The following is a 57,671-nucleotide window of genomic DNA, read 5'->3' on the forward strand; positions in this document are numbered from 1 at the left end:
ATATGGCAAGCTAAATTTGCCTTCTCCATGAGAAATCCAAACACCTAAAGTTGTTCCTGCTAATGTAGAAAGCATCACAGAATTATTCTGTTGTACTTTCACAGAAGTAAATGAACTTTCGTGTTTGTGAGAATTATTATATGTTAGTTTTCCATGAACTTCATGTTCAGGGTTTACTAAATCTAATTCCATCCAAAGCTGTGCACCATTACAGATTCCAACCGATAGTGTATCTTCTCGTTCAAAGAAATTTTTAAGAGCTGTATTAGCTTTTTTATTGTATTTAAAAGCGCCTGCCCAACCTTTTGCTGAGCCTAAAACGTCAGAATTTGAGAAACCTCCAACAGCTCCAATAAACTGGATGTCTTCCAGAGTTTCACGCCCAGAAATCAAATCTGTCATGTGTACGTCCTTCACATCAAAACCAGCTAAATACATCGCATTTGCCATTTCACGTTCTGAGTTACTTCCTTTTTCACGAAGGATAGCTGCCTTAGGTCTTACATTTTCTATAACTGGTAACTTTCCAGTAAAATGTTTTGGGAATGTATACTGTAAAGGCTGATTTTTATAATTGTTAAATCTATCCTCGGCTAAACCATTAGCTGTTTGCTTTTGGTCTAGTAGGAAAGAGGTTTTGTACCAAACATCGCGTAAACGTGACACAGTCATTGTAAATACTTCAGCTTGGTTAATAATACTTAATACATCACTTTCTATTACTTTTCCAATATTATGGAATTCAATATTTGCATCAGATAAAACCGTTTCTACCGAAGCATCTTTAGCTTGAAACACAATTCCTGAATTTTCAGCAAATAACACTTTAAAGGAGTCTTTTTGATTTAATGAAGTTATATCTAATTCTGCACCAAGGTTAGTATCGGCAAAACACATTTCTAGTAGCGTAGTAATCAAACCACCTGAAGCTACATCATGCCCAGCAACAATTTGCTCATCTTTAATTAACTGTTGAATCGTGTTAAAAACTGTTTTTACATAAGAAGCATTGGCAACATTTGGCGCATCATTTCCAATTTTATTTAGAATTTGAGCAAACGAGCTTCCACCTAACTTAAAATCGTCTTGAGATAAATTAATATAGTAAATAGCTCCTGCATTTTTTTGAAAAACAGGCTCTATTACTTTTGTAATATCATTACAATTTGCAGCTGCTGAAATAACGACAGTTCCTGGAGCAATTACTTCTTCATTTGGATATTTTTGTTTCATCGACAAGGAATCCTTACCTGTTGGAACATTAATACCTAAGTCAATGGCGAATTCTGAAATAGCTTGAACTGCTTCGTATAATCGAGCATCTTCACCTTCATTTTTACAAGGCCACATCCAGTTTGCAGATAGAGAAACTGAATTTAATCCACCCTTTAAAGGTGCCCAAATAATATTTGTTAGTGCTTCAGAAATAGAATTTCTACTTCCAGCTGTTGGATTGATTAATCCTGAAATTGGCGAATGACCAATCGATGTTGCAATACCTTCTTTTCCTTTGTAATCTAATGCCATTACACCAACATTATTTAGTGGTAATTGTAATGTTCCTGCACATTGTTGTTTGGCTACTTTACCACCAACACAACGATCTACTTTATTAGTGAGCCAATCTTTACAGGCCACAGCTTCTAACTGTAAAACCTGGTCTAAATACTCATAGAAATTATCAGAATTATACGTAATATCTTTATAGCTTCTCTTCACAGTTTTATCGATCATCACTGTTTTTGGAGAACTCCCAAACATATCTTCAAGTGCCAAATCCATTGGTTTATTACCTTTGGTTTTAGACTCAAAAGTAAACCTATGATCTCCAGTAACATCACCAACGGTATACATTGGTGAACGCTCTCGTTCTGCTATTTTTTGTAATGTTTCTATATGTTTTTCAGAAATCACTAATCCCATACGTTCTTGAGATTCATTTCCAATAATTTCTTTATCAGATAATGTTGGGTCACCAACGGGAAGTTTATCCAAATCAATGTTTCCACCTGTATCTTCTACCAATTCCGATAGACAATTTAAATGTCCACCAGCTCCATGATCGTGAATAGAAACAATGAAGTTTTTGTCACTTTCTACCATACCACGAATAGCGTTTGCTGCACGTTTTTGCATTTCTGGGTTAGAACGTTGTACAGCATTGAGCTCGATTCCTGATTCAAATTCTCCAGTATCTGCAGATGATACAGCAGCACCTCCCATTCCAATGCGGTAATTTTCTCCACCAAGAATGACAATTTTATCGCCTTCTTTAGGTGTGTCTTTTAATGCTTGGTCAATTTTTCCGTAACCAATGCCTCCAGCCTGCATAATGACTTTGTCGAAGCCTAGTTTTCTGACTTCTTCTTCGTGCTCAAAAGTTAGTACTGAACCACAAATAAGCGGTTGACCGAATTTGTTTCCAAAATCTGACGTACCATTTGATGCCTTTATTAAAATATCAATTGGTGTTTGGTATAGCCATTTACGAGCTTCAAATTTTTGTTCCCAAGGTCTGTTCTCTTCTAAGCGAGAATACGATGTCATATAAACTGCTGTTCCTGCTAATGGCAACGAACCTTTTCCTCCAGCAAGTCTATCTCTAATTTCTCCGCCTGAACCTGTTGCGGCACCATTAAAAGGCTCTACTGTTGTCGGGAAGTTATGTGTTTCAGCTTTTAAAGAAATTACAGAGTCAAATTCTTCTGCGGTATAGTAATCTGGAACATCGGCACGTTTAGGTGCAAATTGCTCCACTTTTGGACCTTTTATAAAAGCCACATTATCTTTATATGCCGAAACAATATCATTAGGATGTTGCTTCGATGTTTCTTTTATTAATTTGAAAAGCGATGTTGGTTTTTCTTCACCATCAATCACAAAAGTTCCATTGAATATTTTGTGGCGACAATGCTCGGAATTGACTTGGGAAAATCCAAACACTTCAGAATCGGTTAGTGGTCTGCCAATTTTTTTGCTAACATCATTTAGATATTCAACTTCTTCATCGCTTAGTGCTAATCCTTCTTGCTGATTGTATGCAGCAATATCCTCAATATTAAGAATTGGCTCTGGTTGAATATTTATAGTAAATGATTCTTGATTCAATCCACTGAATTTTTCAGAAATCATTGGGTCATAATCCTTAAAATCTTCGGCAACAGTTTTAAACTCCTCAATCCTGATAATTCCAGTAATTCCCATATTTTGGGTAATTTCAACAGCATTGGTACTCCAAGGTGTTATCATAGCAGCTCTAGGACCAATAAAAAAAGCATCCAATGATGCTTGTTCTAGTTTAGGTTGGTTGCCAAATAACCAAGTTAATTTTGAAGTGGCTTCAGTTGATAATTCTTTTGTTACTTGAACAGCAAATACTTTACTGTTTTGGTTTCCGAAGAAATGAATCATTATACGTTAGTTTATGATGAGTTTTTTAAAATGCAAATTTAATTTTTTTAGTTGTAATTATTTGCTAAAAAGACATCTTAATTTGATAGTTATTCACGAGGTTTTGAACATAAAAAAAGCGACCATTTGAGGTCGCTTTAAAACACAGGCTTTATTGTCTTATGAGTTTTTTTGTGATACTTTGATTGTCACTCGATATTTTCACTAAGTATATACCCTTATTGATATTGGATATATCAACATAAGCACTATTAGGCAAAACTGATTTTGAAATAACCAATTTCCCAAGTATGTCGTAAATCTTGATATCTATAGCTTTATTAGTGTTAAAGTAGATAGCATTATCTTTAACAGGGTTAGGGTAAATGCTAAGTCTTTTTAATTCATTAGTGCCAGTGCTTAACGGAGCATAGCACGTCCAAGATAAATCATCAAAAATTACGCGGTTACTTCCAGTTGAATTACCATCAATAACTACTGAAATATTTCCAGTTACATTAATATTTGGTACTGTAATAGTTTGTTCTGCGTCACTATATGCAATAGTTCCAACCACGTTACCATTAACCTTTAAGTTAAATGTACCACTACTACCACTAAAAACTCTTAATGTTGTTACAGTTAGACTTCCAATGCCTCCGCTAACTGTTGGAGTGGTTAAAGAACCATTTCTAATTGTTATCGCTGTACTACCATTGATATCTTGATCGGTTCTTGCATCAGTTGCAGACCAAGAGCCTCCATTGTCTCCAGTCCAATTTCTATTTGAGTATGAACTAGAACTTGCAGGTATATTAGCAAAAGTTTCATTAATACATTCTGAACTACCAGAACCATTGTTAGTAGTCATCTCACAATCTTGATTACTGAAAGGAGACATGTTATTAGCAGCGTCTTTAGCCTTTACAGTAAAGCAATAATTAGTATTTGCTGATAAGTTTGTTGCAGTAAAAGAGGTGTTAGCTGTATTAAAAGTATTTACACCATCTACATATATATCGTACGAAGTTACAGCGACATTATCAGTAGATGCAGTCCAATTTAAATCAACTGTGTTATCTGTAGGGTTTGAAGCTACTAAGTTTGTTGGCGCAGTAGGTGCTTGAGTATCAGCAGTAGGATTCCAAATCATATTTACAAATTCTGGATGATTTACAAACGGATTTGCATTTCCTTGAAAATTGTAAGCAGCGTTATTTCTATCAATTTCTGCTTGAACAACAGGATCGTTAGCATGCCAATCAAGAAGTAAATCAATATACCAGTCTTCATAAAATTGATCACTAGTTCCATTAAGAGGGTTGTTATTATCTGTATGTGGATCCCATCCAGAGTCGTTCCAGTTATTTTCATAACGAACAGCAAAATATAGTAGTGCTCTTGCAATATCACCTTTAAACTCATCTATCGGTTCAAAAACAGTACCTGAATAGCTGCCAAAAGTATTTGGGCCAATTTTAGAACCATTATTAGATGTCCAGGTTGGGCTACTTACTTCTCCAAACTGATAGTTACTTCTTCGATTGTTAACATATCCATCACTCGGTATTACATGATGCACATCTGATCTCATCGGATAATTTTGATCAAAAAAGCCCTGAGGAAACAAATGTTCTCTATTATAGCAGTCATTTTCAGAATCGTAAGAACCACATTGTCTATTACCATGCGTGTAGAAATAAGAATCGTTTCCAGATGGATTTTCTGAATAAAAATCTAATACAGAATCGTCATTCTCATAATAATCGTCATTATGTGTTGTTTGGTATGCAGTGTAAAGTGCTCCATAGCCTTGATCTACATGACCAGTAGAAACAATATTATATAATTGAGTTTTTAACGTGTAGCCAGTTCCAGTTGCTGTATCGTAATAATTTGAAGGAATTTGAGCTTGTACTAAGGCAGTAATAAATAAAAAGTATAGGTAAATGTGCTTCATAAATATTATTATTTTCTTTCTAACAATGCCATATAGAATCCATCATAACCAGATTCGTGAGCAAATACATTGTTGTCTTTTACAAATTTAAAATCTTTTCCTGACTCTGAGGCTAAAAATTCGTCAACCTGATTTCTATTTTCAGATGGCAAAACAGAACATGTTGCATATACCATTTTACCTCCTGATTTCAGCATTCTAGAATATTGTTGTAATATTTCTTGTTGAGTTTTCTTAATATTATCAATAAATTCAGGCTCTAATTTCCATTTGGCATCAGGGTTTCTGCGTAAAACTCCTAAACCAGAACAAGGAGCGTCAATTAAAATTCTATCGGCTTTATCGTAAAGTTTTTTAATTGGTTTGGTAGAGTCAATTACTTTCATTTCAATATTATGAACACCGTTTCTTCTAGCTCTAATTTTAAGTTTTTTCAATTTACTTTCGTAAATATCCATAGCAATTATTTGCCCTTTATTTTCCATTAAAGAGGCTAAATGAAGCGTTTTTCCTCCAGCTCCAGCACAGGTATCAACAACTTTCATACCTGGTTTTACATCTAGAAAATCAGCCACTAATTGAGAGGAAGCGTCTTGAACCTCAAACCAGCCATTTTTAAATGCCTCTGTCTTAAAAACATTAGCGCGTTCAACCAATTTTAATGCTGAAGGATGATTCGGTAAGAACTCGGTTTCAATATCTTCAGATTGTAATTTAAGCTGTAAATCTTTTTTATTGGTTTTAAGTGTGTTAACACGCAAAATAACATCGGCTTGTAAGTTTTGTGCTGCAAGCTCTTTGGTCCATTTGGTTTCTCCAAGTTCTTTAACTCCAAGTTCGTCTATCCAATCTGGAACAGATTCTCTAAACTTTCTAATTTTTGATAGTTCATCAAAACGTCCTTTAATTTTACGAGTTGGTGTATTTTCAAAGTATTTCCAATCTGGAAGTTTTATTCCTTTGAGGGTAACCCAAACAGCAAATAAACGCCATGCATCATCACGACTAAAAGGTTCTTTTATATTTGCAATTTCGGCATACAAGCGTTTCCAACGAACAATTTCATACGTAGTTTCTGCTACAAAACCGCGGTCGCGACTTCCCCAACGTTTGTCACGCTTTAAAAGCTGTTGGATTACCTTATCGGCATATTGACCTTCATTGAATATTTGTATGAGCCCATCAATAACGGCAAAACATAAATTTCTGTGTAAACGCATCTCAATAATTTAAGCAAGCAAAGGTAGTTTAAAAAGTTTATTTGTTAAATGGTTTGTATGTTTATTCAAGGAGTTTTCTATTTTTATAAAAACTTTTTAAAAATGAAACAAATAATTATTGCATTTCTGTTAATCTCTTTGTTTTCTTGTAAAACTGAAGAAAAATTTACTCCGAGAGATTTTAACTCCGTAGAAGTTGAACCTATTTTGGAAGATTCTCTTTTAAGTATTCGTGCTATTGATATTTTGGACGATAATGGGTTGGCATTTGCAGCAAACAATAATTCGTTTGGATTATATGACCCAGCTAAAAAAACTTGGAATATTTCAAAACAAAAACAAGACACTCTCAAGTTTAGTTTTAGATCAGTAGCTCATACAACTACTGACTTTTTTATGTTAACAGTTGCTAATCCTGCATTATTATATAAAACTACAAGTTCTGGAATGGTACTGGTTTATAAAGAAGAACATGAAAACGTGTTTTACGATGCTATGAAGTTTTGGAATGATAATGAAGGTATCGCTATTGGTGATAGTATAGATGGTTGTTTATCTATAATCATTACACGAGATAGAGGGAATACCTGGACAAAATTACCTTGTGATCAGTTACCTCCAGCAGTCGAAGGTGAAGGCGCATTTGCCGCTAGTAATACAAATATTGCCATTATAGGAGATAAAACTTGGGTTGCTACTACTGCAGGTCGAATTTATTATTCTGAAGATAAAGGAGAAACTTGGGAAGTAACAAATACGCCAATAATTAGTAAAAAAGAAACTGAGGGTATTTATTCTATAGATTTTTATGACGAGCTAAATGGTTTTGCAATTGGAGGAGATTATACGAAGCCAGACGGAAATAAAGCCAATAAAATAAAAACTGAAGATGGTGGAAAAACTTGGCAATTTGCAGCCGATGGACAAACACCAAATTACAGAAGTTGTGTGCAATACATACCAAATAGAAATGGTCAAGAGTTGGTTGCTGTTGGTTTTAAAGGTATAGATTATAGTAATGATGGTGGTAATACTTGGAAAACTATTAGCAATGAAGGTTTTTTTACAATAAGGTTTATTGACGAAACAACAGCTTATGCTGCTGGTAGTGGACGTATTAGTAAGCTCACATTAAAATAAAAAAAAGAGAAGTATTAGCTTCTCTTTTTTATTAAGGTTTTTTGTTTTTCATACGTTGTTCGCGCCTTTGCCTATATGTTTCCATAAGCTTTCTATTAAAGGCGTCTTCAGCAATTTTTAATTTAATAATTTTTTGAGGTGAAATAACGTTACCAAGATCTTTAATTAATTGCTGTTTGGCATTGTGCATTTTTTCTTCAACTGCCATGAATTTAACTAAAATATCTTGAGCTTCTTTTTCTGTAAGATTCTCTTTTTTCATAACAGATCTAATTTTATAAAGATCTGATCTACGTATTTGATTTGTCCTTTCCTCAAAAGCATTGTATACTGGCCAAAATTTTTGAGCTTCATTTGAAGTTAAATCTAACTTATCGGTAATAAAGGCTACTTTCTGTGCTTTAATTTTTTCTTGCATCTCTTTTCTATCTCTTTGAGCATAGCTTGAGAAGCAAATAATTAATAGCAATAAGGGAGTTATTATTTTTTTCATTTTTTTTGTTATTGGTCAATGAAATCTTCTAAATTGACATTTTCAAATAAATAATCTTCAAGAGAATCATCATTAAAAGTTTCATCAAATAGTTCTATGTCTAAATTTACTTCGCTATCGTCAGTTAATAACGATGCGATTTCGTAAGTATTTATTCCTTGATCAATAATATAATTTTCTACCAATTCAGCATCAATGGTGTCTAGTGTTGTATCTGAACTATTCCAGAATACATTAAACATTATGAGCACTGCAGCAGCTACACCCGAAATATACATTAAGGTTTGTTTGTTGAACAAGGAAACAACTTTAGGTTTTTTATCGTCTTTAATTTTGGTTAAAATAACATTTTCTAAAGAATCAAAATATCCATCAGGAGCTTTAAAACCTGAGTTGCCTTCGTTTTGAAGCGCTTCGTCTAGTTTAATAGTATCCATAATAGTGTCTTCCAAATTCTGGAAATAATCTTTTGGAACTTTAAAGCCCGTGTTTTTTATGTTATTTAATTTTTGCTTCATGTTATTAGTTAGACTCAAATTACATTAAAAGGTTTAATTACCTGTTAAATATGCTTCAATTTTTTTTACAGCAATATGGTACGACGCTTTTAATGCACCTTCGCTAGTTTCTAAAATATCAGACATATCTTTATATTTTAAATCGTCAAAGTATTTCATATTGAATACTATTTGCTGTTTTTGTGGCAATGTTGCAATTGCTTTTTGAAGCTTTAATTGAATATCGTTACCATCAAAATACACATCTGAGGTTAAATTATTAACCGCTTGGTTTTGCACATCTTCATTACTAGTCTGTAAACGCTTCGCATTTTTGTTAAGATGTGTAATAGCTTCATTTGTTGCTATACGATACATCCAAGAAAATAATTTACTATCTCCTTTAAACTTATCGATGCTTCTAAACACTTTAATAAAAGTATTTTGTAGCACATCGTCAGCATCATCATGAGAGATTACTATTTTACGTATATGCCAATAGAGACGTTCTTTATTGAGCGTTATTAACTCTCTAAAGGCCTTTTCTCTAGTAGGTGGTGACTTGAGTTGTGATAATAAAAGTTCCTCGTTATTCAAAAAAACTGTTTTGTATTTAGACTCATCAATTTATAAAAAGTTTAATGACTTTGTATTTAAATTTTTTCTTCATTTTATACAACCTGTTAACTATTTAATAAACAAGCGTTTGTCATTAAAAACATCGATTAAGTGTAAAATAATATCGATAAAATGCATTTTTTTCTTGGTCAGTACTAAAATAAGTTATATGTTTACATCGTCTTAACCTACTAAGTATTACCATTTCCCCCAAGATTGGTAATAAAGAGAAAAGGATGTTACCCAAATTACATCCTTTTCTTGTTTTTATAACTTTCTTAAATCTTAATCTATTGAAAAGATTGCATTGCAATTAAATTGCTATAAACACCTTTTGTGTCTAGTAGTTCTTGATGTTTTCCTTGCTCAACAATTTCGCCTTTTTGCATAACAACTATTTCATCTGCATTTTGAATGGTTGATAAACGATGAGCAATAACGATAGAAGTTCTATTTTTCATCATATTCTCTAGAGCTACTTGTACTAAACGTTCGCTTTCTGTATCTAATGCCGAGGTAGCTTCATCTAGAATCATAATTGGAGGATTCTTTAAAACTGCTCTTGCTATACTTAATCGTTGTTTTTGGCCACCAGATAACTTATTTCCTGAGTCTCCAATATTAGTATTAATACTTTCGGGAAGGTCTTTAACAAACTCCCAAGCATTAGCAACTTTTAAAGCCTCAATGACTTGTTCGTCGGTAGCATTTTCATCACCTAAAAGAATGTTGTTTTTAACCGAATCATTAAACAAAATAGAATCTTGAGTTACAAGGCCAATGAGATTCCTTAGCGAATGCTTTGTAAAATCTCTAATATCTGTCCCATCAACGGTTATTTTTCCATCGGTAACATCATAAAATCGTGTCACAAGATTTGCAATAGTGCTTTTTCCACTTCCAGATTGTCCAACTAAGGCGACAGTTTTTCCTTTTGGAACATTGATAGAGAAATTTCTTAAAACTAAGTCATCTTCATATTTAAAGGAAACATTTTCAAGTTTTATACTATTTGTAAAATTCTCTTTTAGAATAGCGTTTGGTTTGTCTTTTAATATGGACTCAGTATTTAAAATTTCTAACACACGCTCAGCAGCTGCATTCCCTTTTTTAACTTTGTAACTCGCTTTACTTATAGCTTTTGCTGGAGTAAGAATATTATAAGCAAGTCCCATGTAGACTAAGAATAATCCTGGGTCTAAAGATTTATCGGTCAATACCATTTGACCTCCATACCAAAGTAATACTGCAATAACTGCTATGCCTAAAAATTCGCTTGTTGGTCCAGCTAAATTTTGTCTATTTAAAAGCGAATTAGAAAATTTATAAAAGCGATTTGTTGATTCTTTAAACTTATTGCCAAATATTTTTTCGCCATTAAAGCCCTTGATGACTTTCAATCCTGAAAGTGTTTCATCTACAATCGATAAAAAGAACCCTTGTTCTTTTTGAACTTTATTAGATTTTCTTTTTAAGGATTTACCAACTAGTGAAATTAGAAAACCAGATACTGGAATAAAAATAAACACAAAAATGGTAAGTTTTGAACTTATTAGAAACATCGATATTATTGTAAAGAGAATCATTAAAGGCTCTCTTACAATGAGTTCTAGAATAGACAAAAATGAATGTTGAATTTCTAACACATCAGTTGAAATTCTAGACATAGTATCTCCTTTTCGTTTTTCAGAATAAAATGAAATTGGCAAAGATGTTATTTTATCATAAAGTTCGTTTCTCATGTCCTTTAACACCCCATTTCTTAAAAATGTAATAAAATACATTGCTAAATAGCTAAAAATGTTTTTGAGTAAAAAAGTACTTACGACCAATAAAACCATAAATATTAGCACATCTTCATTTCCAGCTGCTTTTTTTTGTGTGACAAAATAATTGAGATAACTTTCTCCGTAAGAAGTAATTTCCCCAAATCCTTCCCAAACAGGTTCCTTCTCTAAAGGTTTTGTATCTCCAAAAAGGACTTTAAGCATGGGAAACAACGATATCATCGACAAAGTCCCAAACAAAGCATAAAATACATTTGAAATAATGTTTAAAACTGCATAAACTTTATACGGTTTTGCAAATCGTAGTATTTGCTTAAAATAGTTCATTAATTGAGTTTCATATCTTTTATAACAGCATCAATCTTAGTTTCCAAAAGTTGTTCCGTTGATTTAAATGCTGTCATATTGTCTAATGTTGTATTTACACTAATATAGTATTTAATTTTTGGTTCGGTACCACTTGGCCTTAGAGCTATTTTGCTACCATCTTCAGTATAATAAATAAGCACATTAGACTTTGGTACATTAATTACAGTTTCTTTTCCTGTAACTATGTTTTTGGAAATAGATAATTGATAATCTTCAATCTTTACAACATCACTTCCATTTACTTGCTTTAATGGGTTTTTCCTAGCATTAATCATCATTTGTTTAATTTCTTCGGCACCTTCAATGCCTTTTTTTGTTATTGAAATTAAACGCTCTTTGTAAAATCCGTGAGTTATATACAGGTTAATGAGTTCTTTAAAGAACGAACTACCTTTTGCTTTTGCCTGTGCTGCAATTTCACACGCTAAAAGAGTAGAGGTAACAGCATCTTTATCTCTTACAAAATCGCCAACCATAAAGCCAAAACTCTCTTCGCCACCTCCAATAAAATTAAGTTCATGAAAATCTTTAATCATTTTTGCAATCCACTTAAAACCTGTAAGCCCAATTTTGCATTCTACATTATAATGTGATGCTAAATTCTCCATCATTGGAGTGGAAACTATAGTAGAGCCAATAAATTCTTTTCCTTGAATTTTATTTTCGTTTTTCCATTGTTTTAATAAAAATTCGGTCATGACAACCATGGTTTGATTCCCATTTAGCAGTTTCATATTACCATCCAAATCTCTTACAGCTATACCAACTCTATCACTGTCAGGGTCGGTTCCAATTACAATATCACCATTTACTTTTTCGGCTAAATCCAATGCCATTTTTAAGGCTGCTGGCTCTTCTGGATTAGGCGAATCTACTGTTGGAAAATCACCATTAGGCACTTCTTGCTCTTTTACTATATGAACATTTGCATAACCTGCTCTTTTCAAAGTTTCAGGAATAATGGTAATAGATGTTCCGTGTAATGATGTGAACACGACACTTAAGTTTTTTCTAGCTGAATCACTAGTGTCAAAACTGCCATTTTTTATAGAAGCATTAATAAAAACTTCGTCAATATCCTTCCCAATATATTGAATGAGGGATTCTTTTGAATTGAAATTAATTTCAGAATAATCTAAGGCATTTATTTCTTTTATAATGTTTGCGTCTTGTGGAGGGACTATTTGCCCACCATCTTGCCAATAGACCTTATAACCATTGTACTCTGGAGGATTGTGAGATGCTGTTAATACAATACCACAATGGCAGCCTAAATGTTTTAGTGCAAAGGAAAGCTGAGGTGTAGGACGTAAATCTTCAAATAAATATACTTTGATATTGTTTGCCGAAAATACATCGGCTACAATTTTTGCAAACGCCTTACTGTTGTGTCTGCAATCGTACGCAATAGCAACTTTTAATTGCTCATTTGGAAACGATTGTTGTAGATAATTACTTAAACCTTGCGTATTTTTACCAATAGTATATTTGTTCATTCGGTTGGTGCCAACTCCCATGACGCCGCGCATTCCGCCAGTGCCGAATTCTAAATTTTTATAAAAACTTTCTTTTAGTTGTTTTGGGTTTGAAGCAATTAATTCCTTTATTTTATTTTGTGTATCTGTATCAAAAGTTGGCGTTAACCACGCATTTACTTTTTCTAGAATTTGAGGTTCTATGTGAATCATTAATTAAAATTTATATGCAAAAATAGCGAATTAACTAAGGTAATGTTGTTGATGAAACATTACAACTTACAAATTCATTTTTTTATCAATTTTGTAGCGCTCTTTATCGTCTTTATTACGTAAAATAATTTCGCCTAAAAATCCAGCAACAAAAAATTGCGTCCCAATAATCATAGTTACTAAAGCGATGTAAAATTGAGGTCTTTGAGTTATTAATCGTCCTGTAGGATTAATAAAAAGCTTATCAATACCTAAATAGATAGCAAAACAAAAACCTATAAAAAACATGAGGGCACCAAGAGCACCAAAAAAGTGCATTGGTCGTTTCCCAAATTTGGATAAAAACCAAATGCTTATCAAATCTAAAAATCCATTAATAAATCGTTCCATACCAAATTTTGTTTTTCCGTATTTACGTGCTTGATGTTGTACCACTTTTTCGCCTATGTTACTAAACCCTTCATTTTTAGCTAATACGGGAATATAGCGATGCATTTCGCCATAAACATTGATGTTTTTTACAACCTCTTTATTGTAAGCCTTTAAACCACAATTAAAGTCATTTAGTTTAACACCTGAAGTTTTTCTGGCAGCCCAGTTAAAAAGTTTTGAAGGAATGTTTTTTGAAATTACCGAGTCGTAACGTTTCTTTTTCCAACCAGAAACCAAGTCGTAACCCTTATCAGTAATCATTTTGTATAGTTCTGGGATTTCTTCAGGGTTGTCCTGTAAATCGGCATCCATAGTAATAACTACATCACCTTTTGTTTCTAAGAAACCAGCATGAAGTGCTTGAGACTTCCCATAATTTTTAAAAAAACGAATACCTTTTACAGCATTGTTTTTTTGTGAAAGCATTTCAATAGTTTCCCAGGACCCATCAGTACTACCATCGTCAATAAAAATAATCTCATACGAAAAATGATTGGATTGCATAACGTTTGCAATCCAATCATGTAATTCGTTTAATGAGTCTTTCTCGTTAAGTAGTGGAATAACTACTGATATGTCCATTTTTAAGTAATTTCTATATTCTTTGTCAAAAGTAAAGAAATTATTTAAGCATCAGGGTCAGATTTTTTCATAATTAAGGCTACTATTAGTCCTATAATTGCTTGAAATAAGAATCCCCAAGCCAAAGACTTAAGTGTGTTAACTATACTAAACTGGTTTTGACTTTCAATTTTTTCGACAGCTTCAGCTATGGCTTCAGCTGGTGCACCAAAACCTTCCATCATATTAATTGTTGATTCGACAGTAAGTTGCTGAATTTGTTTTGCAGCTTCTGGGTCTATATAGTTGAAGAGAATCATACTTACTATTGAGCTAATTCCTATTCCAATTGCAACAGTGATGAAGTAAGATGAAAAAGCTTCTTTAAATGATAAAAAACCACCATTCAAACTTTTTGATTTTGCAGTAGAAACAACTCCAAAAGCAATAATTGCTAGTAATAAAAATATCCCTAGCCACATATTTGCCATTAAATTAATGTCAACAAACCAAATGGCTATAGTTATCAAAGATAAAGCACCACCTAAATAGAGACCATAATTTATTGCACTAGATTTAATCGATTTTTCCATAAATGTTATTTTTAGTTAATTTAATAGTTAGTATATGTTTGTTCTAAAATGTTACAATAAATATAGACGAATAAAAAAATAAATAATATGTTGTTGTTTTATGAAAAATTCTTAAATTTGCAGCTCGAAAAAAGAAACGATTTTTAAAGTTTAAGTGATGAAAAAAGGTATACATCCAGAAAATTATAGATTAGTAGCGTTTAAAGACATGTCTAACGACGATGTTTTTTTAACAAAATCTACAGCTGATACTAGTGAAACAATAGAGGTTGATGGTGTTGAGTATCCATTGGTAAAAATGGAAATCTCAAGAACGTCTCATCCATATTATACAGGTAAGTCTAAATTAGTTGATACTGCTGGACGTATCGATAAGTTCAAGAACAAATACGCGAAATTCAAGAAGTAATTTCTACGACTATAATATTTAAAGCCTTTCAATTATTGAAAGGCTTTTTTATTTGGTATTAATTTTAAAATGTAACTTTGAGTTCTAAATATAGAAAACTATACAATGAACTACATTCTTTTTGATGGTCCATCACGCAACAAATTATTACCATTCACTTATACGCGACCTGTAGCAGACATAAGAATTGGTATTTTAACCATTCGTGAAAAATGGGAGAAGTATCTAGGTTATACTACTTCTACAGTTACTGAGGAATACTTAACAGAAAAATTCCCAATGGTTGAATTAGAAGAGAATGTTATGGTTAACGCTTCCTATTTACCTAATGCTGAACTTGTAGAGCTAATTAAGTCCTTAAGTGAAAAGCAGGCAATATTTAAAGGTGAAGACGTAATTGCATTTCACACGCAAGCTGAACAAGAAGAAGTGAATTTTGATGAATACGAAGCTATTGAGTTTGAAAGGGAGATTTTATGTATAGAAAATACTTGGGATATTTTTTCGAAGAATGGCGAAGCTATTCGTCAAGATTTTGAATTATTGACTAACGGAAGACAATCACAACCTATCCCAAAAAGCGTGAATGTTATTCACGCTGAAAATATTTTTATTGAAGAAGGTGCAAAGCTCGAATTTGTAACATTAAATGCGAGTTCTGGTCCAATTTATATTGGCGAAAATGCCGAAATTATGGAAGGTAGTATTATTCGTGGTCCTTTTGCTTTATGTGAACATGCTATAGTAAAATTGGGAGCAAAAATTTATGGGCCAACGACTGTTGGACCCCATAGCAGAGTAGGAGGCGAAGTGAATAACTCGGTGCTATTTGGTTATTCCAATAAAGGTCATGATGGGTTTTTAGGAAACTCTGTCCTAGGAGAATGGTGTAATTTGGGAGCAGACACAAATAATTCTAACCTAAAAAATAATTATGCCGAAGTAAGACTTTGGGATTATGAAACCGAAGGATTTGCTAGAACTGGATTACAATTTTGTGGACTCATGATGGGAGATCATAGTAAATGTGGTATTAATACCATGTTTAATACAGGGACCGTTGTTGGTGTAAGCGCTAACATATTTGGAAGTGGTTTTCCTAGAAACTTTGTACCAAGTTTTAGTTGGGGAGGTAATAGTGGTTTTACTACTTACTTAACCAAAAAAGCTTTTGAGGTAGCAAAGGTAGTCATGAGTAGGAGAAACGTTGAGTTTACCCAGCAAGATGCCAAGATTTTAGAGCATATTTTCGAAGACACTAAAAGGTTTAGAAGAGAATAGTTAATTCTTTTTCACTCTTTTTACATCTAACAAGTTAATAGGGTTAATGCCCAAACCAGTTACTTCTTTTCTAGTAAAGCGTACAACTTCATCATAAAACATATTTACTACAGGTGTTTTATCCATAACCAAAGAATCCATTTTCGCATATAAAATCTCACGTTTTTTAGTGTCAGTTTCAGTAAATGCTTGTTCATACCATTCATCAAATTGAGCATCTTTAAAATGTGTGTAATTAGGACCATTGGGCGCAAAATTCTTGCTATAATATAAAGACAGATAGTTTTCGGCATCAGGATAATCGGCAATCCAACTGGCTCTAAACATATCTAATTTCCCATTTGCTTTTGCTTCTTTAAGAGTTGAAGGCGGAATAACATCCACATTAACCATAAGTCCGTGCTTTTGTAATTCACGTTGTATATATTCACAAAAGCTTAAATAATTACTTGTGGTTGTTATTGTAATTTCAGGATTTTGATTTCCAGTTTCTTCAATATATTGTGCGATTAATGCTTTGGCTTTTTCTGGTTGATATGTAAAACCAACTTTACTGTTAAAACCCGGTAGCCCTTTGGGAATAAAACCTCCATTAGCAGGAATTCCAATGCCATTACGCAAATAAGTCATCATTTTTTTTCTGTCAAAACCATAATTTACAGCTTTTCTTAATAGGTCTGATTGAACCTCAGGAACATTTGAATCCATAAAAAATGCTAGGTATTCTGTATTCAAATAAGGTCCTCGAATCATGTTTACATCATCTGCATAAAATTCACGTAATTCTCCCTTTGCAGTTAATATTTCGTCCTTATAAGATGCATCCAATCCAGAGACAAAGTCAATATTTCCTTGAGCAAATTGCAAAAATTCACTTTGTTTGTCTGGTAAAAAGGTAATCGCTATCGCTTCTAAATAAGGCAATGAGTTTCCTTGAGCGTCTTTTTCAAAATAATTATGGTTCTTTCTAAAAACCAACTTTAAATTTTCTTCCCAACGTTTAAATTTAAAAGGTCCAGTGCCGATAGGATTAGATCTAAAATCGCTGCCATAATGTTCTACAATCTCTTTTGGAACTACAGAGCAATACTTCATGGTTAACAACCCTAAAAACGCTGGAAAAGGTTGATTTAATTGGATGTTAAATGTACTGTCGTTCACTGCTTTAAAAGTTTCTACCTTTCCTAAAACCCAACTTCCTGGAGAAGCTACTTGTTTGTCATTTAATCGATTAAAACTGTACTCAAAGTCTTTTGCAGTAACAGTTCTAGTAGAATCACTTCCAAATAAAGAATGCTTATGAAAATATACATCATTTCTTAAAGTAAATGTATAAGATAATGCGTCTTGAGAAATATGCCATGTTTTGGCAATACTTGGTTGAACGATTAAACTATCATCCATTTGCACCAAACCATTAAATAATTGGTTTGCTGCCCAAATATCAGATAAATCTTTTGCAAATGCAGGGTCTAAGGATCCAATATTTTTGTGTTCATTGTACCTAAAAACTTGAGAATCGTTATTAGATTTATTTTTGGATGTGCAAGAGCAAAATACAATAGTGATACAAAAAAGCAATGTATATGCTTTAAAGTATTCTGAGGTGAGGGCAATTGGTTTTATCATTTGGCTTATAAATTGTAAATTTGCACGCTTGGTAAAAATACAAGAATGAACGCTAGAAAAAAAGTCGCTTTTTATACACTTGGATGTAAACTTAATTTTTCTGAAACTTCCACAATTGCAAGGAGTTTTGAGAGCGAAGGGTTTGATCGTGTTGATTTTCAGGAGGTAGCAGATATTTATGTGATAAACACCTGCTCGGTTACTGAAAATGCAGATAAGCGTTTTAAAACTATTGTAAAGCAAGCACAAAAAGCAAATTCCAAAGCATTTGTGGCAGCAATTGGGTGTTATGCTCAGCTAAAACCAGAAGCGTTAGCAGATGTTAATGGTGTAGATTTAGTTCTTGGGGCTACTGAGAAATTTAAAATCACCGATTATTTAAATGATTTAACCAAAAATGACTTTGGTGAAGTACATTCATGCGAAATTGAAGATGCCGATTTTTATGTTGGTAGTTACTCTATTGGTGATCGTACTCGAGCATTTTTAAAAGTGCAAGATGGATGTGATTATAAGTGTACGTATTGTACAATCCCATTAGCGAGAGGAATTTCTAGAAGTGATACACTTAACAATGTCTTAAAGAATGCCAAAGAAATTTCAGAACAAAATATTAAGGAAATTGTTCTTACAGGAGTCAATATTGGTGATTATGGTAAAGGAGAATTTGGAAACAAAAAGCATGAGCACACATTTTACGAATTAGTGCAGGCACTAGATGAGGTTGAAGGGATTGAGCGTTTACGTATTTCGTCTATAGAGCCAAATTTATTAAAAAATGAGACCATAGATTTTGTTTCTAATAGTAAAACGTTTGTGCCTCATTTTCATATTCCATTACAAAGCGGAAGCAACGAACTACTAAAATTAATGCGTCGTCGTTATTTAAGGGAATTATATGTGGATCGTGTAAATAGGATAAAACAAGTGATGCCTCATGCATGCATTGGAGTGGATGTTATTGTTGGTTTTCCAGGAGAAACAGATGAGCTTTTTTTAGAAACCTATAATTTTTTAGCAGATTTGGATATTTCATATTTACATGTATTTACCTATTCTGAAAGAGATAACACGTTAGCTGCCGACATGGAAGGTGTTGTGCCTAAAAATGTACGTTCTAAGCGTAGTAAAATGTTACGAGGGTTGTCTGTTAAAAAGCGTCGTGCATTTTACGAAAGTCAATTAGGAACTAATAGAACAGTATTATTTGAAGGTGAAAATAAGGAAGGCTATATACATGGATTTACTGAGAATTATGTAAAAGTTAAAACCCCATGGAATCCTGAACTGGTTAATACATTGCATGAAGTAGAACTTTGTGAAATCGATGACGATGGTTTGGTTCGTTTTGAATTTCTAAAAGAATTTGCATAAAAAAAACCGAAACTTTCGTTTCGGTCTTCAATTAAATTCTTACACCAACAGGTAGCATACTTTTGTAGCGTCTGTTTCTGCGGATAAATTTTGCAATAGGAGGGCTCGTTGGCACCACACTAATGTTTCTATCTTGAATATTAGCCATCACAAGCTTTAAAAAGTCTTCAACAAACACCTCGTCCGCAACACATTCAGGAACAACAAGTTTTGTTAAAAAAATCTTTCGGTCTTGGAGGGAATACTCAATAGTTGCTAAATTACCTTCTACTTCTAGTTGAAATTGTCTTAAAAAGGTATTGTCAATAAGTTCAGCTGCATCTATCATAATTAGTCTGTTTTATTCAATGGAGAAAGAACTATTTTATATAGTTTTGTCGTGCAAAGGTACTAAAAAAATCATTACAAACCTTATAAACAGTGACTTAATTAATTATGAGCCAAGATTTAATACATGTTTACTTCATGCCTGGAATGGCTGCTAACCCTTCTATTTTTGAACACATACAACTCCCCAAGGAGGAGTATAGAGTCCATTTATTGGAATGGTTTGTACCAAACCTTAATGAAACACTGGAGGAATATGCCAAACGAATGGCAGAAAAAATTGAGTACGATAATGTTATATTATTGGGTGTTTCCTTTGGGGGTGTTCTGGTTCAAGAGATGAGTAAATTCCTAAATCTAAAAAAGCTCATTATAGTTTCTAGCGTAAAAAACAAACATGAATTACCAAAAAGAATGAAGCTTGCAAAAATCACTAAAGCTTACAAATTATTGCCAACTCAGTTTGTAAGTAACTTTGAATCTTTTGCTAAATATACCTTTGGAGAAACTATTAAAAAGCGTGTAAACTTGTACAAAAAGTACTTGTCGGTTAATGATAAAAGGTATTTGGATTGGGCAATTCATAATATGATATGCTGGGAACAAGATGAAGTTATATCAAACATTATTCATATTCATGGAGATAAAGATCCAGTATTTCCCATTAAGAATATTTCTGATAGTATTATTGTAAAAGGAGGTACTCATATCATGATTATTAATAAATATAAATGGTTTAACGAGAACCTACCAAAATTGATTCTTAGTTAAAATTTATTGCTATCTCAGTTTTTTCATTAATTTTAGTGCTTAATAAACTTTTTAAAATGATGAAGACAATAAAAAATATTTTAGCATGTCTTGGATTATTAAGTTTATCTGGACTGTTGATTTTTGCAGTTCAAGATGCTCCAAGTGATGAAAATTTAGAAAAGAAAATTATTAACGATTATAATGTTTACGCATTAAACGTTCCAGAAAATTTGGATTTTGCTGGTGAAGCCTTGCCTTTAGGCAATCCTGATATTTTAGAACGTATGGATCGAGAATTATTGGTAAACACCTATTGGCAATCTAACGCTCTGTTAATGTTTAAAAGAGCAAACAAGTATTTCCCTATCATAGAACCAATTCTTGAAAAACATGGCATACCGAACGATTTTAAGTATTTGGCAGTCATAGAAAGTGGATTAACAAATGCTGTATCGCCTGCTGGAGCAAGAGGTGTATGGCAAATAATGAAAGCTACAGGGCGCGAAAATGGACTGGAAATTAACACAAACGTGGACGAGCGCTATAACCTTGAAAAATCTACCGAGGTAGCCTGTAAATATTTATTAGAAGCTAAAGAGCGTTTTGGAAGCTGGACACTAGCTGCAGCATCTTATAATGCTGGAAAAGCAGGAGTAGCTAGACGTTTAAAAGAGCAAAACGTTTCTGATTATTACGATTTATTACTTGGAGAAGAAACTGGACGTTACATGTTTAGAATTGTAGCTTTAAAAGAGATATTAAACCATCCAGATAAATATGGATTTAACTTTAGACATAAAGATTTATACAAGCCAGTTCCAACTTATAAAGTAGCTGTAGATACTGCTGTGACCGATTTTGTAAAGTTTTCAGAGAATTTTGGCATTAACTACAAAATACTAAAACTGCATAACCCTTGGCTTCGAGAACCGCATCTTAATAACAAATCTCGTAAAGAGTATTTTATAGACATCCCAGAAGCAGGTTATTACTCAAAACCTTAGTAAGGGTAATTTTAAAACATAAAAAAAGCACTGATTTCAGTGCTTTTTTTATGTTGTTATCTTCTGCTTTTACGATTTTGTCTAGCTGATGTTGGACTTCCGTAATGCTGTTTTGGTATTGAAGCACGCTTCATTTGCTCTTTCATCATTTTTATTTGGTCGGCTAACATATCACGTTTATCAAGCTTTTGGGCTTCACTCAAAAGTTTTTGTGCTTCTTGCTTACGACGTTTGCTAAAGGCGATTCCTGCTAAATTTAACTTGGCCATTGCCATATCATGATCCATGGATAATCCTAAAGACACAGCATTCTTAAAATATTTTTCAGCCTCATTCATGTTAGTTTGAGAGACCATAATCCCATTTAAATAGTTGTAATACCCTTGTTGCTTTCTTGTTAATGCAGAGTTTGGGTATTTAATTTTATCTAACCATTTTTTTGCACCATCAAAATCTTGTTTTCTTAATTTTAAAAAAGCTAATAAAATAAATTCGTTTTTAAAATATAGAAACACAAATATTGACGACAGTAACACAAACATAATTCCGTTGCCAATAAAGCCTTCTGCGAATTGGTATACAGCATAAGCAAATATTAAAAGGGCAAGAATTAACTTAATAATTTTATTGTACATTTTCCTTGTTTAAATTTAAGATTGCAAAGGTAGTAAAAACAATTAAAAATATTTTTAATATTAGGCTTGTCAAATAAAAAAGCCTTTGTATATTTGCACCCAGTTTTGAGATAGATCTCAACTTATAAAAAGAATATTAGTTTTTAAAAAATAAGACAATGCCAAAAAGAACGTTTCAACCATCAAAGAGAAAGAGAAAAAACAAGCATGGTTTTAGAGAAAGAATGGCTTCTGCTAATGGTAGAAAAGTCCTTGCACGTAGAAGAGCAAAGGGAAGAAAGAAATTATCTGTGTCTTCTGAATTAAAGCATAAAAAATAATGATTAACAATTGTTAATATATTAAAGGTGTTACTGGTCGTAACGCCTTTTTTTATATCCTGTCGTTACCTATTTTTGAAAAATTTTAAAATAAAACAATAATAAATTACCAATGCCGAAAAGAAAAAATTTAAACTCCATTTTAATTATAGGTTCAGGACCAATTATTATTGGTCAAGCTTGCGAATTTGATTATTCTGGATCTCAAGCACTCCGTTCTCTACGTGAGGATGGAATTGAAACTGTTTTAATTAACTCTAATCCAGCAACAATCATGACAGATCCTTCCATGGCTGATCATATATATTTGTTGCCTCTTAATACTAAGTCACTAATTAAAATCCTTAAAGAGCATCCACAAATTGATGCTGTGTTGCCAACAATGGGTGGACAAACAGCATTGAATCTTTGTATTGAAGCCGACGAAAAAGGAATTTGGGAAGATTTCGGAGTAGAAATTATCGGTGTAGATATTGATGCCATAAACATTACTGAAGATAGAGAACAGTTTAGAGAGTTAATGCTTAAAATAGGGATTCCTATGGCACCTCAGGCGACAGCAACGTCGTTTCTAAAAGGAAAAGAAATAGCCCAAGAATATGGTTTTCCGTTGGTTATTAGAGCTTCATTCACACTTGGAGGAGCTGGAGCATCAATAGTTTATAAAGAAGAAGATTTTGATGAATTACTAACTCGTGGTTTGGAAATTTCTCCAATTCATGAAGTGATGATAGATAAAGCTTTAATTGGCTGGAAAGAATATGAACTTGAGCTTCTACGTGATGCAAATGATAATGTTGTTATTATTTGTTCTATAGAAAATATGGATCCAATGGGTATTCATACAGGAGATTCCATTACTGTTGCGCCAGCAATGACATTAAGTGATAGAACCTACCAAAAAATGCGTGATATGGCAATTCATATGATGCGAAGTATTGGTGATTTTGCAGGAGGATGTAATGTGCAATTTGCCGTTAGTCCAGATGAAAAAGAAGATATTATAGCTATTGAAATTAACCCTCGTGTGTCACGTTCTTCTGCGCTAGCTAGTAAAGCAACAGGATATCCAATTGCAAAAATTGCTTCAAAACTGGCTATAGGTTATCATTTGGATGAGCTTCAAAACCAAATTACTAAATCAACGTCAGCCTTATTCGAGCCAACTTTAGATTATGTTATCGTAAAGATTCCTCGTTGGAATTTCGATAAATTTGAAGGGAGTGATAGAACTTTAGGCCTACAAATGAAGTCTGTTGGAGAAGTAATGGGAATTGGACGTTCATTTCAAGAAGCATTACATAAAGCAACACAATCTTTAGAAATAAAAAGAAATGGACTTGGTGCTGATGGTAAGGGTTATAAAGATTACGATCAAATTTTGAGTAAACTAAAGTATGCAAGTTGGGATCGTGTATTTGTAATTTATGATGCTATTCAAATGGGAATTCCGTTGAGTAGAATCCATGAGATTACAAAAATAGATATGTGGTTTTTGAAGCAATATGAAGAATTATATTTTCTTGAAAAGGAGATTTCAACATTCACCATAGACACAATAGAACGCGAGTTGTTACTTGAAGCTAAACAAAAAGGTTATGGAGACAGACAAATAGCACACATGTTAGGTTGTTTAGAGAGTCAAGTTTATAACAAACGTGATGAAATGAATGTTAATCGTGTGTATAAGTTAGTGGATACTTGTGCAGCTGAATTTGAAGCAAAAACGCCTTATTACTATTCGACTTTTGAAGGCGAAGTAGAAACTGCTGATGGTAAAAGATATTCTGATAACGAAAGTATTGTCACAGACAAGAAAAAAATTGTAGTTCTTGGATCTGGACCAAACAGAATTGGACAAGGAATTGAGTTTGATTATTGCTGTGTTCATGGTGTTTTGGCAGCTGCAGAGTGTGGATACGAAACCATAATGATTAACTGTAATCCTGAAACCGTTTCGACCGATTTTGATACTGCGGATAAACTATATTTTGAACCAGTTTTTTGGGAACATATTTACGATATTATTCGTCATGAAAAACCAGAAGGTGTCATTGTACAATTAGGAGGTCAAACTGCTTTAAAATTAGCCGAAAAATTAGATCGCTATGGCATAAAAATACTTGGTACTAGCTATCAAGCATTAGACTTAGCCGAAGACAGAGGAAGTTTTTCAACACTTTTAAAAGAACTCGATATTCCTTACCCAGAATTTGATACAGCCGAAACAGCAGACCAAGCACTTGCTGTTGCAGATAAACTAGATTTTCCAATTTTGGTTCGTCCTTCTTATGTGTTGGGAGGTCAAGGCATGAAAATTGTAATCAACAAGAAAGAGCTTGAGAAACACGTGGTTGATTTACTACGTAAAATACCAAACAACAAATTGTTGTTAGACCATTATTTAGATGGAGCTATTGAGGCTGAAGCTGATGCTATTTGTGATGGAGAAAATGTTTATATCATTGGTATCATGGAACATATAGAGCCATGTGGTATTCACTCTGGAGATAGTAATGCGACATTACCACCTTTTAATTTAGGAGATTTGGTAATGCAACAAATTAAGGATCATACAAAAAGAATTGCATTAGCACTAAATACTGTTGGCTTAATCAATATTCAATTTGCTATAAAAGATGACAAGGTTTACATAATTGAAGCTAATCCAAGAGCGTCTAGAACAGTTCCTTTTATTGCAAAAGCTTATGGAGAGCCTTATGTAAATTACGCTACTAAGGTCATGTTAAGGGAAAAGAAGGTAACCGATTTCGATTTCAAACCGCATTTAGAAGGTTATGCTATCAAGCAACCTGTATTTTCATTTAATAAGTTTCCTAATGTTAACAAACAACTTGGACCAGAAATGAAGAGTACAGGAGAAAGTATTTTATTTATAGACAGTTTGAAGGATGATGAGTTTTACGACTTATACTCGAGACGCAAAATGTATTTAAGTAAGTAAATACTTCCTTTTACCGAATTTTTTAATGTTAATTAACTGAAATTACTATTTTTACGTTTAATAAATCTCAAATTGACTATGAAACAAAAATTACTTTTTTTATTCTTTTCAATATTAATCTCAAGCTCAGTTAGTGCGCAAACCGTTGGGCAAGTTGATGATTTTGAAGATGGTACAGTGCAAGGATGGAGGATTGGTTTTAGTAATCCAAGTGATCCAACAAACCAAGCAACTGATGGTCCTGCAGGTGTTGATGATAATTTCTTGAGATATACTTCAAATGGAGGAAGTAATCAAGGCTCAAAGATGATAATTTTAAATACTGAAAGTAGATGGTCTGGTAATTTTACAAGTGCTGGAATCGTAAGAATCAAAATGGATGTAAGGGTGTCTACAGCTGATTTGGATTTAAGAGTAGCATTAACAGGTTCTGGTGGACGAATAAGTACCACAAATGCTGTAACTGTAACTGCAGGTTCTGGATGGACCTCAGTAATAATCCCTATTGAAGCTGCAGATATGGAAACTGTGCCTGGTGGCTCTAGTGTTTCAGGAACATTAGCAAATGTTACTGAAATGAGAATATTAAGTAGCCCAAGCCCTTCATGGCAAGGAGAAACTATAGCTGCGACGTTAGACATTGATAATATTGAAGCAGCTACTTTCCTTAACACAAGAGAAAGTAAATTAACTAATGCTTTTACTATATCACCAAATCCAGGAAGAGATAGATTGAACTTAAAACTATCTAAGCTTAATAATAATACAACTGTCGAAGTTTTTGACGTATTGGGTAAAAAGATTTATGCAGATAAAGTAAATGCAATTACTAAAACTGTAAATGTATCTCAATGGAATAATGGCGTGTATTTAGTAAGATTAACAACAGATGCTGGCACACAAACTAAACGTTTTGTAAAACAATAGTTTACTTTAATATATAATTTTACAAACCATCAGTTTTACTGGTGGTTTTTTTATTACATTGTTTTCTAAAAGTTTTTATAATCAGAATATTAAATTGTTTTTTATTATCTTTAAAAAAAGATTATGAAAACAAAACTACTTCTAATATTTTTATTTACTATTTATTTAGCACAAGGGCAAACAACCCACAATCTTAATTGGGAACGTTTTGCAAATGGCTCAGAAATGGATATTACCATTGACATTGGAGATACAGTGCTTTGGACGTGGACAGATGCTTTTCCTCATACAGTTGAGAATTCAGTAGGTAACTCAGTTGAAACATTTAATAGTGGTACTCTTAGTGGAATTGGCCAAACTTTTTCTTACACGTTTACTGTTGAAGGAGTAAACGATTACCTCTGTGGTATTCATGGTGCAGGAAATATGTCGGGTACTATTACAGTAGTTGATAATCTTGGTTTAGAGGATTTCGAAGAAAATAGTTTTGCAATTTCTCCTAATCCAGGAAGAGATAAACTAAATTTAAAACTATCTAAGCTTAATAATAATACAACTATCGAAGTTTTTGATGTGTTAGGTAAAAAGATATATGCAGATAAAATAAATACAATTACTAAAACTGTAAATGTATCTCAATGGAATAATGGTGTGTATTTAGTAAGATTAACAACAGATGCTGGCACACAAACTAAACGTTTTGTAAAGCAATAGTTTTACTTTAATATAAAATTTCATAAACCATCAGTTTTACTGGTGGTTTTTTTATACAAGAGCATTAAAAATTAATCCAATAGTAATGGCAATTCCAAAACTTATAAGTGTGCCAATTAGAACATATTCGGTGAGTTTTCGTTGTTTACTTTCTTTTAAATTACCAAAACTAAAAACCGATTTTGCTGTAATTAAAAACCCCACAGCCTCCCATTGATTAATTATTATAAAGATAAATACTAATAGACGTTCTAAAACACCTATATAAACCCCAGCATTTTTAAACGATCCATTTTTAGTTACAATTTGGCTAACATCCCATTTACTTAAAAAAACATCTATAATTAATGATGCTGGTTTAGTTAAAAATACTAGAGACGTTATTAACAGTATATTTTGTTCAGAAAATATGCTATTAAAATCTAAGTTAGCTTTGGTGTAAATAAAATAAGTGACAACAATAACCAAGACATGTAAAATTTGGTCCATAAAGAAAAATAAGCGTTTGTTTTTCTTATTTTGAAAAATAAGTTTAATTGTATCTATTATAAAATGTAAAAAACCAATAACTAGAATGATTGGCCAAAGTGACATATCCCAGAGTATCAAAAATAACAATGCAAAATGTATAGCGATATGAAGGTATAACTTTAAGGATTTTAGTTTTTTCTTTTCTTTTTCTTTCACCCATTTTTTAGGCTGTAAAAAGAAATCTCCAATAAGGTGTGCCAGTAAAAGTTTAATAAGTAACATCATAATTGACTTATTTTATGTTTGAATATTTTGTCTAACTCTAATAGATGCTCTAAACCAGCACGTTTTTGGCGTTTGCTAATAGCTCCTTGTTTTGTTCCTAGTATGGTAGCTAATTCATGCTGTAAAGCATTTGGTTTTTCTATGCTTAGTTTTACTATTTCTGCCGAATTTACCGTCCAGTTATCCATGAAGGTTAATGCCAATTTAAAATAAAGATTGAGCTCTTCATTTAACTTAGAATTCTTTGTTTTTATAAGTAAATTTTGTCTATATTTTTTTAAAACTTCTAAGGTTTCTCCCGAAAAGATAAAGGCTTCTCCATTAGATTCACTTACCATTTTGCCTTGGTAAGTTTTATTGCCAAGACCTATTGCAAGTCTTACGTCTAATCCTTTAATCGTTTTTACATATGCTTTTATGTAGACTGCACTTATAAAACTTTTATAAATATCAGTTATTTCAATTTGAAAACTGTCACCACGATATATTACCCAAAAAGCGTTGTTATCATTTAAGTTTGGTAATGCTTTTTTGAGTAATTTAATCCATATTTCAGGATTGCTCTGAGCTTTAGATTTAATAATATCTCCTGTAATAACACTAGTTATCATATATCAAATTTAAAAAGATCAATTATCTTCAGCGCGTTTAATGATAGCTTCAGGAAGTGATTTTTTAGCTTTAGCGCCTAATTTTTTAAGTTTTTCAACACTAGTAATTAGGTTGCCTCGACCTTCAACGAGCTTATTCATTGCAGAAGAGTAGTCTTTTTTTGCATCATCAATCTTTTTACCTACACCTGTTAAATCGCTAACTAAACCTTCAAATTTATCATACAGTGCTCCAGCTTGTCGTGCAATTTCAATAGCGTTACGTTGCTGTTTTTCATTGTTCCACATGGTATCAATGGTACGTAGTGTTGCTAAAAGGGTAGAAGGCGTAACAATAACAATGTTCTTTTCAAATGCTTTGTTATATAATGAGTTATCGTCATTTATAGCTATGGCAAAAGCTGGTTCTATAGGAATAAACATGAGCACAAAGTCTGGAGATTCAATGTCATATAAATCTTCATATTTCTTGTTAGATAACTGGTCTACGTGTTTTCTAATAGAATTCACGTGCGCTTTTAAAAATTGTGGTCTATCATCTTCGTCAGCATTTACATAACGCTCATAATCGGTTAATGATACTTTCGAGTCAATAATCATTTTTTTATTATCTGGTAAATGTAATACCACATCAGGTAGTACTCTTGAGCCTTCTGCAGTTGCAAAACTTTGTTGTACAAAATATTCTCTGTCTTTTTCTAACCCAGATTTTTCTAATACACGTTCCAATACTAATTCGCCCCAATTACCTTGCATCTTACTGTCGCCTTTTAATGCTCTGGTAAGGTTTGTAGCCTCTTTGGTCATTTGTTGGTTCAAATCTTTTAAACCTAATAACTGTTCTTTTAAAGCTGAATGCATTGAAATACTTTCTTTTTGTGTATCCTCAACTTTTTTCTCAAATACTTGAATTTTTTCTTGAAGCGGATTCAAAATTTGCTTGATATTTTCTTTATTCTGAAGTGTAAATTTTTCAGATTTTTCATCTAAAATTTTTGTAGCAAGTAGTTCAAAATCTTTTCGAAGTTGTTCTTGCTGTTTAGCAAGTTCTTCATCTCTTTTTAAATTTTGCTGCTGGAGATTTTCGTATTCGGTATTTTTTCTGGTTAATTCAGAATTTAAAAATTCTTTTTCTCGTCTTATCTCTTCTCGTTCGTTTTCAATTTTGCCTAAGTTTTGCTTAAGTTCCTCAATAGTTGAACTCATTTGGTTTTGACGTTCGTTTGAAGCGCTTTGGTCACTTTTACTTTTTAGTTTATTTATGAGCATACCAACGTAAGCACCAATAGCTAATGAGAGAAGGATAGAAATTATTAAGAGAAGGCTTTCGTTCATTTTTAAATTTAATAAGTATTAGTCATATTATCATCCACACAAATAATAAAATCTGCTTTTCCTTTATGTTCTTCTTCGAGTTTATAAATATTATCTTGGGAAACGGTTGTTATTGTAGCATAATTTAGGGTGTTATCGGCTCTTTTTAAGTACCATAAAATACCTTCATAATGGTCGGAATGATAAGACCCATTATAATGTATAAACGTATGGTTAGGTTTCATGTTATTAAAAATAAAGTGTGCCATAGTAGCATCTTTTGTTGCCTGAGACTCTACTAATTCTGGCGTACCATGATCGCCCATCATTTTCAAAATGTTTTTATAGGTTGGCAATTCACTATCAAAAGCCATTGGCAAGGGAGCCATCAATTCTTTTTCTAGTGCTGAGAGAGTATCGAGAGCTTTAAAACCTTTTCTATAGACCAAGTTTGCATAACGCCTCGGAATGTTTGTAGCCACAAAATTTAGGTTATTTGATTTGGCAAAATCTACCAAAGGCGCATAGTCGGTTTTGTAATTTTTCCATAACCTTGCAAGTGTATCAAGACCTTTGTTGTCTATTTTTCCGCTTAGGTAGTCATTTAAAGGTGTTTGGTTATCTGCTTCAAACATTTCGGCACCAAGGATGAGTTTATTGGTTTTAAGCAAATCTGACGTTACTTCGAATTGCAGCCAGTGAGCAATGGCATTATTATGGGATTCGCCAAATAAAACAACTTCCTTACCTTTAAGATTCTTCAGCATTTTTTTATAGGATACTTTTTTCCCTTTTGCGTTGTAAATAACATATGCATCTTTATTTTGACTAACAGATAATTGGCAAACGAATAATAGTATTAAAGGAAGTATGACTTTTTTCATTGAATAACTTTAAAGGAGTTGGTGGTTTTATCAAAAGTAATAAAATCCTTAGGAAATAATGTCTCGAAAGTCCCTCTTTCTATAAGTTTACTTGGAGTATCAGAAACTACAGTGTTTTCAGTCATCACAATAAGTTTATCACATAATTGAATGGCTAAATCTATTTCATGAGATGAAAATAGAATAGTCTTATTTGTGTTTTTAGCTAACTTTTGAAGAAGCCTTAAAATATATGCCTTATGGTACATATCTAGATGTGTTGTTGGCTCATCTAGTATTATTAAATTAGTGTCTTGTGCTAAAGCACGAGCAATCATAACTTTTTGTAGTTGCCCATCGCTTAATTCGTAGCATTTTTTATGCTTAATATCATTTAAATTAGTTTCTGCTAGAGCATTATTGACGATATTAATATCAGCATCAGCAAGGTTACCTACCCAGTTTGTGTAGGGTTGACGACCAAGAGCAACTAATTCAAAAACGGATAAGTTTTTTGATATCACAGATTCGGTTAAAACTAAACTCAACGCTTTAGCAAGCTCTAGGTTATTATACTGATCTAATGGTTTGTTGTTAATTTGTATTATGCCATTTAATGACGATTGAACACTAGTAAGTGTTCGTAATAGTGTGGACTTTCCAATACCATTGGCCCCAACCAATCCAATTAGTTCACCAGAATGCAATTCGATATCAATATTAGAAGCTATAACAGTTTTTTCTTTCTTGGTTTGATAACCTATAGAAAGATTGTGGGTTTTAAGGATGGTATGTTTGTTGAATTCTGTCACTGATTTTTAAACTGTTTTTTTTATTTTCTTTTGAAGCTCCAATCTTCTTTTTTTTGTGTTTTCATCTCTTTCATTATTATCAACCAATGACAAAAAATATATGGAAATGATAATTTGATTGTTAAAATCATTAAAATCAATTTTATCAAAATTTTCTAAGATATAATAGTCTAACATTAAATGATAAAAATCTCCAGACATTTCCATATTTTTCCAGCAATCTTTGGCTAATGAATTTGTTTGACTTAAATATTTTAAGTACGATTGAAATTTTCCTTTATATTGAGGAAGTATATATTCTTCAGATGAAAACTCAACATCAGTATTTTGTTTAATTTCCCATATTTCATCAAAAGTGGATTTTGATATTGAATTATATAACTTCAGTTGTTTTTTGAAGCCTACTTGGTTGATTAAGGCGTCAATGCCATTAAAATAAGTAAACTCTTGCATTTTTTTATACGATTCCCCATAGTTATCACGAGTGCTATTCAAATGTTCAGAAATAAAGAAATTATTAATCTTATTCAAATCTCTTATTTGACTTTTTGTGAAATATTTCTCCAATTCATTTGTTGATTTTATGCCTTTACAAGATGAAAATGAAACTATTAAAATGAATAATAAAACTATCTTTTGAATAGTAGAATAAATCTTTGCTCTTTTTTCTTGCATCTTTTTTCTTAATTAAAACACCATTTTTCGTTTTCTAACTAATAACCAAATTACCACAGGCGCACCAATTATAGAGGTTATGGCATTAATTGGCAGCATATAATCGCTTGTTGGTAATTGCGCAATGCTATCACAAATTAGTAATACTATAGCTCCAAACAGTATTACAGCTGGAATCAATACTTTATGGTTTGAAGTATTAAATACTTGTCGTGTTATATGCGGAATGGCTAAACCAATAAATGCGATTGGACCAGCAAATGCTGTTATGGTTCCAGCTAAAAGGCTTGTGGCAACTATAATTAACAAACGACTTTGTTTTATGTTCAACCCTAAACTTTTGGCATAGTTTTCACCTAATAACAAGGTGTTTAATGCTTTTATGGAAGCAATACTTAAAACAATACCAATAAAACAGACACTAAATAATACTAAAACTTCGTTCCAGCTAAGACTTCCTAAGCTTCCAAATCCCCAAAATATGTATTGCTGTAATTGTTCGGCTGAGGCAAAATAAGATAATACACTCACTACAGCAGCTGTAATACTTGCAAACATTAAACCTATTATTAAAATTGCCATTGTGTCTCTTACTTTAGAAGATACAAGTATTACTGCTAGTAGTACTAAAAAACTTCCCAAACTTGAAGCAATAACTAAACTCCATTTGGAAGCTAATAGTATAGCCATCGAGCCTCCAAAAAAAGAGCTCCCCATGACTACTAAAGCAACTCCTAAACTTGCACCAGAACTAATCCCTAAAACGAAAGGCCCAGCCAATGGATTTCTAAAGAGTGTTTGCATTAACAACCCAGAAATTCCTAAACCAGAACCAACAAGAATTGCTGTAAAGGCTTTGGGAAGTCTAAAGTCTAAAACAATGTCTTTCCAATATTCCTTTTCGATTGGTGTGCCAATAATACTATTAAAAATATCCTTAAAAGGAATTGATACCGAACCCAAGCTAATATTCATAAAAAAACACAGCAGTAATACACTACTAAGTATGATGAACGAAAGCTTGTATGTTTTTTGAGTATGCAATTATTTTAATGGTTTGAAAAAGTAAGTCTGATAGTTTGGAAGTAAATTTGGATGGCAAATTTTAATAATATCCTTTAATACTAAATCTGGTCTAGCGGTACCTAATTCGTAATATAAAACACCACCGTTTGCACCTGTGGTATTAGCAAATGAATATACTTGTTTATTTTTAAAAGCAGAAAATTTGACATAATGCTGACTAGCTTTTTCTAGGTCATTTAAACTTCTATAATACGATGGACTTAACCAAATCTTAGCATTATATCCTTTTTCGAATACACTTTCAAAGCTTAATGCTAAACTTCCTTTTTGGTCAGTGTCACTCCAAAGATAATTGACGTTGGCATCTTTTAAAAATTGAGCTTCGGGGCTTGTACCACTTGGTAAATACCATACATCTTTATGTAAAGCACCACTTAAAACAGTTGGTTGTTTTGTTGCCTGAGCTGCTAAATTCTTTGCTTCTAAATAGTTAGCTTCAATTTCATTAAAAATAGAATCTGCTTCCTTTTCTTTATTATAAAGTACTCCAAAAAACTTAATCCATTCAGCTTTTGCAAGTGCAGACGTTTCTACCCAATCACCATTATAGATTACTGGAACTCCTAATTTATTAATCGTTTCAAGAGTTTTGTTACTGCTACTTACACCATAACCAATCACAGCATTAGGTTTTAGTTCTAATAAAACTTCAGTATTTATATCTCCATTTTTTCCTAATTCTCGAACCTGATTATTCGCTATTCTTTTTATGGTTTTTTCTGATGACACATAATCTGTTCCAGGAAAACCAACTAAGGTTTGTTCTACACTTAAGAGTTCTAGAGCAGGAATGTGTGTGGTTGAGGTAACCACAATTTCTTCAATAGGAATTGTTACTATGCCATCATATTCTTCTTTATTAAAAGCGCTAACCATAGCTTGCTCCTTTGTAAGAAGTAAATAGCTGTAATTTTTTTCAGACTTTGGCCAAGGGCTGTTAATTTCTAATACTTTATAATTGTTGTAGTTAGTTATAGAAAACCCAGTAGCATATTTTAAGTTTGATTCTTGCCCTGTTGTAATTGAGTTTGCTTGCTTCGAAACGTCATTTTTACAGTTTAATACAAGGGTCAAAAACAGTAGTAATAATGAAAATTTATGGTAATGTTTCATAAGTAACTTTAGTAACTAAATCTCTCATTTTTGTATAGTAATTTTACATAAAATTAGTTCTTATGAGAGGCGATTCAAATTTAACAATATATATAGTTGCAGGAATTATTATTGCACATTTTTTAATTGGATTTGTTTATTTAATTTATAAAATGAATAAGAAAAAATAAATTCTTGCATTATTTCAATTCTTAATATATACTTTCGCAACGAATTTAGGTTCTTTTCTTTTTTAGAAAAGATTAAAAGGGAATCTGGTGCGATTATTATTGTCAAGTCCAGAACTGTTCCCGCAACTGTAAGCTACAAAGCTTCATGTTAAACTACAAGCCACTGTTTCAATATTAGAAATGGGAAGGCACATAGACATGAAGACGTAAGTCAGGAGACCTGCCAAATTCAAACAAATAAGTCAAACTTTCGGGATAGAAGTTTTGGTATGATATAAACATACTACTCTCGAGCAATTAGTAATTAAAATGAACAAAAAAACATGTGTTTTAAGTGTCTGTTGTACGCTTATGTCTGCTTTTGGTTTTTCACAAGAAGATGAAGTTTCCAAAACAGAACAATTAGACGAAGTGGTAATAACCAACTCTCGTTTTGAAATTAAAAGAGAAGATTCTGGTAAAGTAATTACAAAAATCACACAAAAAGAGTTAGAGAAACTACAAGGTAAAAGTATTGCTGAGATTATTAACAATACTGTTGGCATTGAGATTAATGGAGCAAAAAGTAATGCTGGACAAAATTTAAGTTATTTTGTGCGAGGTGGTAGAAATAGACAAGTTTTAATTCTAATAGATGGAATTGCCCTTTCGGATGCATCGCAAATAGCTAACGATTACGATTTACGATTACTTAACGCTAATCAAGTTGAAAGCATTGAAATTTTAAAAGGAGCTTCCAGTGCTTTATATGGTTCTGGAGCTGCTACTGCAGTGATTGATATTAAGCTAAAAGAAGCTTCAAAGAAGACTATATCGGCAAATTTTAGAAGTGTGCTAGGGAGTAATCAATCGCAAAATGATAATGATTATCATTTAGAAAATTTTAAAAATAGTGTTTCAATAAATGGAACTGTAAACAAATTTAATTATTTAGCGAGTTTTGGTAATCAGTTTGCAGATGGCTTGTCTGCTATAAAATTAGGCTCTGAAAAGGATGCTTTTAATACAATTAATGGGCATCTAAAAATGGGTTATAAGTTTTCCAATGTTTTTAACTTTAGTATGTATGGAAGTTTTGATAAATACAAAGCTGATTTTGATGATGGTTTCATGTTTCAAGATGCAGATAATATGATTAAAACTAATCAACATAGAATTGGTATGTCATCTAACTATAAATATAAAAACGGAAGCATAATAGTCAATGCAGCTACAAATAATATTGAACGCGATGTTACATCCAATTATCCAAATATTTACAAAGCAAAAAGCTACCTGATGGATTTATATAATAAGTATAATTTCAATGATACATTTTATACTGTGCTTGGTATGAATTATCAAGATAATAGAATGGAAAGTTTTGAAGTCCCTTTTGGAAGCACAAGTTTAGAACAATCTATAAGTCCAAATGATGCAACATTTACTATTGTAGACCCTTATGTGAATGTTGTCTATACATCAAATTTTGGCCTGAATATTAATTCTGGATTGCGATTTAATAACCATAGTGAATATGGGTCGCATTTTGTATACAGTATCAACCCTTCATTTAAAAAGAATTTTACTTTTGGTTATATAAAAGGATTAGTAAGTTATAGCACCGCTTATATTACACCTTCGTTATACCAACTTTTTGAGCCTACTTATGGAAACATTAATTTAAAACCTGAAGAAAACGCTACTTTAGAAATAGGAGCAGAGTTAAACATAACCAATAAAATGACTACTAGTATCGTATATTTTAATAGAAAAGAAACTAATTTCATTGATTTTGTGGATTTAGGAAACTGGGTGTTTCAGTATAAAAATACAGATGAATCATTTACAGCTAGTGGTGTAGAGGTTATTGCCGATTATAAGATTTCGAGTAAAGTATCAATAAAAGCAAACGCAACTTATACTAAAGTAGAAGACGATTTAAACCTACGTATTCCTAAAATTAAGGTAAATACAAAGTTAAACTATCAAGTAAACGACCATTTTTTTATGAGTGCATCTTACCAGTTTAATGATGATAGAAATGATACTTTTTATAATAATGTAACCTTTGCGAATGAAGACGTTACTTTAAAAAGTTATAGTTTATTAGATTTTTACGCAAGTCATAAACTAATCAATAATAAAGTGACCTTGTTTACTAATGTTACAAATATTTTGAATTCTAATTATGAAGAACTTTATGGATATTCAACTAAAGGGCGGAATATAACCTTTGGATTCAATTTAAGTTTTTAGAACTAAACAAAAAGCCGCTTCTTGAAGCGGCTTTTTGTTTAGTCTTGTTGTAAGTTATTTTTTTGTAAGTCTATTAAAATACCTTCGTCAATATACATTTCGTTAACATGAGGAATTAAATCATGGCTGCTAGCTTTTGGTTTTACTTTGTTTAACGCAGAAAAATTAAATCTTCCAGTACCTTGTATATCTGCAATAGCAGCTGCTAACATAGGTTCGTTTACATTTCCTAAAGCGCCATAATTTGCTGGGTTTTCTATTAAATTTAATGTAGGAGTTAACCCATTAGAAGGAACAGAGTTGTTGAGTTTGTTTAACGTATTTGCTACTAAAGGCTGCATGGCATATGTATGGTTTGGGTTAGCTCCTTCACGTTGTAAATTAGGAGAATCGTAAACTGTGATAGATGCTTGAGATTTTCCTGTCGTATTATCACCAATTTGAACAACTTCAATATAAGGGTTTAAGCTATTAATAATCATTTCACTTGCAGAAGCAGAATCTTCAGTGGTTAGTACATAGATTTTATCTAAATTCAAACTGTTTATAGCTTCACTATTATCTATTAATGATTCAAATTCAAAATCATAATTATTGGCTTGTAACTCACTGTTATAAACTAGTTTTGCAAAGACTTCTCCATTAAATTGACCAGTTATCATACTTCCTAAATAGGATGCGGTTAGTACAGAGCCTCCAGGATTATATCTTAAATCCAAAACTAAATGCTGCACATTACTGGATTTGAAATTATTAAAAGCAGTATTTAATTGGCTGTTATAATCTGGAGTAAAACCATTATACATCAAGTATCCTAAATTTTCACCATCAACATCAATAATTGCAGTTTTAAATATTGGATTTTCAGAAAGTATAGTTTTTGTAAGTGTTATATTTTGACCGTTAGACGTAATAATATCATCATTTAAGTTTTCAAGTGTGCCGTTATCATCATAGTCGGCTAATGCTATGGTATAAGAATCTGGTCTGACTAATGTACGATAATTAGCTTCGGTTAAAGCAACTCCATCAATAGAGGTAAACACTTGTCCTCGAGTTAAATTATTGTCTTCAGCATTACTATTTGGTAGCACTAAGCGCACAATACCAAACATGTTAGTTGCGCTACCAGGAATTGGGTACATATCAAATTCGTAACCACTTCGTTTAGAAACACCACTAAAAAGTTGCTCAAGAGCAATATAATCATCAACAATCCAACTAAACCTATCTACAGTTTGTCTTTGGTAAATTAAACTTTCAAAAAGCTCTTCAGGGGCACTAAAACTGTTTAAATAATCAGCATATTCTGAAGTGGAAGGAAATCTATCATTTGCAAGATCTGGAATATTGTCTTTATATAAATAGACAGCATTCATACCTTTCCAAACAAAATCATTAATTTCACTAGCAGATATGGCATTGTCGTCCATATCGTCAAAGCAACTATAGGTAAATGCTGTCAATACAAGGCAACATAAAAGGGTTTTAGAGAATTTCATAGCAAATAGTGTTTTCTTTTTAACTCTAAATTTAGTACTAATATTATAAAGTAAAAATTATTTTTAAAGTTCTTGTAACAAAATAGAAAGTACATCGTCGTAATAACAAATAGCCATAATAAGCTATAAGCTAACCAAAAAAATGACACAGGCTGAGTTTTTAAACATAGTAATGCCTTTTAAGGATAAAGTATTTCGTTTGGCAAAACGCATATTGGTTTCGCAAGAAGAAGCCGAAGACGCTACCCAAGAAATCTTATTAAAGTTGTGGAAAAACAAACTTAAGATTAGCGAATACAAAAATGTAGAAGCATTTTCTATGACTATGACGAAGAATTTTTGTTTAGACAAATTAAAATCTAAGCACTCTCAAAATTTAAAGATTGTGCATAGTAATTACCAAGATAAAAATGTGTCGTTACAGAAACAAGTGGAGTTGAATGATAGTGTAGGTTGGGTTTCTAAAATAATGGAAGAGTTGCCAGAGCAACAAAAAATAATATTGCAGCTAAGAGATATTGAGCAATATGACTTTGAGGAAATAGGTAAAATGTTAGACATGAACCAAACAGCCATTAGAGTAGCCTTATCAAGAGCAAGAAAAACATTAAGAGAAAAATTAACTAAAACACATAGTTATGGTGTTAAATAATATAGAGAAATTAATAGAAAAGTACGACAACGGAGAAACTACTTTAAAAGAAGAGCAGCAGTTAAAAGACTATTTTTCGCAAGAGACTGTTCCGCCACACTTAGAAGTTTACAAATCGATGTTTCAGTATTTTTTGCACACCCACGAAGAACAGTTTACTAAAGACGTTCCATTAAAATCTAAGAAAACATATAGTTTGTATCAATGGATTTCAGTCGCAGCAGTAGCAGTTATAATGTTGGGTATTTTTACTCAGGTTGATTTATTTCAATCTCAAACTCAAACTTTAGCGGATTTAACACCGCAAGAACGAGTAGAATATGAAGATGCCAAAGAGGTATTAGCTCTTTTTTCTTCAACATTCAGCAAGGGAACAGATAAGTTAATGGCATTGAATATGGTGTCTGATAACTTTGACAAAGGCGCAGATAACATTGCTTACCTTGGTGAAATTACAAACACAACAAATAAAATTTTAAAAGCAAATTAGTAGAATATTAAAAACAAGTAAACATGAAAAAATTAGTATTAATAATCGCAATTTTAATGACACCTTTAATGTCTTTTGCACAAGGAGGGTTGTTCGACAAGTATGAAGATATGGATGGTGTTGGATCTGGTGTTGTAAACAGTAAAATGTTTCAAATGATTTCAAGTATCGACATTGATATGGACGATCCAGATGCAGCAGCAATGTTCGAAATGATAAAAAAGATTAAAAGTTTAAAATTCTTAACAACTGGAGATAAATCAATATCATCTCAAATGGCAGCCGATGTAAATAAATACATTTCTAGTTCAAAACTGGAAGAGTTAATGCGTTTTAAGGACGGTAACCAAAATGTAAAATTTTATGTAAGAGAAGGTTCTAGCCCTAATCAAGTTAAAGAACTTTTAATGTTTGTAAGTGGTTTAGACGAACTTACAAAAGATCAAAACATAACAATTAATGGTGAAAAGCGTGAAATAGAAACTGTAATTGTATCTCTTCTTGGAGATATTAATCTTAGTGAAATTTCTAAGCTTACTAAATCTATGAATATTCCTGGAGGAGAGCACTTAAAGAAAGCAGGAGATAAAAAGAACTAAGACATTATTAAAAAGAAGAATTATCATCATGAATACATCAATCAAAAACATTGTAGCGTCACTTCTTATAACTGCAACTTTATTTAGTTGCGGTTATGGAGGAGAGACCTTACAAGGGTATTATGTTGTAAATCAGGAAGCGCCAAATTTTATTTCGGTAGATATCCCTGTGAGTTTTGTTAGCATTGAAAAAGCAAAACTTACAGATGTACAACGAGAAGCATACGAGTCTATAGATAAACTCAATATGTTAGGATACCGTAAAAGTGATGATAATATTGAAGAATATAAAGCAGAGTTAGCTAAAGTACAAACCATCCTTAAAGATGAGCGCTATCAAGAATTATTTAGAGGAGGTAACTCTACTGATGGAAGAATAATTGTAAAATACATTGGTACAGATACTACAATAGATGAACTGATTATTTTTGGTGCCATGAGTGATGCAGGTTTTGGTATCATTAGGGTATTGGGAGATAATATGGAGCCAGCTAAAATAATGAAGCTTGGTGAAGTAGTAGATCAATTATCTTCTGAGGAAAATTCGGTTGGAGATTTTATGCAATTCTTTAGACCTGGTAGCTCAGGAAATGATATTGATGATTTCTCGGAAGTTTTCGATTAATCACTAAAAAATTACTATCAATCAAAAAGTGATAAAATGTTAATGTTTAAAACCTGCCTATTTGGGCAGGTTTTTTTATGACTGGTCGTCTCTAGATTTTATAATTATAATATTAACAACTATACCAATAAAGCCTAGAAAAAGTAACATCATTACAATAAAATTATCAAGCCATTCTAAAAGCCCTGCTATAAAAAAGAAGACTACTAGAAATCCAGATGCTAATAATGTTATGTTACTTCTCATTTAAATACCAGTATAATTACTTGGTGTAATGGCTTTAAGCTCATTTTTAATGTCATTACTTACCTCTAAGGTGTCAATAAAGTTAGCAATAGATTGTTGGTTAATAACCTCATTGGTTCTAGTTAAACCTTTAAGCGCTTCATAGGGATTTGGATAACCTTCACGTCTCAAAATAGTTTGAATAGCTTCAGCAGCTACTGCCCAATTATTTTCTAAATCTTCAGCAAATTTAGGCTCGTTTAATAATAATTTATTTAACCCTTTTAAAGTAGATTTAAAACCAATTAATGTATGTCCAAAAGGCACTCCTACATTCCTTAAAACTGTACTGTCTGTAAGATCACGTTGTAATCTTGATATTGGTAATTTAGCCGACAGATGCTCAAAAACAGCATTGGCAATTCCAAGGTTTCCTTCGCTATTTTCAAAGTCGATAGGATTTACTTTATGTGGCATTGCACTACTTCCAACTTCACCTTTTTTAATCTTTTGTTTAAAATAGTCCATCGATACGTAGGTCCAAATGTCTCTATCTAAATCTATTAAAATAGTATTAATACGTTTTAAGCAATCAAACAGCGCAGCCATGTGGTCGTAATGTTCAATTTGAGTAGTTGGAAAGGAGTGATACAATCCTAATTTTTCTTGAACAAATTTCCCTCCAAATTCTTTCCAATCTATGTTCGAATAAGCTACATGATGGGCATTAAAATTCCCTGTAGCACCACCAAACTTGGCAGCACTTGGTATGTCGTTCAATAAATTAAATTGTTCTTTTAATCGTACTACAAATACTTCAATTTCTTTCCCTAAACGAGTAGGAGATGCTGGTTGACCATGTGTTCTTGCTAACATTGGAATATCTTTCCATTCTGTAGCAAGTGCTTCCAATTTGTTTAAAATGGTAAAATATTCAGGAACGTACACATCGTTCATCGCATCTTTAATACTTAACGGAACTGCAGTATTGTTAATGTCTTGTGAGGTTAACCCAAAATGAATAAATTCCTTGTATTGTGAGATATTTAAAGCATCAAATTTTTCTTTAATAAAGTATTCAACGGCTTTTACATCGTGGTTAGTTACTTTTTCTATGTCTTTAATTGCAGTCGCATTTTCAGATGAAAAATTTCTGTAAATATTTCGTAATTCATCAAACAGACTTTTGTCAAAATCTTTTAGTTGAGGTAGAGGGATTTCACAAAGCGCAATAAAGTATTCAATTTCTACTTGAACACGATATTTTATTAATGCTTCCTCTGAAAAATATGGTGCTAAGGACTCTGTTTTGCTTCTATAACGACCATCTATTGGAGAAATGGCATTGAGTATTGATAAAGACATATCTTATGTGTTGATTTTTGAAGTTGCAAAGATAATTCTTTTAAAAAGAAGCAAGAAGCTTATGTCTTGAAGTTTTTAACTAAAATAGTTACTTTTTCAACTTTTTAAGCAAATGTCTTGCACGTGCCTTAAATGCAGCAGTACCTGAATTAAAATCACGCTCTAAAATCATAGCCAGTTCTGGGTGAATCCAATCGTATTCTTTTCCCAGAAGGTATAGAGAATGCATAGAATACGCTTTTGCTGCTACTTTTTGATTAGTTATCATATAATCAAAACTAAGCTCAATAATTTTTTCTTTGTGTGCTGGTTTTAAATAATCTTTTGTGTGGTTAATATCTCTATGGTAATAAGCTTCAATAAGATATTCACAAATTTTAGCAATAGGACGGACAGCAGGGTCGAGGTGAACCGTATGCATGTTTTTCGTAAACTCGTCCAAATATGGTAAAATACTGTCTAAATTTTCACGAGCTACAAACTCAAGCAACCATGCTGCTCTACATGATGTTTTATCGTTAACCTGAAATAGTATATCCATTACTTTTGGGATTAAATCCGGATTAGAAATTACAAGTAACGCATACTTTTTTCTGTTTTCCCTTGAATGGTTTACGTAAGATAACTCCTTGTATAATTCTTCTTTAGTCAATGAATATTTTTATTACTTTTATTAACACTAAAATTACTAATTATGAAGATTCTAAAAAAGATATTGTTACTCCTTTTAATTGTGTTTGTTATAGCCCAATTTTTTGGTCCAGAAAAAAACGAAGGAGACCTTACTTCAATTGACCATTTCTTAGCTGAAACTAATCCGCCGGAAGATATAAAAGTAATTTTAAAAGAATCATGTTTTGACTGTCATAGTTCTAGCACACGATATCCTTGGTATAATAGTATAACACCTGTAAACTATTGGATGGCAGAACACGTGAAAAACGGAAAAAAGCATTTTAATGTATCCGACTGGAAAGATGCGTCACTAAAGAAAAGGGACCATAAGTTTGATGAACTCATAGAAATGGTTGAAAAGCAAGAAATGCCATTGCCTTCGTACACATGGACACATTCTGAAGCAAAGCTTACAGAAGAACAACGAGCTAGTATAGTTGCTTGGGGCAAAAAAGTAAGAGCTATGTATGCTGAACAAAAAACAACAGAATAATACGTGGCTAAACTTTTAATCATTGGGTTTGTGTGGCCTGAACCTAAGAGTTCTGCAGCTGGAAGTCGAATGATGCAGTTAATTAACGTCTTTTTATTAGAAGGATATACTATTACTTTTGCGAGTCCTTGTGCTAAATCTGAAAATGCATTTAATCTTGAATCTTTAGGAGTAACTCAGAAAGAAATCGAACTAAATAATTCTAGTTTTGATGATTTTATCTCAGAATTTAAACCAGATATTGTTGTTTATGATAGATTTATGATAGAAGAACAGTTCGGTTGGCGAGTCGCTGAAAATTGTCCAGAAGCACTCCGTATTCTAGATACCGAAGATTTACATTGCTTAAGAAAAGGAAGAGAGCAAGCCTTTAAAGATAAAAAGCCTTTTGATAAAACCTATTTATTTAGAGACGTTGCAAAGCGAGAAATTGCAAGTATTTATAGATGCGATTTAAGTTTAATTATTTCAGAAGCAGAAATGACCATATTGCAAAACGATTTTGGTGTTAACGAAAGTTTATTGCACTATTTACCATTTTTAATGGATGATGTTGCAGAAGAAAAAAGAAAGAGCTTGCCATTATTTAAGGAGCGTAAAAACTTTGTAACTATTGGTAATTTTTTACATCCTCCAAATTTTGATTCTGTTAGGTTTTTAAAAGAAAACATTTGGTCAAAAATTAAATCAGAATTAAAAGATGCAGAGCTTCATATTTATGGAGCTTACGCTAATGAGAAGGTTAAGCAATATGAAGATAAAAAATACGGCTTTATCATTAAAGGTTTTGCAGACGATGTAAATGAGGTAATGGCTAATGCTAGAGTGTGTTTATCTCCTTTACGATTTGGTGCTGGATTAAAAGGAAAGTTTTTTGATGCTATACATAACGGGACACCTTTTATCACAACTTCTGTTGGAGCTGAAGGAATCGTAAATGAAAATAATCGACATGATTTTGTGGCTGATTCTGTTGATGATATTGTAAAATACGCTGTCACCTTATATCAAAATGAAGAAATCTGGTTACAACAACAAGAACTTGGTTTCAATCTGCTTTCTAAAAAATTTAATAAAATACTTAATACTAGACGTTTTTTAAATAGGCTAGAGGATGCTCTTGCAAATAAAGAAGCAAATCGTTTAAATAATTTTTTGGGAAGTATGTTGCAGCATCATAGTATGCAAAGCACTAAATTTATGTCACGCTGGATTGAAGAAAAAAACAAACAATAAGTAACAAATAATTAATTATGAAAGTAGCAGATCATATCTTGCTAAATGGATACAAACATGTGTTGTACGACTCTGTTAAGTTAACGCAAGATGAATCAATTAAAAAAAGTAAAGCGTTTTACGATTGGTTAGAAACTAGACGGTCAGTGAGAGAATATTCTAGCCAAGATATTCCAAAAGAAGTTATAGAAAATATTATAAAATCAGCTTCTACGGCACCATCAGGAGCACACAAGCAACCATGGACATTTTGTGCAGTCTCTAATCCTGAGTTGAAACACCAAATCCGATTGGCAGCCGAAGTTGAAGAACGTGAAACTTATAGTAAACGAATGAGTGAGCGATGGAGAAAAGACCTAGCACCTTTAGGTACCGATACTAATAAACCTTTTATAGATGAGGCCCCTTGGATTATTGTTGGTTTTAAACGTGTGTATGAACATGATGGAGATGAACGTTATAATAATTATTACGTTAACGAATCTATTGGTATTGCAAGTGGCTTTTTAATTACCGCTATACATAATGCAGGTTTGGTAACATTAACACATACACCAAGCCCTATGAACTTTTTAACCAAAATGCTTAATAGACCAATTAACGAGCGTGCATATTTATTATTACCAATTGGTTATCCAAAACAACCAGCTTATGTGCCAGATTTAGATCGTAAACCTTTAGAAGAAGTTGCAGTTTTTTATGAATAAACTATTTAATAATTATATAGGATTTGCAGCTTTAATATTTGTTTTAGTATTTTCTTGCAAACAAGAACAGAATTTACCAGACCCTTATCAAGCTGGATGGAATGGTGAAAAAGTATGCGAAGTCTTGGAAGATAATGATTACTTACGAGTATTAAAATGCACATTTCCTGCTGGTGTTGGTCATGAAAAACATTATCACGAACCACATTTTGGATATGCACTTGTTGGTGGAACTTTTAAATTAGAAGAGGCAACTGGCACCAGAGAAGTAAGCTTTCCAACAGGATATTCTTGGAGTAAAGATGAAGTGTCTGAGCACCAAGTGTTAAATGTAGGGGACAGTGCTTCGGTATTTTTGATTATTGAGTATAAATAGGGTGTTTTCGTTTAACGGAATTAGTAGCATAGTTATTACGCAAAGTTACATTTAAGCAACCAGGATAGTAATGGGTTATAGTTGTTTCTGTATCCTGTTTTTATTCAATTAAATAAAAAAACTAAACCTATACATACGTTAATCAAAATACTTACTAAACCTAAAGTAAATTTTAAATTGGGTTTTGCTCCAACAGACGACAAATATAGAATAAGAACCAATATTCCGAAAATACTGGGTCTAATTATATAATCAAATCCACCATAACCAATACTTTGAGGCATATCTGCATTTAAAGCTATTACAACGGAAAGAATTATTGATATAAAAATCGCAAATGACATAAGTGCTGTAACTGATGTAAATGCCTTTTTTCGATTGTCTTCAATTAGTTGATTTTTTGCAGAAAGAATTGCGTAAAATAGAAAAATCAATATTATTCCAATTAATAAGTAATTCAATTTTTTATTTTTTAACGTTACACAATGCTATAATATGAACTTTTTTAATTGTTTATAGCAAAAGTTAACCGAAGTTAATTGTTTTTTATATTAAAATCTATATATGTTTCTATCTATCAGCTACTTTACATTCTGTAAAACTGCCAACAACAATTCTGGTGAAATCCGTTGTTTGTAATTAGGTGATATGTACTCAAATAAAATCTCACCTTTAGTATTTAACACTAACACTGTTGGTACAGGTAATACATCAGTGGTTTTTCCAGTGGTTTTTTTAGCAATATAAGATGTTGTTCCCTCAGAAGGTGTAAATCCAATCCCTATGTTTTTAATAAAACTACCATCTGCATCACTATATAATTTATAACTCGTTTTGTTTTTCTCTACTGAAGGTTTTAAATTCCTGTAATCATCTGGGCTTACTGCAATGATTTGATAGCCTAATTCTAGTATTTCTTTTTCGGTGGCTGCTAAACTCGATAATTGCATGTTGCAATAAGGACACCAACCACCACGATAAAATACCAATACGGTTTTCTTTTTGGCAATCTCTGCATTTAAATTAATGCTTTTGCCATTTTCGTCAAGTAATGTAGCCTCTGGTAGTGTTTCGCCAATAAGTAAAGGCGAAATATCTTCGGCATTTTGAGGTAATTGAGCGTTTCCTATAGCGCTGACAAATAGAAATAATAATAATAGTTGAATTGATTTTACTTTAGTCATGATTTTTGTGTTGGTATTTATTTTAGTGTTTAGACGAAATTAATCTTGTTTCTCTACAAAGGTTTTAAAATTTTGCAACCATTTTTGCACTTGCTTCTTAAACATGCTTGGAAATACTGTTTTCATAACATTTATAACAAAGCCTCTAAAAGCCGTGTATTCCACTTCCCAATCACATTGAGTCGTATTACTGTCTAATTCTTTAAATGTACATAACATGGTATTGTCGGTATGTTTATGGTGGTATTGTCCTGAAAAAAAATCTGGGAGGCTATTGTTTGTAATGGTTTCGGTAAGTTCCATTTCACCTTTTCTCATTTTATAATACATTTTTGAGATGGCTCCTGTTTGCCCTTCGTTCCCAGAAATATGAGTTTTTCTTATAAATCCTTCTTGATATTCTTTTAAATATTTTGGATTAGAAAAATACGCTGCAACTTGTGCTTTAGGTTTATTAATAGTTACTGAACATGTAAATTTCATTGACAATGATTTATGAAAAGATTAAAGATAACTATTTTTTAAATTAAAACTTGTATAACATTAAAATGTAAAGTACATTTGTCATATAGAAAAGAATATTTTACATAATATAAAGTTAATTTGTCAATTATGAATACAGAAAAAATTATGGATTGTGAGCGCAATCGATTAGAAAAATTAACCAACTTTAGATTGCCTCAATATTTTTACAAAGTTGGAATTATGATAGGAGCAATAACAATTATAATGATGTTTGTTAGAGCTTTTGCTATGGAAGGTGATACTGAGTGGTTAAAGCATTTATTGCAAAAAACACTTTTAGTTGCAATGTTATTGATGTCTATTGCAAGAGATAAAGAAGAAGATGAACTCACTGTAAAACTCAGAATGCAATCCTACGCTTGGGCATTTATTACAGGCGTTGTGTATGCGTTAGTTATGCCTTATGTAGAATTTGGAGTATCTAATGTTGTAAATAATGGAGGAGAAGCTTATAAAGACCTCGGCGATTTTCAGATTTTAATGTTTATGCTAATGATTCAATTAATGTCCTACCACATTTTAAAACGTTATAGATAATGCAAAATACAATAAAGGTAGAGCGTGCAATTATGAATCTTACACAAGATGACTTGGCCAAAAAAATTGGTGTGTCTAGGCAAACCATAAACTCTATAGAAGCTAATAGATATGTGCCTTCAACGGTTTTAGCTCTTAAGCTCTCTCAACTATTTAATAAGCCAGTTAATGACTTTTTTAAACTGAGTGATGATGATTAAGGTTTGCGTGTTTTTAATTGTTTACTTGGTTAGTCTCGTGCTTATAATGATTTTTTAAGAGAGTTCGTTTAATGCGATGATATGCAACGTTTCAATGTTTTATATCAGCCGTTAAACGAAGGTAGCTGTTTTTTCTTACAAAGTCAAGGCGGTTAATTTAAATCCTTTATTACCTTATCAACTCCAATAGTTGCCTTTTCAGCAATCACAGTCACTTGAGAGTTGCTACTCATTGCTGGTTTTGGATCAATGTAAAAAATGTTGGTTTCTGGATTTACATAATGCATTAAACTAGCAGCAGGATATACTTGCATTGAAGTGCCAATAATTATTAAAACATCAGCCGTTTGGCAAATATCCACAGCTTTTTCTATCATTGGTACTGCTTCACCAAACCACACAATATGTGGGCGTAATTGATGACCTTTACTACATACATCTCCTAGTACTAAATCATGCTTCCAGACTCGAATATCAAATTCATCATAAGTGCTACGTACTTTTAGGAGTTCACCATGTAAATGTAACACATTACTACTTCCAGCACGTTCATGTAAATCGTCCACATTTTGTGTGACAATGGTTACATTATAATCTTTTTCTAAATTGGCTAAAGCTTTATGCGCATGATTTGGTTGCACTTCAAATAATTGTTTGCGACGCTGATTGTAAAAATCTAAAACCAATTCTGGGTTGGCAGCAAACCCTTGAGGTGATGCCACTTCCATAACATCATGTCCTTCCCACAAACCATCAGCATCCCTAAAGGTTTTAATACCACTTTCGGCACTTATTCCTGCGCCTGTAAGTACAACAATGTGTTTCATATGTTACCAAGTTACTATTTTATTTATATTTGAAAATAATGATTGATGAAAAATTAGTAGCTTATTTGGAGTCCTATTTAACAGAGCACCGTCAGGAGCGTTTTGAACAAGTGCTTGCACTGCGCACAAAGCATTTTACAGTTGCTACCGAAGATGTTTATCAGTTACACAATACAAGCGCAGTCATGCGTAGTTGTGATGTTTTTGGTATTCAAGAGCTGCATGTTATTGAAGAAGTGAATGTAAAACGCATTGATAGGGAAATTGCTATGGGAGCTCAAAAATGGGTAGACTTACATCGTTATCATTCTGCAAAAAACTGTATGGATTCGTTAAAAAAACAAGGCTACCAAATTGTAGCGACAACACCACACACAAACGATTGTCTATTGCATGATTTTGATGTTACCAAAAAGTCTTGTTTCTTTTTTGGTAGAGAAACTGAAGGTTTGTCTAATGAGGTTATAGATAATGCAGATTGTTTTTTAAAAATACCAATGGTTGGTTTTACCGAGAGTTTGAATATATCTGTTTCTGCAGCTATTATTCTGCAATACGTTACTACTAAATTAAAACAAAGTGATGTTAAATGGCAACTTTCTGAAAGTGAAATACTTAATAAGCGTTACGATTGGTGTACAAAAACCATAAAAAGCATCGACCAAATTTTGGAACACTATAAAAATCAAACATAATTTTGTAAGTTTATAACTGTCAATTATTGATTAATACAACTAACCATGGAAATTTTTTTATATGTGCTTGCTGCAATCGTAGCACTTATTATCGTTTTAGGACTTATTGCGCCTAATAGTTATCAAGTAAAGAGAAGCATCATTATCAACCACACACTTCCAGAAACCTTTACGTATTTAAAATCTATTAAAAATCAAGATAATTGGTCACCTTGGAAGAAAAAAGATCCAAATATGACCCAAACTTTTGAAGGGACTGATGGCGAAATTGGTTTTATATCTAAATGGAAAGGAAATAAAGATGTAGGCGAAGGTGAGCAAGAAATAGTTTCTATTGTTGAAAACGAATCGATTGATACCGAATTACGCTTTTTTAAGCCCTGGAAATCACATTCTATTGGGCATTTATTAGTTGATAAAGTTGATGATAATCAAACCTTAGTGACTTGGGGATTTTCAGGTAGAAATCCGTTTCCATTTAATATATTTATGCTGTTTTTCAATTTTGAAAAAGCAGTTGGAAAAGATTTTGAAGAAGGATTGAAAAGTTTAAAAAATATATTAGAAAATAAATAATTATGGAACGAAATATGATTGGCTGGTTTGAAATACCAGTGACAGATATGGAACGTGCAAAAGCGTTTTACGAGGCTGTATTTAAAGTTGAGATTAACGTGGTTGATTTTGGAGGTATCTTGATGGGATGGTTTCCAGCTAGCGATATGAGTTCTTATGGAGCTTCTGGATCGTTAATAAAGCAAGAAACCTACATACCTAGTCAAGAAGGTACGACAGTATATTTTATGAGTGATGATGTTCAAAACGAATTAGATAGAATTGAAGCTGCTGGCGGAAAAATCTATCAGCCTAAAACTCAAATTTCCGAAGAACATGGTTACATGGGTGTTTTTATTGATACCGAAGGGAATAGGGTAGCCTTACATTCGCAAAATTAGAGTCTTGATCGACTTTTGCTTAGTACTTTGTATTCTTCATAACACTCGCTTATAGCATCCAGTATTTGAAGGTCGTTAGCTGCTCGTATAAAGTCTTTAGAGTAGTTACATTCGCTAATCAATAAGTCAAGGTCTACTTTATCAACTTTTAAAAGAGCAGTGAGCATTTCACGGTCAAAACGAGAGGCTAATAAGTTTCGTATTTCATCATCAGCTTTCATTTGTCGTAGCTTACGCATTTCACGAGGTTTTTTGCCAAACATTTTATGTAAGAAATCTGCAGGATTAAAAATAGCACCTAAAACTTTACTTACCATACTTGGTGAGTTGGTGCGCCCTTCATACCCAGAGCTTGGAAGTCCAGAAATACTGTATCGTGTATCACGACGTAATGGTACTTGCTGTATATCGATTTCTAAATAGCCAGTTAATCGTAATTGGTTTACAACTACTTTTTCTAGAGCCAAAGCAAGCTCAGTCATTTCTATGGATGTTGCAGCACCAAATACAATCCAGTCATTGGTTACTCGAACTTTAATAGATTTGAAACCTAAATACGAAAGGTGTAGTGTATCGTTTACATTGGCTTTTATTTCAAAGTCTCCTATACCATCGGTAGATGTACCAATAACTTGATTTAGGTTAACAATGTTAACGCTCTCAAGAGGCGATCCATCATCGGCACGAATCACTTTACCTTTTACATAGGTATCTTGAGCATAACCAAATGCTGATATTAGTATTAAGCTACATAGTAGGAAAAGCTTTTTCATCTGCTATTTTTTATTCTTTTTTAAAGTAAGATGAAATGCGCAATTAAAACCTTTTCTTGATTTTGGATTTGTCAAGCTCATTTCATGCAATGACTTTAGAGTATAAAAGTACTAAACAAAACGTATATAATTAGAATTGCTTACTATTTTGACTTAAAATTAACAAGAAAGTTTATTTTCTACGGCTTCGTCTTGGTCTAGATGATGCAAAATCTCCAGATTTATTTCCAGAATCAGATCGTCTTGAGCTTGATTTGTTCTCAGAACCTCTTCTTTCGCTTCGATTACTACTACCGCTTCTAGAGCTTGAGCGTCTTTCGCCGCTCCTTCTATCATTTCTTGATCCAGAATCATTTCTTGGCTTTGAACGTCGTCCTCCGCTGCGTCTATCATTGCGTCTTCCGCCGCCTCTGCCACCACGGCCTTTGTCTTCGCTAACTTCTACATTTACAAAACGACCATTGTGCTTAAAATCGGTGAAAAATGCTAGTACTTTTTCTTGTAGTGCTTTTTCAGTATTGAAGAATGAAAAACTTTCTTTAACGTCCACTTTAAATACATCGTCTTTTCCTAATTCTAAAGTTTCTTTTAAGAAATCTTTTAATGACATCCAATCGTAACCATCTTTACGACCAACGTTAATAAAGTAACGTGAATCGTTAGAACTTTTACGATAATCACGATCACCATCACGATCATCACCACGAGAATCGGTAAGGTTTAAATTTTTTGTTTTTTGATAATAATTATAGAAGCGCGTAAACTCTACTGAGAAGAATTTTTTAATCAATTCATCTTTTGAAGTGTCTTCAAATAACTCATTTATACTAGTAAGGTACTTGTCAATTTCATGATTTACTTCGGTATTATGAATTTTATTTGCTAGTGACATCAATTGGACTTCGCAAATTTCCATACCATCAGGAATTTCCTTTTTCTCAAACTGCTTCTTAATGATACGCTCAATACTTTTTATTTTACGTACTTCACTTTTAGACACAATTACCATAGAGATACCTGTTTTTCCTGCACGTCCAGTTCTACCAGAACGGTGTGTGTAAATTTCAGGTTCATCTGGAAGTTGGTAATTAATTACGTGAGTAATATCATCTACATCAATACCACGAGCAGCTACGTCTGTGGCTACTAACATTTGTATTTGTTTGTTTCTAAACGACTTCATTACCAAATCACGTTGGTTCTGGCTTAAATCACCATGTAATGCTCCAGCACTATAACCATCTTCAATTAAGTTTTCTGCCACTTTTTGAGTATCTCGCTTAGTACGACAGAAAATCACAGAAAAAATATCTGGATTAGCATCAGATAAACGTTTTAAGGCTTGATAGCGGTCTCTTGCGTTTACTAAATAATATTCGTGAGAAACTTGATTTGTACTTTCGTTTTTGTTTCCTACAGTAATTTCAATAGGGCTGTTCATGAATTTCTTTGCAATAGTTGAGACCTCTTTTGGCATCGTTGCAGAAAATAACCATGTGCTTTTGTCTATTGGTGTATACGATAAAATATCGGTGATATCTTCATAGAATCCCATATTTAGCATTTCATCGGCTTCATCTAAAACGGCATATTCAATTTTAGAAATATCAACCAAACGTCTGCTAATCATATCTTTCATACGACCAGGAGTTGCAACAATTATTTGTGCACCTCGTTTTACTTCTCTAGCTTGATCTGTAATACTGGCGCCTCCATAAATTGCTGTAACGTTTAAGCCTTTGCAATATTTACCATATTGCTTCATCTCGTTAGTTATTTGTAAACAAAGTTCACGTGTTGGAGATAAAATTAAACCTTGAGTTGTTCGACTATTAACATCAATTTTTTGTAGCATTGGAAAACCAAAAGCTGCAGTTTTTCCTGTTCCTGTTTGTGCTAAGGCTACTAAATCGGATTCTTTTTCTAAAAGAATAGGAATGGCTTTGTCTTGTACTTCGCTGGGTTTTGTAAAACCCATATCTGTAATTGCTTGTAAAAGGTCTTCATTAAGACCTAAATCTTGGAATGTGTTCATTCGAGTAATAAGTATTCGATTATGTTATGTGGTGTTACATAAAGAAGCGAATCGACATACTTAAACCTAAACTTCTAGTAACACATCCTCACCCTGAGGAATTATTGAACTCAGTCTTCTGAGTTTCAGCGTGCAAATATAGTGTTATTTTTAAGAACTAGCTTTAAAAAGGTGTTTTAGGATTATTTTAGAATCAATTCCTCACGTAACTCATAGTGTTGAGCAGTTTGTTCATATCGTAAAAGAACACGCTTTGCATTTTCTGGGATATAAGCTGTTTTATAATCTTCTCCAGCAAAGAGCTTTACAGATTCAAGGTTATCAAATTGAAGCACAAGAAAGAATTCCACTTCATTTTCATGATACTTTGTAGAAATACTAACTTTTTCTAATCCTTTAACACCCTTCTTTTTTACTTCAGGAAACACTTCATTGATAAGCATATCTTCATAAATTGGTGCATTTTCTTTGGTAGTCCAACCTTTCCAGATACGTATAATTTTTGATGCTTTTTTCATTCCATTGATGTTTAAAAATCTCAGAGGATTCATCTAATATATGAAAAGCTAGAGTTATTGAATAGTGAACCCTAGCTTTTGTGTTATTATAAATTACTGTTGAAAGTGATTAATAAATACTTATTTTTTTAGTGGCGAATGATGCTCATGTACCATTTTCCAACCATCTTCAGTTTTAACAAATAGTAAAGTGATTTGATCGTTTACTGTTACCAAATCTTCACCAAATTTTAATTGAAAATCGGAATGAAAAGTTAAGTTTGCTACATCTCCATATACTGCTATTTGTAAATCTTTAGCATCGAATTTTACTACTTCGGTTACAGAACCAAATACACTACGTTCGTGAGCTTCATTTGCCTCTCTACCATTCCTTGGTTCTCCATTTTTAAACTCTGTAAACTTAGGCCCATAAGCATGAAATGAAATAAGTTTGTCCATATCCCCATCCTTAATACTTTGTGCAATGGCTCCGAAGGTTTCCATAACTTCTTGTTTAGCTTCAGGAAATTCATCGTTAATAAGGTCAATTTCTACTTTTTCAATTTCAACTTCCTCTTCTTTTTGTTTACATCCTAAAATTATAATTCCAAAAATTAAAATTAAGGCAAGTGTCAATTTAGTTTTCATAATATTATATTTAATTGGTTGGTTAGTAGCTAGTAAGATACAATATTAATTATTGAGATTGCCTCATAATCTCATTTACTTTTTTTCTGTCTATTCAGTAGAAGGATGTTCTACATTGTTATGATATGTAGTTTTTCAATAGTTAATATCTATAAATAAGCTGCTTATACATATAAACCAATAAATAATAGAATTAATACTAGTTTAAGAAATCCACCAATTGTTTTACAGCTTTCCCACGATGCCCAATTTGATTCTTGAGTTTCAAATCCATTTCGGCAAACGTTTGTGTATAGCCATTAGGTTGGAAAATAGGGTCATAGCCAAAACCATGTTCGCCACTTTTTTCAATGGTGATGTGTCCTTCGCAAATCCCAGTAAACGTTTTTAATTCGCCATTAATTTGCAAAGCTATAACCGTTTTAAACTGTGCGCTTCTATCATCTTTAAGTTGCAGTTCGGTTAAAAGTTTAGTCATGTTATCATTGGCATCTCGTTGCTCTCCCGCATATCTAGCTGAGTAAACTCCAGGAGCACCGTTTAAAGCGCTTACTTCTAAGCCTGTATCATCAGCAAAGCAATCGTAGCCATAATGCGTTTTAATATAGCTTGCTTTTTGCATGGCATTTCCTTCTATGGTTAGTTGGGTTTCAGGAATGTCTTCTAAACAGCCAATGTCTTGTAAGCTTAGTAATGTGATGTTTTTTGGCAGCAAAGCTTGAACTTCTTTAAGTTTATTAGAATTGTTCGTGGCAAAAACGAGCTTCATATTTTGAGAGTTAAAGCACAAAAATAATTTAATATTTATCTAAATCTAAAATTTTACTATCTTGATACAAACAAAACTATTCCTTATGAGTTTATTAAAAAAAGAAGATATCAAACAAGAAGTATTTGATCTTTACGACGATTATGCACATAATAAAATTGACAGAAGACAATTTGCAGAAAAACTCTCGCTATATGCTATTGGAGGGTTAACTGTATCGTCTCTACTAAGTTTTGTGTCTCCAAATTATGTAGACACTATTACAGTTAAGAAAGATGACCCTAGATTAGAATCTAAGTATGTCAATTACGATTCTCCAAAAGGTGGAGGGTCTATAAAAGGGCTATTGTCTAAGCCATCCAATACAAAAAAGAAGCTACCAGGTATTGTTGTTGTTCATGAGAACAGAGGATTGAATCCTTATATTGAAGATACTGGCAGAAGAGCTGCTTTAGAAGGTTTTATCTCTATTGCACCTGATGCTTTAACACCTCTTGGAGGTTATCCTGGAAATGATGATGAAGGAAGAACAATGCAACGAAAGCGAGATAGAAATGAAATGCTAGAAGATTTTATTGCGGCCTTTAATTATTTAAAAAATCACAAGGATTGTGATGGAAATGTTGGTGTTGTAGGGTTTTGTTTTGGAGGATGGATTTCTAATATGATGGCTGTTCGTGTACCTGATTTAAAAGGAGCAGTTCCGTTTTATGGTGGTCAACCGTCTGATGAAGATGCAGCAAAAATAAAATCACCTTTATTACTGCAATTTGCAGGATTGGATAAACGAGTAAATGCTGGATGGGAAGATTATGAAAAAGTATTAAAGGCTAATAAGATTGAGCATACTGCACATTTTTACCCAGATGTAAATCATGGATTTCATAATAACACAACACCAAGATATGACGAAGCTGCAGCAAATTTAGCTTGGATAAGAACTATCGATTTTTTCAAGAAACATCTCAAATAATTTTATAGAATGACAAAAAAACCAACCACTAGAAGGCAATTTATTGAAAGAGGAGCAAAACTTGGAATTGCAATTCCATTAATAAGTTCAGGTTTATTAGGGTGTAATTTTAATGAAGAAAAAAAAGTAGCCACAACTAAGGCTTCTTCAAAAAAACTAAACATACTAATTTTAGGCGGAACTAGTTTTCTGGGACCACATCAAATAGCTTATGCTTTAGGTCGCGGACATTCAGTATCGACTTTCACTAGAGGGAAAACAAAACCAACAATTCATCAAGAGTTATTTAAAAATGTAACATCATTAGTTGGAGATAGAAATAATGATTTATCAGCTTTAGAAACTGGTACTTGGGACGTGGTGATTGATAACTCTGGGCGAGATGTTGAGTGGACTAAAAATTCAGCTGAATTATTAAAGGATAGAACAGACTTGTATTTATATACATCATCTACAGGCGTATATTATCCTTATTTAACAGATGATATTAATGAGGATACAAAAGTTCTTTTAGAAGAACCAGAAACACTTGAAGATGAAGAAATGCGCATCGAGTATTGGTATGGTGTGATGAAAGCTAATTCAGAATTAGCAGCAAAAAAAGCCTATGGAGAAGATAGAACCATTATCGTAAGACCTACATATATGTTTGGACCTGCCGATAAAACCAACAGGTTTGTACATTGGCCTTTGCGATTATCTAAAGGAGGAGAGGTTTTAGTTCTAGGAAAGCCTCAAGACCCTGTACAATATATAGATGTACGTGATGTGGCAGAGTTTATGATTCGCCTAATTGAAGAAAAACATACAGATACTTTTAATGCGGCTGGTCCTAAAACTGCTCAGAATATGTATGATTTTGTTGAAGAAGCTAGTAAGGCGTTTGATGTAGAACATACCTTTGTAAAAGTTGATGACTATGAGTTTTTAAAAGCAAATAAAGTACCTTACTTAGTGCCATGGATAATGCCTGAAGGCAATAACTATGGGTCTGCTAGAGCAAATATAGATAAAGCTTTGGCTGCTGGTTTAACCTATAGAGATTTACCAACTTCTATTAGAGAGACTTATAATTGGTGGCATTCTGATGGAGTGACCGACGAAATACGTCAAAAATTTGAAGGAAATACCAAGAATGTTTTTAACCGGGAAGCAGAAATTATTGCCGCATGGAAAAAGCATAAAAACAGTTGATTTTAATTAATTACTATCCCAGACATAAAAGCTTAACTGACTAACTAACTCAAAACTGATGTCAAAATTTAAAACACCTTTAGAAGCTTTCCTGTACTGGGAAAAGCATACTCCAGATATTATTTTTTTAAAACAACCTATAGATGGTAAGTATATTACGCATACCTACAAAGAAGCTGGTATTGA

Annotated in this window: 61 protein-coding genes and 1 riboswitch (2 of these 62 running past the window's edge); of the genes, 27 read left to right on the forward strand and 34 right to left on the reverse strand. The window is 32.5% G+C overall.

The annotated features are described in order from the left end of the window. The 3 genes from purL to HB672_RS08355 form a co-directional block, all read right to left on the reverse strand. Nucleotides 1-3,411: the 5' portion of a phosphoribosylformylglycinamidine synthase gene (gene purL / locus HB672_RS08345; RefSeq protein WP_167610871.1), read on the reverse strand. 249 nt of this gene lie to the left of the window's left edge; only the first 3,411 of its 3,660 coding nucleotides appear in the window; it begins with the start codon at nt 3,409-3,411; its stop codon lies off the left edge, out of view. A gap of 151 nt (nt 3,412-3,562) precedes the next feature. Continuing rightward, nucleotides 3,563-5,350 (reverse strand): endonuclease, encoded by a 1,788-nt coding sequence (locus HB672_RS08350; RefSeq protein WP_167610874.1) that lies wholly within the window; start codon nt 5,348-5,350, stop codon nt 3,563-3,565. Nucleotides 5,351-5,358: 8 nt separating this feature from the next. Further along, on the reverse strand, nt 5,359-6,570 hold the full coding sequence (locus HB672_RS08355; protein WP_167610877.1) for a methyltransferase domain-containing protein: 1,212 nt from the start codon (nt 6,568-6,570) through the stop codon (nt 5,359-5,361). A 102-nt stretch (nt 6,571-6,672) separates the two neighbouring features. Between HB672_RS08355 and HB672_RS08360 the strand changes: the two genes are divergently transcribed. After that, nucleotides 6,673-7,710, forward strand: coding sequence for an oxidoreductase (locus tag HB672_RS08360; protein ID WP_167610880.1), 1,038 nt, complete (start codon nt 6,673-6,675; stop codon nt 7,708-7,710). Between the two features lie 31 nt (nt 7,711-7,741). Here HB672_RS08360 and HB672_RS08365 read toward each other — a convergent pair whose 3' ends face one another. The 7 genes from HB672_RS08365 to HB672_RS08395 all read right to left on the reverse strand — a co-directional run bounded on the left by HB672_RS08365 (nt 7,742) and on the right by HB672_RS08395 (nt 14,748). Beyond that, nucleotides 7,742-8,203: a sensor of ECF-type sigma factor gene (locus tag HB672_RS08365; RefSeq protein WP_167610883.1), complete on the reverse strand. Its 462-nt coding sequence runs from the start codon at nt 8,201-8,203 to the stop codon at nt 7,742-7,744. Between the two features lie 8 nt (nt 8,204-8,211). Next, on the reverse strand, nt 8,212-8,721 hold the full coding sequence (locus tag HB672_RS08370) for a hypothetical protein (RefSeq protein WP_167610886.1): 510 nt from the start codon (nt 8,719-8,721) through the stop codon (nt 8,212-8,214). Nucleotides 8,722-8,754: 33 nt separating this feature from the next. Beyond that, the gene (locus HB672_RS08375; protein ID WP_167610889.1) at nt 8,755-9,297 is read right to left on the reverse strand and encodes an RNA polymerase sigma factor; all 543 of its coding nucleotides are present in this window, start codon (nt 9,295-9,297) and stop codon (nt 8,755-8,757) included. Between the two features lie 311 nt (nt 9,298-9,608). Continuing rightward, nucleotides 9,609-11,432, reverse strand: a complete 1,824-nt coding sequence (locus tag HB672_RS08380; protein WP_167610892.1) for an ABC transporter ATP-binding protein — start codon at nt 11,430-11,432, stop codon at nt 9,609-9,611. Then, nucleotides 11,432-13,162 (reverse strand): phospho-sugar mutase, encoded by a 1,731-nt coding sequence (locus HB672_RS08385; protein ID WP_208864198.1) that lies wholly within the window; start codon nt 13,160-13,162, stop codon nt 11,432-11,434. Before HB672_RS08385 ends, HB672_RS08380 begins: the two co-directional genes overlap by 1 nt. A gap of 66 nt (nt 13,163-13,228) precedes the next feature. Further along, complete coding sequence (locus HB672_RS08390) at nt 13,229-14,176, reverse strand: glycosyltransferase family 2 protein (RefSeq protein ID WP_167610896.1); 948 nt, start codon at nt 14,174-14,176, stop codon at nt 13,229-13,231. A gap of 44 nt (nt 14,177-14,220) precedes the next feature. Continuing rightward, the gene (locus tag HB672_RS08395; RefSeq protein WP_167610899.1) at nt 14,221-14,748 is read right to left on the reverse strand and encodes a DUF4199 domain-containing protein; all 528 of its coding nucleotides are present in this window, start codon (nt 14,746-14,748) and stop codon (nt 14,221-14,223) included. Nucleotides 14,749-14,905: 157 nt separating this feature from the next. Between HB672_RS08395 and HB672_RS08400 the strand changes: the two genes are divergently transcribed. Both HB672_RS08400 and HB672_RS08405 read left to right on the forward strand, forming a co-directional pair. Next, a complete protein-coding gene (locus HB672_RS08400) occupies nt 14,906-15,157 on the forward strand; it encodes a type B 50S ribosomal protein L31 (protein WP_167610902.1) in 252 nt (83 codons plus the stop codon). A 105-nt stretch (nt 15,158-15,262) separates the two neighbouring features. Further along, complete coding sequence (locus HB672_RS08405) at nt 15,263-16,438, forward strand: GlmU family protein (RefSeq protein WP_167610905.1); 1,176 nt, start codon at nt 15,263-15,265, stop codon at nt 16,436-16,438. On the opposite strand, the gene HB672_RS08410 is transcribed toward HB672_RS08405, so the two are convergent. Further along, nucleotides 16,439-18,067: an ABC transporter substrate-binding protein gene (locus tag HB672_RS08410; RefSeq protein ID WP_167610908.1), complete on the reverse strand. Its 1,629-nt coding sequence runs from the start codon at nt 18,065-18,067 to the stop codon at nt 16,439-16,441. Nucleotides 18,068-18,112: 45 nt separating this feature from the next. Between HB672_RS08410 and mtaB the strand changes: the two genes are divergently transcribed. After that, on the forward strand, nt 18,113-19,441 hold the full coding sequence (gene mtaB, locus HB672_RS08415; protein ID WP_167610911.1) for a tRNA (N(6)-L-threonylcarbamoyladenosine(37)-C(2))-methylthiotransferase MtaB: 1,329 nt from the start codon (nt 18,113-18,115) through the stop codon (nt 19,439-19,441). A gap of 31 nt (nt 19,442-19,472) precedes the next feature. Here mtaB and HB672_RS08420 read toward each other — a convergent pair whose 3' ends face one another. Continuing rightward, nucleotides 19,473-19,769: an N-acetyltransferase gene (locus HB672_RS08420; RefSeq protein ID WP_208864199.1), complete on the reverse strand. Its 297-nt coding sequence runs from the start codon at nt 19,767-19,769 to the stop codon at nt 19,473-19,475. Between the two features lie 107 nt (nt 19,770-19,876). On the opposite strand from HB672_RS08420, the gene HB672_RS08425 reads away from it, so the two are divergent. Then, nucleotides 19,877-20,539: an alpha/beta hydrolase gene (locus tag HB672_RS08425; RefSeq protein ID WP_167610914.1), complete on the forward strand. Its 663-nt coding sequence runs from the start codon at nt 19,877-19,879 to the stop codon at nt 20,537-20,539. Nucleotides 20,540-20,598: 59 nt separating this feature from the next. After that, on the forward strand, nt 20,599-21,525 hold the full coding sequence (locus HB672_RS08430; protein WP_167612460.1) for a lytic transglycosylase domain-containing protein: 927 nt from the start codon (nt 20,599-20,601) through the stop codon (nt 21,523-21,525). Between the two features lie 56 nt (nt 21,526-21,581). Here the strand turns inward: HB672_RS08430 and HB672_RS08435 are convergent, their stop codons facing one another. Further along, nucleotides 21,582-22,160 carry a DUF2892 domain-containing protein gene (locus tag HB672_RS08435; protein WP_167610917.1) on the reverse strand — a complete coding sequence of 193 codons (579 nt, stop codon included), beginning with the start codon at nt 22,158-22,160 and terminating at the stop codon, nt 21,582-21,584. 158 nt (nt 22,161-22,318) lie between these two features. Between HB672_RS08435 and rpmH the strand changes: the two genes are divergently transcribed. The 4 genes from rpmH (at nt 22,319) to HB672_RS08455 (ending at nt 27,086) form a co-directional block, all read left to right on the forward strand. Beyond that, nucleotides 22,319-22,480, forward strand: a complete 162-nt coding sequence (gene rpmH, locus HB672_RS08440; protein WP_167610921.1) for a 50S ribosomal protein L34 — start codon at nt 22,319-22,321, stop codon at nt 22,478-22,480. 112 nt (nt 22,481-22,592) lie between these two features. Beyond that, the gene (carB, locus tag HB672_RS08445) at nt 22,593-25,445 is read left to right on the forward strand and encodes a carbamoyl-phosphate synthase large subunit (RefSeq protein WP_167610925.1); all 2,853 of its coding nucleotides are present in this window, start codon (nt 22,593-22,595) and stop codon (nt 25,443-25,445) included. A 78-nt stretch (nt 25,446-25,523) separates the two neighbouring features. Continuing rightward, complete coding sequence (locus tag HB672_RS08450; protein ID WP_167610928.1) at nt 25,524-26,372, forward strand: T9SS type A sorting domain-containing protein; 849 nt, start codon at nt 25,524-25,526, stop codon at nt 26,370-26,372. A gap of 123 nt (nt 26,373-26,495) precedes the next feature. Next, complete coding sequence (locus HB672_RS08455; RefSeq protein ID WP_167610931.1) at nt 26,496-27,086, forward strand: T9SS type A sorting domain-containing protein; 591 nt, start codon at nt 26,496-26,498, stop codon at nt 27,084-27,086. Between the two features lie 51 nt (nt 27,087-27,137). On the opposite strand, the gene HB672_RS08460 is transcribed toward HB672_RS08455, so the two are convergent. Genes HB672_RS08460 through HB672_RS08495 form a run of 8 tightly spaced genes read right to left on the reverse strand, consistent with a single transcriptional unit; the run spans nt 27,138 to nt 34,316 of the window. Further along, nucleotides 27,138-27,842 (reverse strand): DUF3307 domain-containing protein, encoded by a 705-nt coding sequence (locus HB672_RS08460; RefSeq protein ID WP_167610934.1) that lies wholly within the window; start codon nt 27,840-27,842, stop codon nt 27,138-27,140. Further along, nucleotides 27,839-28,453 carry a transcriptional regulator gene (locus HB672_RS08465; RefSeq protein ID WP_208864200.1) on the reverse strand — a complete coding sequence of 205 codons (615 nt, stop codon included), beginning with the start codon at nt 28,451-28,453 and terminating at the stop codon, nt 27,839-27,841. The genes HB672_RS08460 and HB672_RS08465 overlap by 4 nt, the downstream gene beginning before the upstream one ends. Before the next feature lie 18 nt (nt 28,454-28,471). Beyond that, nucleotides 28,472-29,788, reverse strand: a complete 1,317-nt coding sequence (gene rmuC / locus HB672_RS08470) for a DNA recombination protein RmuC (RefSeq protein ID WP_167610937.1) — start codon at nt 29,786-29,788, stop codon at nt 28,472-28,474. An 8-nt stretch (nt 29,789-29,796) separates the two neighbouring features. Further along, nucleotides 29,797-30,651: a ChaN family lipoprotein gene (locus HB672_RS08475; RefSeq protein ID WP_167610940.1), complete on the reverse strand. Its 855-nt coding sequence runs from the start codon at nt 30,649-30,651 to the stop codon at nt 29,797-29,799. Continuing rightward, nucleotides 30,648-31,442: an ABC transporter ATP-binding protein gene (locus tag HB672_RS08480; RefSeq protein WP_167610943.1), complete on the reverse strand. Its 795-nt coding sequence runs from the start codon at nt 31,440-31,442 to the stop codon at nt 30,648-30,650. Before HB672_RS08480 ends, HB672_RS08475 begins: the two co-directional genes overlap by 4 nt. 6 nt (nt 31,443-31,448) lie before the next feature. Beyond that, nucleotides 31,449-32,117, reverse strand: coding sequence for a hypothetical protein (locus HB672_RS08485; protein WP_167610946.1), 669 nt, complete (start codon nt 32,115-32,117; stop codon nt 31,449-31,451). Nucleotides 32,118-32,129: 12 nt separating this feature from the next. Then, nucleotides 32,130-33,161, reverse strand: a complete 1,032-nt coding sequence (locus HB672_RS08490; protein ID WP_167610948.1) for an iron ABC transporter permease — start codon at nt 33,159-33,161, stop codon at nt 32,130-32,132. Then, a complete protein-coding gene (locus HB672_RS08495; RefSeq protein WP_167610951.1) occupies nt 33,162-34,316 on the reverse strand; it encodes an ABC transporter substrate-binding protein in 1,155 nt (384 codons plus the stop codon). 200 nt (nt 34,317-34,516) lie between these two features. Further along, nucleotides 34,517-34,729, forward strand: a riboswitch (cobalamin riboswitch). Nucleotides 34,730-34,795: 66 nt separating this feature from the next. Here HB672_RS08495 and HB672_RS08500 point away from each other — a divergent pair. Further along, on the forward strand, nt 34,796-36,724 hold the full coding sequence (locus tag HB672_RS08500) for a TonB-dependent receptor plug domain-containing protein (protein ID WP_167610954.1): 1,929 nt from the start codon (nt 34,796-34,798) through the stop codon (nt 36,722-36,724). Nucleotides 36,725-36,762: 38 nt separating this feature from the next. Here HB672_RS08500 and HB672_RS08505 read toward each other — a convergent pair whose 3' ends face one another. Beyond that, complete coding sequence (locus HB672_RS08505) at nt 36,763-38,226, reverse strand: S41 family peptidase (RefSeq protein ID WP_167610957.1); 1,464 nt, start codon at nt 38,224-38,226, stop codon at nt 36,763-36,765. Nucleotides 38,227-38,368: 142 nt separating this feature from the next. Between HB672_RS08505 and HB672_RS08510 the strand changes: the two genes are divergently transcribed. The 4 genes from HB672_RS08510 to HB672_RS08525 are packed head-to-tail and all read left to right on the forward strand — an operon-like array spanning nt 38,369 to nt 40,592. After that, nucleotides 38,369-38,878: a sigma-70 family RNA polymerase sigma factor gene (locus tag HB672_RS08510; RefSeq protein ID WP_167610960.1), complete on the forward strand. Its 510-nt coding sequence runs from the start codon at nt 38,369-38,371 to the stop codon at nt 38,876-38,878. After that, complete coding sequence (locus HB672_RS08515) at nt 38,865-39,368, forward strand: hypothetical protein (RefSeq protein ID WP_167610963.1); 504 nt, start codon at nt 38,865-38,867, stop codon at nt 39,366-39,368. The genes HB672_RS08510 and HB672_RS08515 overlap by 14 nt, the downstream gene beginning before the upstream one ends. A 23-nt stretch (nt 39,369-39,391) precedes the next feature. Beyond that, on the forward strand, nt 39,392-39,967 hold the full coding sequence (locus HB672_RS08520; protein WP_167610966.1) for a DUF4252 domain-containing protein: 576 nt from the start codon (nt 39,392-39,394) through the stop codon (nt 39,965-39,967). Nucleotides 39,968-39,995: 28 nt separating this feature from the next. Beyond that, on the forward strand, nt 39,996-40,592 hold the full coding sequence (locus tag HB672_RS08525) for a DUF4252 domain-containing protein (RefSeq protein ID WP_167610970.1): 597 nt from the start codon (nt 39,996-39,998) through the stop codon (nt 40,590-40,592). Nucleotides 40,593-40,667: 75 nt separating this feature from the next. On the opposite strand, the gene HB672_RS08530 is transcribed toward HB672_RS08525, so the two are convergent. From HB672_RS08530 to HB672_RS08540, 3 genes are all read right to left on the reverse strand, one after another. Next, the gene (locus HB672_RS08530; RefSeq protein ID WP_167610973.1) at nt 40,668-40,838 is read right to left on the reverse strand and encodes a hypothetical protein; all 171 of its coding nucleotides are present in this window, start codon (nt 40,836-40,838) and stop codon (nt 40,668-40,670) included. Continuing rightward, nucleotides 40,839-42,182: an adenylosuccinate lyase gene (gene purB, locus HB672_RS08535; protein WP_167610976.1), complete on the reverse strand. Its 1,344-nt coding sequence runs from the start codon at nt 42,180-42,182 to the stop codon at nt 40,839-40,841. A gap of 88 nt (nt 42,183-42,270) precedes the next feature. After that, nucleotides 42,271-42,834, reverse strand: coding sequence for an adenylosuccinate lyase (locus tag HB672_RS08540; RefSeq protein ID WP_167610978.1), 564 nt, complete (start codon nt 42,832-42,834; stop codon nt 42,271-42,273). A gap of 42 nt (nt 42,835-42,876) precedes the next feature. On the opposite strand from HB672_RS08540, the gene HB672_RS08545 reads away from it, so the two are divergent. From HB672_RS08545 to HB672_RS08560, 4 genes are read left to right on the forward strand one after another with little or no spacing between them, the layout of a single operon-like run. Further along, complete coding sequence (locus HB672_RS08545; protein WP_167610981.1) at nt 42,877-43,350, forward strand: heme-binding domain-containing protein; 474 nt, start codon at nt 42,877-42,879, stop codon at nt 43,348-43,350. Between the two features lie 3 nt (nt 43,351-43,353). Beyond that, nucleotides 43,354-44,586, forward strand: coding sequence for a glycosyltransferase family 4 protein (locus tag HB672_RS08550; RefSeq protein WP_348272550.1), 1,233 nt, complete (start codon nt 43,354-43,356; stop codon nt 44,584-44,586). 17 nt (nt 44,587-44,603) lie between these two features. Further along, the gene (locus tag HB672_RS08555; RefSeq protein WP_167610984.1) at nt 44,604-45,293 is read left to right on the forward strand and encodes a nitroreductase family protein; all 690 of its coding nucleotides are present in this window, start codon (nt 44,604-44,606) and stop codon (nt 45,291-45,293) included. Beyond that, nucleotides 45,286-45,669, forward strand: a complete 384-nt coding sequence (locus HB672_RS08560; protein ID WP_167610987.1) for a cupin domain-containing protein — start codon at nt 45,286-45,288, stop codon at nt 45,667-45,669. The genes HB672_RS08555 and HB672_RS08560 overlap by 8 nt, the downstream gene beginning before the upstream one ends. Nucleotides 45,670-45,773: 104 nt before the next feature. Here HB672_RS08560 and HB672_RS08565 read toward each other — a convergent pair whose 3' ends face one another. The 3 genes from HB672_RS08565 to HB672_RS08575 all read right to left on the reverse strand — a co-directional run bounded on the left by HB672_RS08565 (nt 45,774) and on the right by HB672_RS08575 (nt 47,336). Further along, entirely contained in the window at nt 45,774-46,130 is a 357-nt protein-coding gene (locus HB672_RS08565; protein WP_167610990.1) for a hypothetical protein, read from the reverse strand. Nucleotides 46,131-46,250: 120 nt separating this feature from the next. Further along, the gene (locus HB672_RS08570) at nt 46,251-46,853 is read right to left on the reverse strand and encodes a peroxiredoxin-like family protein (protein WP_167610993.1); all 603 of its coding nucleotides are present in this window, start codon (nt 46,851-46,853) and stop codon (nt 46,251-46,253) included. Between the two features lie 39 nt (nt 46,854-46,892). Continuing rightward, nucleotides 46,893-47,336, reverse strand: a complete 444-nt coding sequence (locus HB672_RS08575) for an SRPBCC family protein (RefSeq protein ID WP_167610997.1) — start codon at nt 47,334-47,336, stop codon at nt 46,893-46,895. A 129-nt stretch (nt 47,337-47,465) separates the two neighbouring features. Between HB672_RS08575 and HB672_RS08580 the strand changes: the two genes are divergently transcribed. Both HB672_RS08580 and HB672_RS08585 read left to right on the forward strand, forming a co-directional pair. After that, nucleotides 47,466-47,915 carry a hypothetical protein gene (locus tag HB672_RS08580; RefSeq protein ID WP_167611000.1) on the forward strand — a complete coding sequence of 150 codons (450 nt, stop codon included), beginning with the start codon at nt 47,466-47,468 and terminating at the stop codon, nt 47,913-47,915. Next, nucleotides 47,915-48,115 (forward strand): helix-turn-helix transcriptional regulator, encoded by a 201-nt coding sequence (locus HB672_RS08585; protein ID WP_167611003.1) that lies wholly within the window; start codon nt 47,915-47,917, stop codon nt 48,113-48,115. Before HB672_RS08580 ends, HB672_RS08585 begins: the two co-directional genes overlap by 1 nt. Nucleotides 48,116-48,267: 152 nt before the next feature. On the opposite strand, the gene HB672_RS08590 is transcribed toward HB672_RS08585, so the two are convergent. Further along, nucleotides 48,268-48,942, reverse strand: coding sequence for an NAD-dependent deacylase (locus HB672_RS08590; protein ID WP_167611005.1), 675 nt, complete (start codon nt 48,940-48,942; stop codon nt 48,268-48,270). Between the two features lie 38 nt (nt 48,943-48,980). On the opposite strand from HB672_RS08590, the gene HB672_RS08595 reads away from it, so the two are divergent. Genes HB672_RS08595 through HB672_RS08605 form a run of 3 tightly spaced genes read left to right on the forward strand, consistent with a single transcriptional unit; the run spans nt 48,981 to nt 50,593 of the window. Then, nucleotides 48,981-49,637, forward strand: a complete 657-nt coding sequence (locus tag HB672_RS08595) for an RNA methyltransferase (protein WP_167611008.1) — start codon at nt 48,981-48,983, stop codon at nt 49,635-49,637. Between the two features lie 45 nt (nt 49,638-49,682). After that, entirely contained in the window at nt 49,683-50,213 is a 531-nt protein-coding gene (locus tag HB672_RS08600; protein WP_167611010.1) for an SRPBCC family protein, read from the forward strand. Between the two features lie 2 nt (nt 50,214-50,215). Next, nucleotides 50,216-50,593, forward strand: a complete 378-nt coding sequence (locus HB672_RS08605) for a VOC family protein (RefSeq protein ID WP_167611013.1) — start codon at nt 50,216-50,218, stop codon at nt 50,591-50,593. Here the strand turns inward: HB672_RS08605 and HB672_RS08610 are convergent. From HB672_RS08610 to HB672_RS08630, 5 genes are all read right to left on the reverse strand, one after another. Beyond that, nucleotides 50,590-51,366, reverse strand: coding sequence for a carboxypeptidase-like regulatory domain-containing protein (locus HB672_RS08610; RefSeq protein ID WP_167611016.1), 777 nt, complete (start codon nt 51,364-51,366; stop codon nt 50,590-50,592). The two genes, HB672_RS08605 and HB672_RS08610, sit on opposite strands and share 4 nt — an antisense overlap. 172 nt (nt 51,367-51,538) lie before the next feature. Continuing rightward, entirely contained in the window at nt 51,539-53,401 is a 1,863-nt protein-coding gene (locus tag HB672_RS08615; protein ID WP_167611019.1) for a DEAD/DEAH box helicase, read from the reverse strand. A gap of 182 nt (nt 53,402-53,583) precedes the next feature. Then, entirely contained in the window at nt 53,584-53,919 is a 336-nt protein-coding gene (locus tag HB672_RS08620; RefSeq protein ID WP_167611022.1) for an antibiotic biosynthesis monooxygenase, read from the reverse strand. A 120-nt stretch (nt 53,920-54,039) separates the two neighbouring features. Continuing rightward, nucleotides 54,040-54,549 carry a nuclear transport factor 2 family protein gene (locus HB672_RS08625; protein WP_167611025.1) on the reverse strand — a complete coding sequence of 170 codons (510 nt, stop codon included), beginning with the start codon at nt 54,547-54,549 and terminating at the stop codon, nt 54,040-54,042. Between the two features lie 199 nt (nt 54,550-54,748). After that, a complete protein-coding gene (locus HB672_RS08630; RefSeq protein ID WP_167611027.1) occupies nt 54,749-55,318 on the reverse strand; it encodes a non-canonical purine NTP diphosphatase in 570 nt (189 codons plus the stop codon). An 85-nt stretch (nt 55,319-55,403) separates the two neighbouring features. Between HB672_RS08630 and HB672_RS08635 the strand changes: the two genes are divergently transcribed. The 3 genes in view from HB672_RS08635 to HB672_RS08645 are tightly spaced (at most 58 nt apart) and all read left to right on the forward strand, a layout consistent with a single transcriptional unit that may run on beyond the window. Further along, nucleotides 55,404-56,291, forward strand: coding sequence for a dienelactone hydrolase family protein (locus HB672_RS08635; RefSeq protein WP_167611030.1), 888 nt, complete (start codon nt 55,404-55,406; stop codon nt 56,289-56,291). 9 nt (nt 56,292-56,300) lie between these two features. Continuing rightward, nucleotides 56,301-57,485 (forward strand): NAD-dependent epimerase/dehydratase family protein, encoded by a 1,185-nt coding sequence (locus HB672_RS08640; RefSeq protein ID WP_167611033.1) that lies wholly within the window; start codon nt 56,301-56,303, stop codon nt 57,483-57,485. A gap of 58 nt (nt 57,486-57,543) precedes the next feature. Beyond that, nucleotides 57,544-57,671: the start of an AMP-binding protein gene (locus HB672_RS08645; RefSeq protein WP_167611036.1), read on the forward strand. It continues 1,513 nt past the right edge of the window; 128 of the gene's 1,641 nt are visible here — the first part of the coding sequence; its start codon is at nt 57,544-57,546; the stop codon falls past the right edge of the window.

The organism is Gaetbulibacter sp. S0825 (genome assembly GCF_011777505.1).
Classification (GTDB): Bacteria; Bacteroidota; Bacteroidia; order Flavobacteriales; family Flavobacteriaceae; genus Pontimicrobium.

What these genes read in the sequence shown, in the direction of transcription:
- HB672_RS08545 (WP_167610981.1), top strand. Translation starts at nt 42,877, where the DNA reads ATGAAGATTCTAAAAAAGATATTGTTACTCCTTTTAATTGTGTTTGTT.
- HB672_RS08620 (WP_167611022.1), bottom strand. Translation starts at nt 53,919, where the DNA reads ATGAAAAAAGCATCAAAAATTATACGTATCTGGAAAGGTTGGACTACC.
- HB672_RS08350 (WP_167610874.1), bottom strand. Translation starts at nt 5,350, where the DNA reads ATGAAGCACATTTACCTATACTTTTTATTTATTACTGCCTTAGTACAA.
- carB (WP_167610925.1), top strand. Translation starts at nt 22,593, where the DNA reads ATGCCGAAAAGAAAAAATTTAAACTCCATTTTAATTATAGGTTCAGGA.
- HB672_RS08365 (WP_167610883.1), bottom strand. Translation starts at nt 8,203, where the DNA reads ATGAAAAAAATAATAACTCCCTTATTGCTATTAATTATTTGCTTCTCA.
- HB672_RS08520 (WP_167610966.1), top strand. Translation starts at nt 39,392, where the DNA reads ATGAAAAAATTAGTATTAATAATCGCAATTTTAATGACACCTTTAATG.
- HB672_RS08455 (WP_167610931.1), top strand. Translation starts at nt 26,496, where the DNA reads ATGAAAACAAAACTACTTCTAATATTTTTATTTACTATTTATTTAGCA.
- HB672_RS08370 (WP_167610886.1), bottom strand. Translation starts at nt 8,721, where the DNA reads ATGAAGCAAAAATTAAATAACATAAAAAACACGGGCTTTAAAGTTCCA.
- HB672_RS08400 (WP_167610902.1), top strand. Translation starts at nt 14,906, where the DNA reads ATGAAAAAAGGTATACATCCAGAAAATTATAGATTAGTAGCGTTTAAA.
- HB672_RS08575 (WP_167610997.1), bottom strand. Translation starts at nt 47,336, where the DNA reads ATGAAATTTACATGTTCAGTAACTATTAATAAACCTAAAGCACAAGTT.
- rpmH (WP_167610921.1), top strand. Translation starts at nt 22,319, where the DNA reads ATGCCAAAAAGAACGTTTCAACCATCAAAGAGAAAGAGAAAAAACAAG.
- HB672_RS08605 (WP_167611013.1), top strand. Translation starts at nt 50,216, where the DNA reads ATGGAACGAAATATGATTGGCTGGTTTGAAATACCAGTGACAGATATG.
- HB672_RS08435 (WP_167610917.1), bottom strand. Translation starts at nt 22,160, where the DNA reads ATGTACAATAAAATTATTAAGTTAATTCTTGCCCTTTTAATATTTGCT.
- HB672_RS08475 (WP_167610940.1), bottom strand. Translation starts at nt 30,651, where the DNA reads ATGAAAAAAGTCATACTTCCTTTAATACTATTATTCGTTTGCCAATTA.
- HB672_RS08585 (WP_167611003.1), top strand. Translation starts at nt 47,915, where the DNA reads ATGCAAAATACAATAAAGGTAGAGCGTGCAATTATGAATCTTACACAA.
- HB672_RS08420 (WP_208864199.1), bottom strand. Translation starts at nt 19,769, where the DNA reads ATGATAGATGCAGCTGAACTTATTGACAATACCTTTTTAAGACAATTT.
- HB672_RS08505 (WP_167610957.1), bottom strand. Translation starts at nt 38,226, where the DNA reads ATGAAATTCTCTAAAACCCTTTTATGTTGCCTTGTATTGACAGCATTT.
- HB672_RS08610 (WP_167611016.1), bottom strand. Translation starts at nt 51,366, where the DNA reads ATGAAAAAGCTTTTCCTACTATGTAGCTTAATACTAATATCAGCATTT.
- rmuC (WP_167610937.1), bottom strand. Translation starts at nt 29,788, where the DNA reads ATGAACGAAAGCCTTCTCTTAATAATTTCTATCCTTCTCTCATTAGCT.
- HB672_RS08390 (WP_167610896.1), bottom strand. Translation starts at nt 14,176, where the DNA reads ATGGACATATCAGTAGTTATTCCACTACTTAACGAGAAAGACTCATTA.
- HB672_RS08580 (WP_167611000.1), top strand. Translation starts at nt 47,466, where the DNA reads ATGAATACAGAAAAAATTATGGATTGTGAGCGCAATCGATTAGAAAAA.
- HB672_RS08380 (WP_167610892.1), bottom strand. Translation starts at nt 11,432, where the DNA reads ATGAACTATTTTAAGCAAATACTACGATTTGCAAAACCGTATAAAGTT.
- HB672_RS08615 (WP_167611019.1), bottom strand. Translation starts at nt 53,401, where the DNA reads ATGAACACATTCCAAGATTTAGGTCTTAATGAAGACCTTTTACAAGCA.
- HB672_RS08600 (WP_167611010.1), top strand. Translation starts at nt 49,683, where the DNA reads ATGGAAATTTTTTTATATGTGCTTGCTGCAATCGTAGCACTTATTATC.
- HB672_RS08485 (WP_167610946.1), bottom strand. Translation starts at nt 32,117, where the DNA reads ATGCAAGAAAAAAGAGCAAAGATTTATTCTACTATTCAAAAGATAGTT.
- HB672_RS08385 (WP_208864198.1), bottom strand. Translation starts at nt 13,162, where the DNA reads ATGATTCACATAGAACCTCAAATTCTAGAAAAAGTAAATGCGTGGTTA.
- HB672_RS08465 (WP_208864200.1), bottom strand. Translation starts at nt 28,453, where the DNA reads ATGATAACTAGTGTTATTACAGGAGATATTATTAAATCTAAAGCTCAG.
- HB672_RS08360 (WP_167610880.1), top strand. Translation starts at nt 6,673, where the DNA reads ATGAAACAAATAATTATTGCATTTCTGTTAATCTCTTTGTTTTCTTGT.
- HB672_RS08495 (WP_167610951.1), bottom strand. Translation starts at nt 34,316, where the DNA reads ATGAAACATTACCATAAATTTTCATTATTACTACTGTTTTTGACCCTT.
- HB672_RS08530 (WP_167610973.1), bottom strand. Translation starts at nt 40,838, where the DNA reads ATGAGAAGTAACATAACATTATTAGCATCTGGATTTCTAGTAGTCTTC.
- HB672_RS08560 (WP_167610987.1), top strand. Translation starts at nt 45,286, where the DNA reads ATGAATAAACTATTTAATAATTATATAGGATTTGCAGCTTTAATATTT.
- HB672_RS08355 (WP_167610877.1), bottom strand. Translation starts at nt 6,570, where the DNA reads ATGCGTTTACACAGAAATTTATGTTTTGCCGTTATTGATGGGCTCATA.
- HB672_RS08410 (WP_167610908.1), bottom strand. Translation starts at nt 18,067, where the DNA reads ATGATAAAACCAATTGCCCTCACCTCAGAATACTTTAAAGCATATACA.
- HB672_RS08430 (WP_167612460.1), top strand. Translation starts at nt 20,599, where the DNA reads ATGAAGACAATAAAAAATATTTTAGCATGTCTTGGATTATTAAGTTTA.
- HB672_RS08425 (WP_167610914.1), top strand. Translation starts at nt 19,877, where the DNA reads ATGAGCCAAGATTTAATACATGTTTACTTCATGCCTGGAATGGCTGCT.
- mtaB (WP_167610911.1), top strand. Translation starts at nt 18,113, where the DNA reads ATGAACGCTAGAAAAAAAGTCGCTTTTTATACACTTGGATGTAAACTT.
- HB672_RS08590 (WP_167611005.1), bottom strand. Translation starts at nt 48,942, where the DNA reads ATGAAACACATTGTTGTACTTACAGGCGCAGGAATAAGTGCCGAAAGT.
- HB672_RS08555 (WP_167610984.1), top strand. Translation starts at nt 44,604, where the DNA reads ATGAAAGTAGCAGATCATATCTTGCTAAATGGATACAAACATGTGTTG.
- HB672_RS08515 (WP_167610963.1), top strand. Translation starts at nt 38,865, where the DNA reads ATGGTGTTAAATAATATAGAGAAATTAATAGAAAAGTACGACAACGGA.
- HB672_RS08525 (WP_167610970.1), top strand. Translation starts at nt 39,996, where the DNA reads ATGAATACATCAATCAAAAACATTGTAGCGTCACTTCTTATAACTGCA.
- HB672_RS08640 (WP_167611033.1), top strand. Translation starts at nt 56,301, where the DNA reads ATGACAAAAAAACCAACCACTAGAAGGCAATTTATTGAAAGAGGAGCA.
- HB672_RS08625 (WP_167611025.1), bottom strand. Translation starts at nt 54,549, where the DNA reads ATGAAAACTAAATTGACACTTGCCTTAATTTTAATTTTTGGAATTATA.
- HB672_RS08405 (WP_167610905.1), top strand. Translation starts at nt 15,263, where the DNA reads ATGAACTACATTCTTTTTGATGGTCCATCACGCAACAAATTATTACCA.
- purB (WP_167610976.1), bottom strand. Translation starts at nt 42,182, where the DNA reads ATGTCTTTATCAATACTCAATGCCATTTCTCCAATAGATGGTCGTTAT.
- HB672_RS08450 (WP_167610928.1), top strand. Translation starts at nt 25,524, where the DNA reads ATGAAACAAAAATTACTTTTTTTATTCTTTTCAATATTAATCTCAAGC.
- HB672_RS08595 (WP_167611008.1), top strand. Translation starts at nt 48,981, where the DNA reads ATGATTGATGAAAAATTAGTAGCTTATTTGGAGTCCTATTTAACAGAG.
- HB672_RS08630 (WP_167611027.1), bottom strand. Translation starts at nt 55,318, where the DNA reads ATGAAGCTCGTTTTTGCCACGAACAATTCTAATAAACTTAAAGAAGTT.
- HB672_RS08395 (WP_167610899.1), bottom strand. Translation starts at nt 14,748, where the DNA reads ATGGAAAAATCGATTAAATCTAGTGCAATAAATTATGGTCTCTATTTA.
- HB672_RS08460 (WP_167610934.1), bottom strand. Translation starts at nt 27,842, where the DNA reads ATGATGTTACTTATTAAACTTTTACTGGCACACCTTATTGGAGATTTC.
- HB672_RS08500 (WP_167610954.1), top strand. Translation starts at nt 34,796, where the DNA reads ATGAACAAAAAAACATGTGTTTTAAGTGTCTGTTGTACGCTTATGTCT.
- HB672_RS08510 (WP_167610960.1), top strand. Translation starts at nt 38,369, where the DNA reads ATGACACAGGCTGAGTTTTTAAACATAGTAATGCCTTTTAAGGATAAA.
- HB672_RS08635 (WP_167611030.1), top strand. Translation starts at nt 55,404, where the DNA reads ATGAGTTTATTAAAAAAAGAAGATATCAAACAAGAAGTATTTGATCTT.
- HB672_RS08570 (WP_167610993.1), bottom strand. Translation starts at nt 46,853, where the DNA reads ATGACTAAAGTAAAATCAATTCAACTATTATTATTATTTCTATTTGTC.